56 protein-coding genes and 1 pseudogene (1 of these 57 running past the window's edge) are annotated in these 57,671 nt (G+C 43.8%); 39 read left to right on the plus strand and 18 right to left on the minus strand.

Annotated elements, in window-relative coordinates; translation table 11 throughout:
- Window positions 1-89: 89 nt before the first annotated feature.
- Together L2748_RS12515 and L2748_RS12520 are read right to left on the minus strand one after the other, a co-directional pair.
- A pseudogene (locus L2748_RS12515) lies at window positions 90-614 on the minus strand (sodium/glutamate symporter); the annotation flags it as partial.
- A 151-nt stretch (window positions 615-765) separates the two neighbouring features.
- The gene (locus tag L2748_RS12520) at window positions 766-927 is read right to left on the minus strand and encodes a DUF2986 domain-containing protein (protein ID WP_220782907.1); all 162 of its coding nucleotides are present in this window, start codon (window positions 925-927) and stop codon (window positions 766-768) included.
- Between the two features lie 174 nt (window positions 928-1,101).
- On the opposite strand from L2748_RS12520, the gene wecB reads away from it, so the two are divergent.
- From wecB to L2748_RS12535, 3 genes are all read left to right on the plus strand, one after another.
- Window positions 1,102-2,220, plus strand: a complete 1,119-nt coding sequence (gene wecB, locus L2748_RS12525; RefSeq protein ID WP_220782906.1) for a non-hydrolyzing UDP-N-acetylglucosamine 2-epimerase — start codon at window positions 1,102-1,104, stop codon at window positions 2,218-2,220.
- Window positions 2,210-3,337: a glycosyltransferase family 4 protein gene (locus L2748_RS12530; RefSeq protein WP_220782905.1), complete on the plus strand. Its 1,128-nt coding sequence runs from the start codon at window positions 2,210-2,212 to the stop codon at window positions 3,335-3,337. Before wecB ends, L2748_RS12530 begins: the two co-directional genes overlap by 11 nt.
- A 454-nt stretch (window positions 3,338-3,791) precedes the next feature.
- Entirely contained in the window at window positions 3,792-4,559 is a 768-nt protein-coding gene (locus L2748_RS12535; RefSeq protein WP_220782904.1) for a glycosyltransferase family 2 protein, read from the plus strand.
- A gap of 66 nt (window positions 4,560-4,625) precedes the next feature.
- Here L2748_RS12535 and L2748_RS12540 read toward each other — a convergent pair whose 3' ends face one another.
- The 3 genes from L2748_RS12540 to L2748_RS12550 form a co-directional block, all read right to left on the minus strand.
- Complete coding sequence (locus tag L2748_RS12540) at window positions 4,626-5,636, minus strand: CDP-glycerol glycerophosphotransferase family protein (RefSeq protein ID WP_220782908.1); 1,011 nt, start codon at window positions 5,634-5,636, stop codon at window positions 4,626-4,628.
- Window positions 5,637-5,754: 118 nt separating this feature from the next.
- Window positions 5,755-6,837, minus strand: a complete 1,083-nt coding sequence (locus tag L2748_RS12545) for a hypothetical protein (RefSeq protein ID WP_220782903.1) — start codon at window positions 6,835-6,837, stop codon at window positions 5,755-5,757.
- 56 nt (window positions 6,838-6,893) lie between these two features.
- Window positions 6,894-7,979 (minus strand): glycosyltransferase family 9 protein, encoded by a 1,086-nt coding sequence (locus tag L2748_RS12550; protein ID WP_220782902.1) that lies wholly within the window; start codon window positions 7,977-7,979, stop codon window positions 6,894-6,896.
- An 85-nt stretch (window positions 7,980-8,064) separates the two neighbouring features.
- Here L2748_RS12550 and L2748_RS12555 point away from each other — a divergent pair, with 85 nt between their 5' ends.
- Complete coding sequence (locus L2748_RS12555; RefSeq protein WP_220782901.1) at window positions 8,065-8,796, plus strand: 3-deoxy-D-manno-octulosonic acid kinase; 732 nt, start codon at window positions 8,065-8,067, stop codon at window positions 8,794-8,796.
- A 93-nt stretch (window positions 8,797-8,889) separates the two neighbouring features.
- On the opposite strand, the gene waaA is transcribed toward L2748_RS12555, so the two are convergent.
- Window positions 8,890-10,176 (minus strand): lipid IV(A) 3-deoxy-D-manno-octulosonic acid transferase, encoded by a 1,287-nt coding sequence (waaA, locus tag L2748_RS12560; protein ID WP_220782900.1) that lies wholly within the window; start codon window positions 10,174-10,176, stop codon window positions 8,890-8,892.
- Window positions 10,177-10,328: 152 nt separating this feature from the next.
- Here waaA and L2748_RS12565 point away from each other — a divergent pair, with 152 nt between their 5' ends.
- The 5 genes from L2748_RS12565 to glpG all read left to right on the plus strand — a co-directional run bounded on the left by L2748_RS12565 (window position 10,329) and on the right by glpG (window position 14,770).
- Window positions 10,329-10,970 (plus strand): TetR/AcrR family transcriptional regulator, encoded by a 642-nt coding sequence (locus L2748_RS12565; protein ID WP_220782899.1) that lies wholly within the window; start codon window positions 10,329-10,331, stop codon window positions 10,968-10,970.
- Window positions 10,971-11,187: 217 nt separating this feature from the next.
- Complete coding sequence (locus L2748_RS12570) at window positions 11,188-12,384, plus strand: glycine C-acetyltransferase (protein ID WP_220782898.1); 1,197 nt, start codon at window positions 11,188-11,190, stop codon at window positions 12,382-12,384.
- An 84-nt stretch (window positions 12,385-12,468) separates the two neighbouring features.
- Window positions 12,469-13,494, plus strand: coding sequence for an L-threonine 3-dehydrogenase (gene tdh, locus L2748_RS12575; protein WP_220782897.1), 1,026 nt, complete (start codon window positions 12,469-12,471; stop codon window positions 13,492-13,494).
- Between the two features lie 109 nt (window positions 13,495-13,603).
- The gene (gene glpE, locus L2748_RS12580; RefSeq protein WP_220782896.1) at window positions 13,604-13,912 is read left to right on the plus strand and encodes a thiosulfate sulfurtransferase GlpE; all 309 of its coding nucleotides are present in this window, start codon (window positions 13,604-13,606) and stop codon (window positions 13,910-13,912) included.
- A gap of 18 nt (window positions 13,913-13,930) precedes the next feature.
- Complete coding sequence (glpG, locus tag L2748_RS12585; protein WP_220782895.1) at window positions 13,931-14,770, plus strand: rhomboid family intramembrane serine protease GlpG; 840 nt, start codon at window positions 13,931-13,933, stop codon at window positions 14,768-14,770.
- Between the two features lie 74 nt (window positions 14,771-14,844).
- Here the strand turns inward: glpG and elbB are convergent, their stop codons facing one another.
- Entirely contained in the window at window positions 14,845-15,498 is a 654-nt protein-coding gene (elbB, locus tag L2748_RS12590) for an isoprenoid biosynthesis glyoxalase ElbB (protein WP_220782894.1), read from the minus strand.
- A gap of 387 nt (window positions 15,499-15,885) precedes the next feature.
- On the opposite strand from elbB, the gene polA reads away from it, so the two are divergent.
- A complete protein-coding gene (gene polA / locus L2748_RS12595) occupies window positions 15,886-18,642 on the plus strand; it encodes a DNA polymerase I (RefSeq protein ID WP_220782748.1) in 2,757 nt (918 codons plus the stop codon).
- A 752-nt stretch (window positions 18,643-19,394) separates the two neighbouring features.
- Here the strand turns inward: polA and yihA are convergent.
- A complete protein-coding gene (yihA, locus tag L2748_RS12600) occupies window positions 19,395-20,072 on the minus strand; it encodes a ribosome biogenesis GTP-binding protein YihA/YsxC (RefSeq protein WP_220782749.1) in 678 nt (225 codons plus the stop codon).
- Window positions 20,073-20,241: 169 nt separating this feature from the next.
- On the opposite strand from yihA, the gene L2748_RS12605 reads away from it, so the two are divergent.
- From L2748_RS12605 to L2748_RS12635, 7 genes are all read left to right on the plus strand, one after another.
- Window positions 20,242-20,862 (plus strand): c-type cytochrome, encoded by a 621-nt coding sequence (locus tag L2748_RS12605; RefSeq protein WP_220782750.1) that lies wholly within the window; start codon window positions 20,242-20,244, stop codon window positions 20,860-20,862.
- 810 nt (window positions 20,863-21,672) lie between these two features.
- A complete protein-coding gene (locus L2748_RS12610) occupies window positions 21,673-22,341 on the plus strand; it encodes a methyltransferase domain-containing protein (protein WP_220782751.1) in 669 nt (222 codons plus the stop codon).
- Window positions 22,342-22,393: 52 nt separating this feature from the next.
- Complete coding sequence (yihI, locus tag L2748_RS12615) at window positions 22,394-22,930, plus strand: Der GTPase-activating protein YihI (protein WP_220782752.1); 537 nt, start codon at window positions 22,394-22,396, stop codon at window positions 22,928-22,930.
- A gap of 92 nt (window positions 22,931-23,022) precedes the next feature.
- Window positions 23,023-23,490, plus strand: a complete 468-nt coding sequence (locus L2748_RS12620; protein WP_220782753.1) for a DUF2489 domain-containing protein — start codon at window positions 23,023-23,025, stop codon at window positions 23,488-23,490.
- A gap of 249 nt (window positions 23,491-23,739) precedes the next feature.
- Window positions 23,740-25,116: an oxygen-independent coproporphyrinogen III oxidase gene (gene hemN, locus L2748_RS12625; protein WP_276516336.1), complete on the plus strand. Its 1,377-nt coding sequence runs from the start codon at window positions 23,740-23,742 to the stop codon at window positions 25,114-25,116.
- A 179-nt stretch (window positions 25,117-25,295) separates the two neighbouring features.
- Window positions 25,296-27,089: a DUF885 domain-containing protein gene (locus L2748_RS12630; protein ID WP_220782755.1), complete on the plus strand. Its 1,794-nt coding sequence runs from the start codon at window positions 25,296-25,298 to the stop codon at window positions 27,087-27,089.
- 147 nt (window positions 27,090-27,236) lie between these two features.
- Window positions 27,237-28,211, plus strand: a complete 975-nt coding sequence (locus tag L2748_RS12635; protein WP_220782756.1) for an alpha/beta fold hydrolase — start codon at window positions 27,237-27,239, stop codon at window positions 28,209-28,211.
- A gap of 67 nt (window positions 28,212-28,278) precedes the next feature.
- Here the strand turns inward: L2748_RS12635 and flhA are convergent, their stop codons facing one another.
- The 7 genes from flhA to L2748_RS12670 form a co-directional block, all read right to left on the minus strand.
- The gene (flhA, locus tag L2748_RS12640) at window positions 28,279-30,360 is read right to left on the minus strand and encodes a flagellar biosynthesis protein FlhA (protein ID WP_220782757.1); all 2,082 of its coding nucleotides are present in this window, start codon (window positions 30,358-30,360) and stop codon (window positions 28,279-28,281) included.
- A 15-nt stretch (window positions 30,361-30,375) separates the two neighbouring features.
- Window positions 30,376-31,506, minus strand: coding sequence for a flagellar biosynthesis protein FlhB (gene flhB, locus L2748_RS12645; RefSeq protein WP_220782758.1), 1,131 nt, complete (start codon window positions 31,504-31,506; stop codon window positions 30,376-30,378).
- 2 nt (window positions 31,507-31,508) lie between these two features.
- Window positions 31,509-32,282 (minus strand): flagellar biosynthetic protein FliR, encoded by a 774-nt coding sequence (gene fliR / locus L2748_RS12650; RefSeq protein WP_220782759.1) that lies wholly within the window; start codon window positions 32,280-32,282, stop codon window positions 31,509-31,511.
- Between the two features lie 56 nt (window positions 32,283-32,338).
- Complete coding sequence (locus L2748_RS12655) at window positions 32,339-32,608, minus strand: flagellar biosynthetic protein FliQ (RefSeq protein WP_108945110.1); 270 nt, start codon at window positions 32,606-32,608, stop codon at window positions 32,339-32,341.
- A gap of 234 nt (window positions 32,609-32,842) precedes the next feature.
- Window positions 32,843-33,571, minus strand: coding sequence for a flagellar type III secretion system pore protein FliP (gene fliP, locus L2748_RS12660; RefSeq protein ID WP_220782760.1), 729 nt, complete (start codon window positions 33,569-33,571; stop codon window positions 32,843-32,845).
- Window positions 33,572-33,573: 2 nt separating this feature from the next.
- Window positions 33,574-33,930, minus strand: a complete 357-nt coding sequence (gene fliN / locus L2748_RS12665) for a flagellar motor switch protein FliN (protein WP_108945108.1) — start codon at window positions 33,928-33,930, stop codon at window positions 33,574-33,576.
- Window positions 33,923-34,804: a FliM/FliN family flagellar motor switch protein gene (locus tag L2748_RS12670; protein ID WP_220782761.1), complete on the minus strand. Its 882-nt coding sequence runs from the start codon at window positions 34,802-34,804 to the stop codon at window positions 33,923-33,925. The genes fliN and L2748_RS12670 overlap by 8 nt, the downstream gene beginning before the upstream one ends.
- Before the next feature lie 844 nt (window positions 34,805-35,648).
- On the opposite strand from L2748_RS12670, the gene L2748_RS12675 reads away from it, so the two are divergent.
- From L2748_RS12675 to L2748_RS12710, 8 genes are all read left to right on the plus strand, one after another.
- Window positions 35,649-36,548, plus strand: coding sequence for a MotY family protein (locus tag L2748_RS12675; protein ID WP_220782046.1), 900 nt, complete (start codon window positions 35,649-35,651; stop codon window positions 36,546-36,548).
- The gene (locus L2748_RS12680; protein ID WP_220782047.1) at window positions 36,548-37,855 is read left to right on the plus strand and encodes a sigma-54 interaction domain-containing protein; all 1,308 of its coding nucleotides are present in this window, start codon (window positions 36,548-36,550) and stop codon (window positions 37,853-37,855) included. Before L2748_RS12675 ends, L2748_RS12680 begins: the two co-directional genes overlap by 1 nt.
- Window positions 37,856-37,885: 30 nt before the next feature.
- Window positions 37,886-38,224: a flagellar hook-basal body complex protein FliE gene (fliE, locus tag L2748_RS12685; RefSeq protein ID WP_220782048.1), complete on the plus strand. Its 339-nt coding sequence runs from the start codon at window positions 37,886-37,888 to the stop codon at window positions 38,222-38,224.
- Window positions 38,225-38,298: 74 nt separating this feature from the next.
- The gene (fliF, locus tag L2748_RS12690) at window positions 38,299-40,005 is read left to right on the plus strand and encodes a flagellar basal-body MS-ring/collar protein FliF (RefSeq protein ID WP_220782049.1); all 1,707 of its coding nucleotides are present in this window, start codon (window positions 38,299-38,301) and stop codon (window positions 40,003-40,005) included.
- 81 nt (window positions 40,006-40,086) lie between these two features.
- Window positions 40,087-41,073 (plus strand): flagellar motor switch protein FliG, encoded by a 987-nt coding sequence (locus tag L2748_RS12695; RefSeq protein WP_246616197.1) that lies wholly within the window; start codon window positions 40,087-40,089, stop codon window positions 41,071-41,073.
- Entirely contained in the window at window positions 41,073-41,828 is a 756-nt protein-coding gene (gene fliH / locus L2748_RS12700) for a flagellar assembly protein FliH (RefSeq protein ID WP_220782051.1), read from the plus strand. The genes L2748_RS12695 and fliH overlap by 1 nt, the downstream gene beginning before the upstream one ends.
- Entirely contained in the window at window positions 41,806-43,161 is a 1,356-nt protein-coding gene (locus L2748_RS12705; protein WP_220782052.1) for a FliI/YscN family ATPase, read from the plus strand. The genes fliH and L2748_RS12705 overlap by 23 nt, the downstream gene beginning before the upstream one ends.
- On the plus strand, window positions 43,158-43,571 hold the full coding sequence (locus tag L2748_RS12710) for a hypothetical protein (protein WP_220782053.1): 414 nt from the start codon (window positions 43,158-43,160) through the stop codon (window positions 43,569-43,571). Before L2748_RS12705 ends, L2748_RS12710 begins: the two co-directional genes overlap by 4 nt.
- A gap of 47 nt (window positions 43,572-43,618) precedes the next feature.
- Here L2748_RS12710 and flgN read toward each other — a convergent pair whose 3' ends face one another.
- The 3 genes from flgN to flgA form a co-directional block, all read right to left on the minus strand.
- Entirely contained in the window at window positions 43,619-44,065 is a 447-nt protein-coding gene (flgN, locus tag L2748_RS12715) for a flagellar export chaperone FlgN (RefSeq protein WP_246616198.1), read from the minus strand.
- A 4-nt stretch (window positions 44,066-44,069) separates the two neighbouring features.
- A complete protein-coding gene (gene flgM, locus L2748_RS12720; RefSeq protein ID WP_220782054.1) occupies window positions 44,070-44,357 on the minus strand; it encodes a flagellar biosynthesis anti-sigma factor FlgM in 288 nt (95 codons plus the stop codon).
- 121 nt (window positions 44,358-44,478) lie between these two features.
- Complete coding sequence (gene flgA / locus L2748_RS12725; RefSeq protein ID WP_220782055.1) at window positions 44,479-45,243, minus strand: flagellar basal body P-ring formation chaperone FlgA; 765 nt, start codon at window positions 45,241-45,243, stop codon at window positions 44,479-44,481.
- Between the two features lie 64 nt (window positions 45,244-45,307).
- Between flgA and flgB the strand changes: the two genes are divergently transcribed.
- The 14 genes from flgB to fliD form a co-directional block, all read left to right on the plus strand.
- Entirely contained in the window at window positions 45,308-45,658 is a 351-nt protein-coding gene (flgB, locus tag L2748_RS12730) for a flagellar basal body rod protein FlgB (RefSeq protein ID WP_220782056.1), read from the plus strand.
- Window positions 45,659-45,666: 8 nt separating this feature from the next.
- Window positions 45,667-46,086 (plus strand): flagellar basal body rod protein FlgC, encoded by a 420-nt coding sequence (flgC, locus tag L2748_RS12735; RefSeq protein ID WP_220782057.1) that lies wholly within the window; start codon window positions 45,667-45,669, stop codon window positions 46,084-46,086.
- Entirely contained in the window at window positions 46,086-46,745 is a 660-nt protein-coding gene (locus L2748_RS12740; protein WP_220782058.1) for a flagellar hook capping FlgD N-terminal domain-containing protein, read from the plus strand. The genes flgC and L2748_RS12740 overlap by 1 nt, the downstream gene beginning before the upstream one ends.
- Before the next feature lie 24 nt (window positions 46,746-46,769).
- The gene (gene flgE / locus L2748_RS12745; protein ID WP_220782059.1) at window positions 46,770-47,978 is read left to right on the plus strand and encodes a flagellar hook protein FlgE; all 1,209 of its coding nucleotides are present in this window, start codon (window positions 46,770-46,772) and stop codon (window positions 47,976-47,978) included.
- Window positions 47,979-47,987: 9 nt separating this feature from the next.
- Window positions 47,988-48,722: a flagellar basal body rod protein FlgF gene (locus L2748_RS12750; protein WP_220782060.1), complete on the plus strand. Its 735-nt coding sequence runs from the start codon at window positions 47,988-47,990 to the stop codon at window positions 48,720-48,722.
- A gap of 23 nt (window positions 48,723-48,745) precedes the next feature.
- The gene (gene flgG / locus L2748_RS12755) at window positions 48,746-49,531 is read left to right on the plus strand and encodes a flagellar basal-body rod protein FlgG (RefSeq protein ID WP_220782061.1); all 786 of its coding nucleotides are present in this window, start codon (window positions 48,746-48,748) and stop codon (window positions 49,529-49,531) included.
- 47 nt (window positions 49,532-49,578) lie between these two features.
- On the plus strand, window positions 49,579-50,253 hold the full coding sequence (flgH, locus tag L2748_RS12760; protein ID WP_220782062.1) for a flagellar basal body L-ring protein FlgH: 675 nt from the start codon (window positions 49,579-49,581) through the stop codon (window positions 50,251-50,253).
- A gap of 37 nt (window positions 50,254-50,290) precedes the next feature.
- A complete protein-coding gene (locus L2748_RS12765; protein WP_220782063.1) occupies window positions 50,291-51,421 on the plus strand; it encodes a flagellar basal body P-ring protein FlgI in 1,131 nt (376 codons plus the stop codon).
- Window positions 51,421-51,837 (plus strand): rod-binding protein, encoded by a 417-nt coding sequence (locus tag L2748_RS12770; protein ID WP_220782064.1) that lies wholly within the window; start codon window positions 51,421-51,423, stop codon window positions 51,835-51,837. Before L2748_RS12765 ends, L2748_RS12770 begins: the two co-directional genes overlap by 1 nt.
- A gap of 52 nt (window positions 51,838-51,889) precedes the next feature.
- Window positions 51,890-53,260, plus strand: a complete 1,371-nt coding sequence (gene flgK / locus L2748_RS12775; protein WP_220782065.1) for a flagellar hook-associated protein FlgK — start codon at window positions 51,890-51,892, stop codon at window positions 53,258-53,260.
- Window positions 53,261-53,270: 10 nt separating this feature from the next.
- Window positions 53,271-54,188, plus strand: a complete 918-nt coding sequence (gene flgL, locus L2748_RS12780) for a flagellar hook-associated protein FlgL (RefSeq protein ID WP_220782066.1) — start codon at window positions 53,271-53,273, stop codon at window positions 54,186-54,188.
- A 19-nt stretch (window positions 54,189-54,207) separates the two neighbouring features.
- Window positions 54,208-55,239: a hypothetical protein gene (locus L2748_RS12785; RefSeq protein WP_220782067.1), complete on the plus strand. Its 1,032-nt coding sequence runs from the start codon at window positions 54,208-54,210 to the stop codon at window positions 55,237-55,239.
- A gap of 262 nt (window positions 55,240-55,501) precedes the next feature.
- Window positions 55,502-56,317: a flagellin N-terminal helical domain-containing protein gene (locus tag L2748_RS12790; RefSeq protein ID WP_220782068.1), complete on the plus strand. Its 816-nt coding sequence runs from the start codon at window positions 55,502-55,504 to the stop codon at window positions 56,315-56,317.
- 292 nt (window positions 56,318-56,609) lie between these two features.
- A protein-coding gene (fliD, locus tag L2748_RS12795; RefSeq protein WP_220782069.1) for a flagellar filament capping protein FliD crosses the window boundary here: on the plus strand, window positions 56,610-57,671 show its 5' portion. The gene runs 339 nt beyond the window's last position; only the first 1,062 of its 1,401 coding nucleotides appear in the window; its start codon is at window positions 56,610-56,612; its stop codon lies beyond the right edge, outside the window.

The following is a 57,671-nucleotide window of genomic DNA, read 5'->3' on the forward strand; positions in this document are numbered from 1 at the left end:
GGTTTTGATTTACGGGTCATTTGTTCACCTTGTGTTTAGATGGGGATTATACCCCTTACATCTTGGTGTCCAAATTCACTATGCCACTACATACCGCCCATGACTAAGCCAAATGTGGCAGCTGCCATAGCAAACTCAAGGGTGTTCATGTTGTAGTGTTCAGCAAAGGTTTGCGCCCAAGCCGCACCAGTGCCGTGACCACCAGAAAGTGTAATAGAACCAGCAACCAGCCCCATAATAGGTTCTAACCCTAGCATGCTTGCTAAACTCACACCGACAGCGTTTTGCAATATGATGTAAACCGATGCTACACCTAAGAAAATAAAGACTTTTTTACCACCACGGGCCAGCAGCTTATAACTTGCAGCCAAGCCCACAGTGCTAAAGAACATCAACATTAACGTATTTTGCATAGGCAAAGAAAACGCTAAGGTAATATTTTGAAAATGGAGAGCAGTGATAACTGCCGCAACAACCAAGCCACCGATAATGGGCTCTGGGATATTATATTTTTTGAAAAAAGGAACGTGGCGATTAACTGAGTGGCCGATAAACAATACCAAAATGGCGACCAAAAACGATTCTAGTTCTCCGATTGAATATACTGTATTCATGAAACTCCTATCCGTTAGGCTTTGCAGTAAACAACCTACAAAACCAAAATTAGCCGGCTATTCTGGCATATTCATTAGGGTAAATAATATTAGCCGTAGCGGAATTATGGCATCTGGATCATGAAAAGTGTCTTTTTGCGCAATAAAGAATCTATTCGCTGTCTATTTGTGCAGGAGCTTCTGCCTCTAAAGCCTCCAACCGCGCTCTTTCAGCCTTAGAAATGTACTTAGGCTTATTACTATTTTGCAGTTTAGCATTGGCTTTTTTAAGCTTGCTCATGTGTTTTAAGGTGATTTTTTTGGTGCGGTTCATAGATACTGAATCAAATGCTCATTAGGACTATGCTAAAGTATAGCTTCTAAGCCAAACAATATAAAACATAACAGTACTTCTAATGCTGGTACCGAACGAGATAAGATAGGTTTATATCTAGAGTCAGGTAACCATTTTGAAGAGTGGCTATCTGCAATCCATAAAGGTAAAAACGTGAAAATCTTACTTGTATTCGGTACTAGACCTGAAGCAATCAAAATGTGTCCTTTGGTTTTAGAGCTAGCCAAAGTTGCAGACTTCGAAGTTAAAGTGTGCGTAACAGCCCAGCATAGAGAAATGCTAGATCAGGTACTCGACATATACGAAATTGAACCTGACTACGACTTAAACCTAATGCGCAGCAATCAGACACTAGAATGGTTAACTGGCGCAATCATTGAAGGTGTAGGGAATGTAATCAAAGAATTTTCCCCTCAATTAGTATTAGTTCACGGAGATACGACAACTTCATTTGCCGCCGCTTTAGCTGCATTTTACCAAAAAGTAGATGTCGGGCATGTTGAAGCGGGATTAAGAACCGGTGATATAAAATCACCTTGGCCAGAAGAAGCGAACCGCAAGTTAACCGCAACACTGTCGACGCTTCATTTCGCCCCGACAGAGTCATCTAAGAAAAACCTTTTAAATGAAGGTATTTTAGCAAGTAAAATTCATGTTACGGGTAATACTGTTATAGACTCGCTTTTCCAAGCAATTGATATTATAAAAAAAGATTCATTTGCAGAATCAGCAGTTATCTCATCACTAAAAAAAGAGTTGAGTGATAAAAAGGTAATACTCATTACAGGGCACCGCAGAGAAAACTTCGGTCCAAGCTTTGAGAATATCTGCTTAGCTTTAAAAGAAATTGCAATTACAAACCCTGACTGTCACTTAGTATATCCAGTTCACTTGAACCCTATGGTTCAAAAACCTGTATTCAGCCATTTAGGTTCTCTCAGCAATGTGCACCTGATCGCTCCTTTGGATTACCTCTCTTTCGTTTCATTAATGGATCGAGCAGATATAATTCTGACGGACTCGGGTGGTATTCAAGAAGAAGCCCCTTCTCTTAAAAAACCGGTACTGGTGTTAAGAGAAAAAACAGAAAGACCAGAAGCTGTAAAAGCTGGAACGGTACAATTAATCGGAACCAATAAGTCTACGATAGTCAAAGCAGTAACTGAGCTGCTAGATAATTCAGAGTTATTTGAAAGCCAACAAAATCCTTATGGCGACGGTTTAGCTTGTCAGCGTATTGTAAATATTATTCGAGAAGAATATGAGCTCTAAAAATATCTATATCATCTATAGAAGTATGTTCGATTCAAGCGGGAAGCAAACTGGGCTTGGTGGAATCGAAAATTATATCACGGCGCTGGCAGCAACTTTCAAAGAGCAAGGGTGGAATTGCACTCTAGTGCAGCCAAGTAAGCAGAATTTCACAGTTCAAAAAGACACCTTAACAATTACGGGTGTAGAAACAGGTTTATTACGCGGCAACTTAAAGAAATATGCTCTGGCGAACTGGGTAAAGCAACACGCAAATAAAGCTCAAGATGTCGTTATTTTTGCGACGGATTCCTATTCAGTTAACCTTAAAGGTTATAACGTTGTCGCAATTCAACACGGTGTATCTTGGGATAAGCCCAGAAAAACCAAGTCAAAAGTAGCTAGCTTTCTTGCATCGCTAACTAACCAAATAAAATACTTTAGCTTTATCAAAAGCTCACACACACTCGTTTGTGTAGATCATAACTTTGTGAATTGGTATAGAACTTGGGCAGATTTCCAACCCAACAAAGTTAAAGTTATTTATAACTTTTTTGATGAAAAAATCACTGCAGAGGCTTTTGAACAAAAGTGGCAAGCTGATGACGAAAAAAGCACAAACATTATCATTGCAAGACGATTTGTTGAGTACCGCGGTATAAAGCTCATCATACCGGTAATACAAAAGTTGCTAGCAAAGCACCAAAACTTGAAAGTCACCTTTGCTGGTAATGGTCCATTACAACAAGACCTAAAAAATGCTTTTGCCAGCTCATCAAATGTAAGTATTGAACAGTATGAAGCAAATGAAAGCTTTAAGTATCACAGTGCTCACCACATTGCCGTGATACCAACATTAGGCTCAGAAGGGACGTCTCTTTCTATGATAGAAGCCATGGCTGCGGGGTGCACAGTTGTAACCTCTAACGTCGGTGGATTATCTAATATTATTATTGGCGAATACAACGGACTATCTGTCATTCCTGATGAAGCTCAATTTTTTAATGCGATAGATAGACTCATCAGCGACAAGAGCTTAAACCGTGAGCTAGCCCTGTCAGGTCTACAATCGATTTCAACACCTTGCTCAAAAGCTCACTGGAGTAAGCAATGGGTTGAGTTAATTAGAGATATCTAAACTCAATGGTTTTACTCACAACCATTAAATTTAAATGTACATAGCACACTGTATAAGTGAGTTATTTATTAAAACCTAGCTTTAAGCTGTCTGTATGTGGCTGTTCATCTACCACTACCAGCTTAAAGCTAGTCAATAAGGCCTTTAGCCAACCAACTTATTAATCACTATAGAGCCGACAAAATCTAAACCTATGTCACTGACTTTGTAGACTCTAAGGTTTACACTATTAAACAGTTAAGCATAAACTGTTTTAATCTTTTACAATTGCTAGCCTTATCATTGATAGGCAAACATAACCTTGCTAGTGCTCAATCCAAGGCTAAAAACGCCATCAAATTGCCTCTTTTGAAGATAGGCATCTATAACCTTATTACTTTAACTCTCTGCACTAACAGCTGAATAATGGACTAACCTCTTTGGTGTCGGGCACTCATAAATATTGATGATGATTATGAAAAAACACAGTTTATCCATTATTTTAATTACCAAAAATGAAGCTGATCGTGTTGAGAGCTGTTTGAGTTCAGTAGCTGAGATAGCAGATGAAATTATCGTATTAGACAGTGGCTCAACAGACGATACTGTCGCTATCTGCCAGAAATACACCAACAATATTACCGTAACCGATTGGCCTGGATTTGGTAAACAGAAGCAACGAGCGCTGGATAAAGCAACCTGTGATTGGGTGCTGTCTATTGATGCTGATGAAGCGCTGGATGATGAAATGAAACAAGCCATTGTCGATTTACTTTCTCAAGAGAGTATAGAAGCGACTTCATACCGCCTTCCTTGGGGGGTAACCCTCTATGGCACCACGCTAAAGTATGGCCGCAGTGCTCGTGCAGTGCTACGACTATTTTTACGTGAAGGATCGCGTTATACCCTAGATGAAGTTCACGAAACTGTTATTCCAGCCGAAGGCTCAACAGGCAAACTAGCGGGTTTGCTTTTGCATTACACCCATAGGGATTATGGTCACGGTTTAGATAAAGCAGCCCAATATGCTTGGCTAGGTTCACAAAAATATGCCCGAAAAGGCAAAAAATCAAAAGGATTAGCACTCGCTTTACTGCGCGGCCTCTGGACTTTCTTCCATATCTATTTCATTCGTAGGGGCTTTTTAGATGGCAGCGTGGGGTTTATTGTTGCTATGACATATGCGCAAGTAAACTTTAACAAATACGTTGGGCTGTGGCTGATTGAACAAAAGAGAAGTTAACGGCTACACAATAGCTCCTCCACTAAGGAGCTATTGTTACTTTACCGATTGACTAAGTCAGCGCTCTTAAAATAGCTTCCAATATCCAAGTTTTTTACGCATTTTAAGATGTCGAATGAGGTTCGCAGGCTTAACCTTTAAGTCTGCAGTTCCATTGTCTATCATACTATCAACAGCCGCTAAAACACGTTCACTCGATAAACCATCTCTGTATGGATGGATCTGTTCACAATAACTTTCTATTTGAGCAATTAACTCAGCAGGACGAGATAATGCTTTTTCTATGGCTGGCTCAATTTCGTCTAACTTCTCAACGTTAAGTAAATGCGAGCTAGGATTCTGATTTCTAAAAGTCACAACTGGTTTACCCTGAAGTAAAAACATCAACAAGACCGAAGAGGTATCACAAAGCATCACATCAGCAGATTGCAATAGAGGCAACACATTATCAGTTTCGATAAAGGTTAAATTTTCATTTTGCAACGCCTTATATTTTTCTATAATTTCTGGGCTCATCTTAGGATGAAACTGCACTAGCCAACGCCAATTCCCCTTGCATGACATAGCTTTAATTTGATCATAAACAATATCGGCACAAGATAAATTACGCGAAAAAGTTGAGCAAAATAATACTGTTGGACGCTTATCCCCCTCGATGTAATAAGGGTTATCTGCGCCTTGCTTATACATAGGATCGAGCATTGCCCAGCCCGTTTCGGCAACTTTGAATGTTGCATTTTTTTTTGCTAACTCAATAAATGGTAATGTTGTGTCAGGTCCTTGAGTACAATAAAGATCAAAACAGTCACGGATTTCAAAGTGGTCCTGTCGGCCACGGCGATTCACTTTTCCAGCATTAAAACCATGAAAAACGCCAACTTTAACACCTGGAATAAAACTAGGAACCACGTTCCCAGGCACTAAAACAGCATCCGGCATCCAAGCTTTAACTTCAGAGACTGTTTTTAATTGCCTCTCACTTGCTTTTAAGAACGAAGGATCAACCTCATCTCCCTCTAAGAACCAGCAAGCTTCATCACCACGCGCCAATATCGCCTCTTGAAGCGGCCTTAACATGGCATAAGCATAATTTTGAGCTATGTATAATAGATAACGCTTGTTGTTTAAGCTCACAACAACTCCCCCACCCACTTAGATGTTAATTTCATACCGCTAAAATTTTAGATTTATTATTTTAAGAGCAGCCAAACTTACTTCTGTATAAGGTAGCTATCTCCTTCATTCCAACGTTTAAGCCGTTAACGCAGTTACATAATTCCAGAGCTGCTTCCAATTCTTGCAGACTGTCACCTTCGATAAGTTTAGTCGCACCTAGCGCGATACTCTCAGCATTGTGTGCTGCACAAACGGTTAGATCGTTATTTTGACAGATTTTTAATCGATAATTCTGATCTTTAGAAACTGCTACCGATAATGTAGGTTTCTTTAATGCAATCGCTTGTAACAAGGTATCTCCACCACTTAAAACAGCTATTTTCGCCTTATCAATTAGCGAAACTAGCTCTACATGCGATAACTCTTTAATAGCAGTGACACCAGAAACCTGAGTAAACTCTTTCGGATAATTAGGGCCATAAACCATAATACAGTGAAGTCCAGTCGCTTTATGAATATTCACAGCCGCTTTGGCAAACTCTTCAACTATATAACCTTGAGCATTCATATGGCCACCAGAGCCAGCATTTAGCAATACATATTCACCAGCGCATAAATCATAACGTTTGAGCAAGTCGACTTGAGTTGATTCATCCGGATTTACAAACACGGGGCCAATAACAAGAGGTTCAGGCTTATTGATCAGCCGCAATTTAAATCTATCTAACCAGCTGATTGCACCGATAACAAACTCTGGTTGTACAACCCAATGACTATCAGTCACTAGAGCACGGAGGACTTTCATTCCACGACTGCGTTTTCGCTTATGTTGACTAATAAAAATAACTTTAGCACCTAATTTCTTTGCATGACTCAATTGAGCCCGTCTTCCTGATGCATCAAAAATGACAAAGTCAGGTAAGAAACAAGACATAAAGTCGTTAACCGCTTTTACGTTCTTTGTCGGTGTATCGTCTAAAAGCTCTGCAGGATATGGGCATGTCGCCGCATAGGGCACATGGCGATTCAAAATAAATTGAATCGTTGCATTCGGCCATCGACGCTCCACTTCTCTTGCAATAATTAAAGATCGCATATACTCCCCCACGCCCGCCGCAGAAGACACTGGTACGAATAAAAACTTCGGAGAGATTAGGGTCATTAACTCAGCCTATTTTTGAGTAGAAAGTACGCTCGTTCCTCGGACATTAACCGAGTTTATAACGGATTGCGCTTCAACAAAGAGTCCAATTGTGTCATTACGTCATTAATCTCAATTAGAGACATTAAGTTCTCACCTTTAGCACGGGTCCCCCAAGGGATCTCACCTTGTTTTTGCTCACGAATCACTTTGTCGTAAACACTGACTACTGAGTCAAGGCTAGTATATGGGCCCGTTCGCCCTGGGTTTGAGTGAGCATATAAACCTATCACTGGCGTACCTTGGGTTACCGCCATATGTGCAGGCCCCGTATCAGGCGCTAACACAAGGCTTGCTTGTTTAAGGATGGCGAGCAGTTGCAGTAAGGATGTCTTACCGACTTGATTCTCTAGCCCTGACTTTGCGGCAGCTTGAATGTTATCTGCCAAGTCGCGCTCAAGCTGAGTTGGGCCACCGCACAGAATAACGCGGTAACCTTTGGTAACTGCGTAGTCCGCTACGGCAGCGTAGCGCTCAGGTAACCAATTACGCTCAGCTTTACTTGCTGCGGCACAAATCACCAATACTTGGCTTTCATCAGCAATGAGCGTTTTGGCAAATTCAGTGTCTGTTGCAGGCACAGGAATATTCCAGCTTGGAGTCAAATCTGTTACCCCAATCGCTTTGGCAAACCCCATAAAGCCTTCCAATACGTGCGGTGTCGCTTGCGGCTCGATGGCGTGGTTAGTCACTAACCATTGGCCCTCTTTGGCCCTGAAACGATCAAAGCCAATGCGGATTTTGGCCGATATAGCTAACGATGCGATAGTCGCTCTAAGAGCCACTTGCATATGCAGCAATACATCAAACTTACGCCCCTTAAGCGCTCGCTTAAGATTAAAATAACTACGCCAGCCTTGAGACTTATCAAAAATAACAAACTCAACTCCCTCAAGGTGTTGCAATAACTGGTACTCAACTTTGCCTAAAATCCAAGTAATTTTGAGTTCCGGGTAACGGCGCTGAATTGCCTGCACCATAGCCACCGCATGGCACACATCACCAATAGCAGACAGCCTTAAAAGGCATAGCGACTCAGCATTACTTAAGTCTATGCTCGTTGATTTAGGGTTCTGGTTGTCACTTGAAGTCGATAAGCTCATTAGTGCTCGAAGGTTATTTGGCGCAATTTACCGATCTTAATGTAGAATGGCTGCAGGTGCTACGGTTTAGCTTACAATTCTATCTATGAAGTTTAAAAAAACATCTCAAGGCAGTATCGCTTTTTGCGAACACACTCCAAAACAGATCGAGCCTAACTGGTTTGGCGCTGAGTTTTGGCGCGAAAAATCAGCCATAACTGGCTCATCTAAAGGCCGTTATACCACTTGGTTTGTTGATGCCAGCAAAGTTGAAACCGAACAAAACCAGTGGGTACTGCGTCATTACTACCGTGGTGGACTGATTGCAAAAATAAGCCGTGACCAATACTTTTTTACTGACTTACAAAAAACGCGAGCTATCGCTGAATTGGCATTACTGGAAACGTTATATAAACAAGGTTTTGCAGTCCCTAAACCTATCGCAGCCAATGTAGAACGTTCAGGAATATTATATCGCGCAGACTTAATTATTGAGCGAGTTGATGGCGCGGAAGATTTAGTGGCTCGTTTAAGCAAAACAACGATGAGTCAGTCACAGTGGCAAGCTCTTGGTGAAACAATTGCTGAGTTTCATAATTACGGTGTTTATCACGCCGATCTCAACGCGAAAAATATTCTTATCACTGATGATAAGTTTTATTTAATCGATTTTGACCGCGGTGAGCTAAGAAAAGTGAATACTCAGTGGCAACAAGCCAATATGAGTAGACTATTGCGCTCATTTCGAAAAGAGTTATCAATATTGCCTAGCCTTAATTTCAATGAGGCCAACTGGCAGCAGCTACACCAAGCTTATCAAGCCAAATTACAGAGCTAGAGTTAAAGTTACAAAACAAAAATAAGAACAACAAAAAAGGTCAGCTAAGTAGCTGGCCTTTTAAATTCCTTTGCAGACTCAACAGTCATCAAATTATTCAGCTAAATCAAGCTCGCGAATTGCCATCATAGACTCTACTACAGCCAATTGCTTAGCAAGTGAGCCTCGGTTTTGTGCCACAACCTCTTTTGCTGCCAAGCTTGCTTGGTTATAAGCCTCTGAATTAGCAAACAACTCAATCAAATGCGCAGCTAATGTAGCAGCGTCATCAACTACAGTTAAGCCACCAGCCGACTGTAACAACTCAGAAATTTCGATAAAGTCACGGTAGTTTGGCCCCATCATCACTGGCAGCCCCATCGCCGCAGGTTCTAGCGGGTTATGGCCGCCATGGACGATTAATGAGCCGCCAACAAACGCTTGGTCGGCGGCGCCGTAAAACATAAGCAACTCACCCATCGTATCGCCCAGCACCACTTGAGTGTCGGCTAATACGAGCTCGCCAGTGCTACGACGCACCAGCGCTAAACCTGCATTTTTGATTGCCGCTGCAGCAGCATCAAATTGCTCAGGGTGACGAGGCACCATAATCATTAACGCATTTGGATGCGTTTTGAGTAACTGCTGATGCGCTTGTATTAATGCCGCAAACTCACCGGGATGCACAGAGCCCGCCACCCACACAGGTTTATCAGTAGCCAACCACTGTTGACGCAAAGCCTTAGCGGCTTCTACACGCTCGGCATCAATATTAATATCAAATTTTAAACTGCCACAAACTGCCACTCGCTCAGCAGATACACCCAATTCAATAAATCGTTCTGCAGCCTGCTCAGATTGTGCTGCTATACCATCTAGCAACTTGAGCATAGGTAAGGTTAGCTTGTGATTTTTACGATACGAGGCTGCGGATTTAGCAGATAACCTTGCGTTAGCCAGCAGCACTTGCGCATCGGCCTGCTTTAGATAATGGATTAAATTAGGCCACAGCTCTGTTTCCATAATGATGCAGCACTTAGGGGATAATTGCTTTACAAAGCGGCGGACACAGCAAGCTAAATCAAATGGTAAGTAACAGTGTTGTACTGAATCACCGAAAGCCCGCGTGACTTCAGCCGATCCAGTCGGACTCGTGGTAGTAATGGTAATACTGAGCTCTGGATGCCTTGCTTGGATTTGCTTAATCAACGGCACCGCAGCCAGAGTTTCGCCCATAGAGACCGAGTGCACTAACAAATCTGTCTTTGCTAGTCGCTTAAGCCCAAAGCGTTCGCCCCAGCGCCCACGATAATCCTGGCTTTTAAACGCCCTAAAGGTCAGATAAAGCAAAATGAGCGGGCTAATTAAATATAGCAGGACTGAATAAAGACTACGATTCATGAAATTAAGTACTTTAGAGAGTTTTACTTGAAGAATTAGGTTAATGCTAACATGATAGTCACGCCTTCGCGTAATTACACCGAGCATTTACGCAAAGGCTCAATACCTGAGAGCGTAATCATTATACTGGATATTAATCATTTAGGATGAATATGAAGACCCGTGACAAAATCGTACAAGCCAGTTTAGAGTTGTTTAATGAACATGGCGAAAGAGCTATCACAACCAATCATATTGCCGCCCACCTGAATATTAGCCCAGGTAACCTTTATTACCACTTCCGCAATAAAGAAGACATTATTCGCTCTATCTTTAGCCTCTATGAGCAGCATTTAGAATCAGGTTTTCAACCTTATGTCGATAAAGAGGTCGATGTCGACTTATTGGTGGGCTATTTCGACGCCATGTTTTACACCCTATGGCAATTTCGCTTTATGTACGCCAACCTTGCAGACATCCTCAGTCGCGATGAAACCTTAAAAAATCGCTATCTGAAAGCGCAACAAGATGTATTGGCACGTTCAACGGGTGTACTTGAAAAGCTCAATCAAGATGGCTTTTTGGCGGTAAATGAAGCCGACTTAAAACCACTTGCAGATACGATTAAGATGCTAGTCAGCTTCTGGATCAGCTACAAGTTAACTCAGACCCAATCGAATATAGGCTCAATTACTAAAGAGTCGCTTTATGAGGGTTTATTACGGGTGATAATGCTATTTAAGTCTTATGCCACAGCTAGCTCTCAAGCAACTTTCTTAAGACTGGAACAGCACTATCGTTCACAAATGGTCTAACCATTTAGCGCCGATGCGTGTCACCACCCAATACGCAAGCTTTTCATACTAATCATGTCTCCCATTAAGCATTAGTTTCACTAATGCTTTTATCCACTATTCCCTAATCTAATTAATCTCATAATACCACTTAAAAAAAGGCTGTAGAGCCGCGCCAATTAAGGTTAAAATGCCGCCACTCCAAATATCAAAATAATGCTAATTAAGGAGAATAAAGGTGCCTAAGACCTCATTCTACGACCAAATAAATCAACAGCTTGAAGACGTTAAATCTGAAGGCCTGTATAAAAATGAACGGGTAATTGTTTCTCCTCAACAAACAGCGATTAAAGTTAACGGCGACCAAGTTATCAACTTTTGCGCTAACAACTACCTAGGTTTAGCTAACCACCCAGAATTGATTAAAGCAGCCCAAGATGGCCTAGATGCCCACGGTTTTGGCATGGCATCGGTACGCTTTATCTGTGGTACTCAAGATATTCATAAAACCTTAGAGGCTAGCCTTAGCGAATTTTTAGGCATGGAAGACACCATTCTTTACTCTTCGTGCTTCGATGCTAACGCAGGTCTTTTTGAAACCCTATTAAGTGCTGAAGATGCGATTATTTCAGATGCACTAAACCACGCTTCTATCATCGACGGCGTGCGTTTATGTAAAGCAAAACGCTTCCGTTATGCCAATAACGATATGGCCGATCTTGAAGCGCAATTAAAAGCTGCTAAAGAAGCCGGCGCGCGCAACATTATGATCGCTACTGACGGTGTGTTCTCAATGGATGGCGTGATCGCTAACCTTAAAGGTGTGTGTGATCTAGCAGACCAATACGGCGCACTAGTCATGGTTGATGACTCACACGCTGTTGGTTTTGTGGGCCAAGAAGGTCGTGGTACTCATGAGTACTGCGAAGTAATGGATCGCGTAGACATTATCACAGGTACATTAGGTAAAGCATTAGGCGGCGCGTCAGGTGGTTTCACTTCGGGTAAAAAAGAAGTCATCGACTGGTTACGCCAACGCTCACGCCCTTATCTTTTCTCTAACTCACTTGCTCCATCAATTGTGACAGCGTCTATCCACGTGCTAGAAATGCTGAAATCTGGCCAAGCGCTGCGCGAAGCCGTATGGGAAAACAGCCGTTATTTCCGTGAGCACATGTCAGCTGCGGGCTTCACTTTAGGTGGTGCAGACCATGCCATCATTCCAGTAATGATTGGTGACGCTAAACTCGCTGGTGACTTTGCCAACCGTCTTTTAGCTGAAAACATCTACGTTATTGGCTTCTCTTTCCCTGTGGTACCAAAAGGCCAAGCCCGTATTCGTACCCAAATGTCTGCGGCGCACAGCAAAGAGCAAATTGATAAAGCAATTGAAGCCTTTACCCGTATCGCCAAAGAAATGGGCATTATCAGCTAAAATTACCTTCAAAGGGCTACGTTTGTAGCCTTTTTTAAATGATATTTAGCAAGTGGCCAACGCCGCTTGTAATAGGTTAATAAGATGAAAGCACTAAGCAAATTAAAGCCAGAAGAAGGCATTTGGATGGTTGATGCGCCGAAACCAGAAGTGGGCCATAACGATCTATTAATTAAAATCCGTAAAACGGCAATTTGTGGTACCGACGTTCATATCTATATCTGGGACGAATGGTCGCAAAACACTATTCCTGTACCTATGGTTGTTGGCCATGAGTATGTGGGTGAAGTGGTTGATATGGGTCAAGAAGTACGCGGCTTCACTATCGGTGATCGCGTTTCAGGCGAAGGGCATATCACTTGTGGTCACTGCCGTAACTGCCGTGGCGGTCGCACTCATTTATGCCGTAACACCTCAGGTGTAGGTGTTAACCGTGAAGGCGCATTTGCAGAGTACTTAGTTATTCCAGCATTTAACGCCTTTAAGATCCCTGACGATATCTCTGATGATTTAGCTTCAATCTTCGACCCATTTGGTAATGCGGTTCATACTGCATTGTCATTTGATCTTGTTGGTGAAGACGTACTCATCACTGGTGCAGGTCCTATCGGCATTATGGCAGCAGCGGTTTGTCGTCACGTGGGTGCACGTCATGTGGTGATCACCGATGTCAACGAGTACCGCTTAGAGCTAGCACAGAAAATGGGCGCGACTCGTGCAGTTAACGTCGCCAAAGAAAAGCTAGAAGATGTGATGCAAGAACTAGGCATGACAGAAGGCTTCGATGTGGGCTTAGAAATGTCTGGCGTACCGAGTGCATTCCACTCAATGCTAGATACCATGAACCACGGCGGTAAGATTGCTATGCTGGGTATTCCAGGTGGCGAGATGGCTATCGACTGGAGTAAAGTCATCTTCAAAGGTCTGATCATTAAAGGCATTTATGGCCGTGAAATGTTTGAGACTTGGTACAAGATGGCAAGCCTTATCCAATCAGGTCTAGATATCTCACCGATTATCACTCACCATTATAATATTGATGAGTTCCAGCAAGGCTTCGATGCCATGCGTTCAGGTCAATCAGGTAAAGTCATCCTTAACTGGGATTAAGTCATTAGCCAGCCTAAAATGGCACTAATCACCACCAATAAGCGGCTGTAATGTCCAATCAGGGCAGTTACAGCCACTTTTCAATCTTTTTAATCAATGCAAGTTTTCTATGTCAGCCTTTCAACATCTTAGTATTAATCAACTTATTCAGATGCAAGCTGAGTCAGACGAGTTACAAATCGTTGATATCAGGGATGCAGCCAGCTACGAAGCCGGTCATATTGATGGTTCAGTCAATTTGACTAATGAAAATTTGGCTCACTTTATTGGTGATGCAGACATGGATCAGCCACTCATTGTGGTTTGTTATCATGGGATCAGCAGCCAAAGCGCAGCCACTTACCTTAATGAACAAGGCTTTGATGAGGTGTTTAGCTTAGATGGCGGTTACACTGCTTGGCATCAGGCTAACTTATAGCAAATAAGAGGTAAAAGAATGATAGAGATTGGCAGGCTCCCCAATAGCCGAGCAGCACAGGCTCTTATCGACTACCTAAAGGGACTAAACATTCAATGTGAATTAGTACCAGCCGAACAAGGCGTGGTACTGATGGTCCATGAGCAGAGCCATTTCGAGCGCGCACATCAAGAGTACCTGAGTTTTATTCAAAACCCTTTTGACGAAAAATACCTAGCGGCCTCTTGGGACAACGGCGATACTCACACCAAACTAGATTATGGCAGCCCAAGCCTACAGTTAGTAACGCAGTTTATCACTGGCGCAGGTCCACTCACCCTAGTGGTATTTTTTAGCTGCGTGATTATTTATGCGGCAATGAATCTAGGTTTTGCTAACACCATCTTCGATAATTTATCATTTTTTACCGCCACGCCCTCTGCCACATTAAATGAATTCTGGCGGATATTCACTCCCAGCTTACTGCACTTTTCCGCCATGCATATCATCTTCAATCTGCTTTGGTGGTGGTACCTAGGTGGCAAGATAGAAAACAGAATCGGCTTTGCGCCGCTATTCATTCTACTGTTAGTTGGTGGCACGCTGCCCAACGTATTACAGTACTTCATGGCTGGACCTCAATTTGGCGGCTTATCTGGTGTTGTCTATGCCGTCGTCGGTTATACCTGGGTTATGGGAGTTAAGCGACCGGAATCAGGCATTGGTCTGCCGCCTGCTTACATCGGCTTTATGTTGCTATGGCTAGTGTTAGGTTTTACCGATATGTTCGGCCTGTCCATCGCTAATGGCGCTCATTTAGGCGGATTACTTGTGGGAGTGCTACAAGGCTTTATCGATAGCAAAACCCGTAAAATATAGCGCTATAAAGCGTAAACCAGTCACTAAAAAGCCCGCAATTTGCGGGCTTTTTAGTGACTGGTCGCAATACATAGCTATGCCATCTGCAGCACTTTCTCAATCAACTTACTAATACCTGAATGCGCTTCAACAATATCGTTTGCCAGCATATAAGCAGGCGTACTCACCACTTTGTGTTGCTCATCAACCACAATCTCATCCACGCTAACCGTATGATGTTGTCCGCCTTGTTGCTCAAAAGCGGCAGCAGTTTCGGCATCGTTACCGATAGTACCGCTCACTCCCTCGCCGTATAATTGCGGGATCATAATCGGGGCAATACAGATAAAGCCTACCGGCTTCTGGTTAACCGCAAATTGCGAGATAAAAGCTCGTACACTAGGTTCAACTTGATGCTCGGCGCCAGCAATGGCAAAACTAGATAGATTTTTCGCTGCGCCAAAGCCGCCCGGAATAACTAACGCATCAAACTCGCTAATATTAAGCTCACCCACAGCTTTGATTTCACCGCGGGCAATTCTTGCTGATTCGACGAGCACATTACGTGTTTCAGCTTCTTCAACCTGTCCTGTTAAATGATTAACGACATGTAATTGAGCAATATCAGGCGCAAAGCACTGATAACTCGCACCAGCTCGAGCTATCTCCAATAGCGCTAAAACCGACTCGTGTAACTCAGTGCCATCATAGACACCGCTACCGCTTAAAAGAACTGCTACTTTTTTCATTAAAAAGCCTCTTTATATATCATATTGTTTTAACAAAGCTGTAATAAATTGCTTGATCAGATTAATTATCATGCTAAGTTAGGTCATCACTTTAGCAAGTGAATAATATTTAACCAAGGAACAGGTTGTAAATACGCATAAAAATAAAAAGTCCACACAAATATTTCAAATAATCAAAATAAACCCTAGCTCACACAATAATTTTTTTTGATTCCATATCAATAACTTATAGCTGTGCGTAATTATTCCTCTTTTTGCTCGAGATCGAGTTACTCAGTTTAACTCACAGAGTTATCCACAGGCTGCGTGATAATTTTACGTGGCTGAAATAGCCCTTATATGGCATGCTAGCGCTATCATCGAACACCGATAAACGAATACTAAACTATGCCTAAAATTGCCGACAACCCTTTAATTCTTGTGGATGGTTCTTCATACCTTTACCGCGCTTACTATGCACCACCTCACTTAACGAATTCTAAAGGCGAAGCGACCGGTGCCGTATATGGCGTAATCAACATGCTTCGTAGCCTGATTAACCAATATCAGCCATCACAAATGGCGGTGGTATTTGACGCTAAAGGAAAAACATTCCGTAACGACATGTACTCAGAGTACAAGGCACAGCGTCCGCCAATGCCTGATGATCTGCGTAGCCAAATTGAACCACTTCACCGCATCATTAAAGCATTAGGCTTGCCGCTAGTGTGCATTTCTGGCGTAGAGGCTGACGACGTTATCGGTACGATTGCGACTCAAGCCAGTAAAGAAGGCCGTGCAGTGCTGATCAGCACTGGCGATAAAGACATGGCACAGTTAGTTGACGAAAACGTGACGCTAATTAATACCATGACCAATACCATTATGGGGCCTGCTGAAGTCACCGAAAAATTTGGTGTGGGCCCAGAGCTAATTATCGATCTGTTAGCGCTACAAGGCGATAAAGCCGATAACATTCCCGGCTTACCAGGCGTTGGTGAAAAAACTGCACTTGCAATGCTTACTGGCGTTGGCGGCGTTGAGCAAATCTTAGCGGCACCAGAGAAAATGCCAGAGCTTGGTTTCCGCGGTTCGAAAACCATGCCAGCCAAAATCATTGAGCATGCAGATATGCTTAAACTTAGCTACGAGCTTGCGACAATCAAACTCGATGTTGAGCTTGAACAAGATTGGCACGCACTATCTATCGAGCCAGCGAACAAAGACGAATTGATCAAATGCTACGGCGAGATGGAATTTAAGCGCTGGTTAGCAGAAGTGCTCGACAATAAGCCTGCAAACAAAGCCTCTGCAGACACTGACGATGATACGCCAGCAGCTAAGTTAGATATTGAGGTTGAATACGACACGATTCTAACCCTTGAGCAATTAGATACTTGGATTGCCAAACTAAAGCAAGCCGAGCTAATCGCCATTGATACCGAAACCACTAGCCTCAACTATATGGAAGCAGAATTAGTAGGGATCTCATTTGCGGTTGAAGCTGGTAAAGCCGCTTATCTGCCTTTAAGCCATGATTATGTTGACGCGCCAGAGCAATTAGATAAAGCGCTAGTATTTGAGAAACTACAGCCATTACTTGAAGATGAATCGATTAAAAAGGTCGGTCAAAACTTAAAGTATGACATCAGTATTTTTGCTAATGCTGGCATAACGCTGCGCGGTGTGCAGTTTGACACCATGCTTGAGTCTTACGTATTTAACTCTGTCGCGTCCAAGCACAATATGGACGACTTAGCGCTTAAATATTTAGGTCACAAGAATATCAGTTTCGAAGAGATCGCAGGTAAAGGTGCCAAACAACTCACCTTCAACCAAATTCCACTAGAGACAGCCTCACCTTACGCTGCGGAAGATGCCGATATCACTCTACGTTTGCACCAACATTTATGGTCTCGCCTAGCAAAACAAACTGAGCTTGCCAGTGTGTTTAGTGATATCGAATTACCGCTAGTAAATATTCTGTCGACGATTGAACGTCAAGGTGTATTGATTGATAGCATGCTACTTGGCCAACAAAGCGAAGAACTAGCACGTAAAATTGACGAGCTAGAGCAAAAAGCCCATGAAATTGCAGGTCAACCATTTAACTTAAGCTCGCCAAAGCAGTTGCAAGAACTGTTCTTTGAAAAGCTTGGCTACCCAGTAATCAAGAAAACACCAAAAGGCGCACCATCAACAGCAGAAGAAGTGTTAGTTGAATTAGCGCTAGATTATCCGCTGCCTAAGATCATTCTTGAGCACCGCAGTCTAGCTAAGCTTAAGAGCACCTACACAGATAAGCTGCCGTTAATGGTTAACGCTAAAACAGGTCGTGTGCACACTAGCTACCACCAAGCTAACGCCGCTACGGGTCGCTTATCATCGAGCGAGCCTAACCTACAGAATATCCCAATTCGTACCGAAGAAGGCCGCCGTATTCGTCATGCGTTTATTGCCCCACAAGGTAAAAAAATCCTCGCTGCCGATTACTCACAAATCGAATTAAGAATTATGGCGCACTTGTCGCAAGACAAAGGCCTACTAACTGCGTTTGCTGAAGGTAAAGACATCCACAAAGCGACCGCAGCAGAAGTGTTTGATGTTGATTTCAGTGAAGTCACTACCGATCAGCGTCGTCGCGCTAAAGCAGTTAACTTTGGCCTAATCTACGGTATGTCGGCATTTGGCCTAGCCAAACAACTCGACATTCCAAGAGCCGAAGCACAGAGCTATATCGACACTTACTTTAAACGCTACCCAGGTGTACTTAAGTACATGGAAGAAACGCGCGCAGTTGCCGCCGATCTTGGCTATGTTTCAACGCTATTTGGTCGTCGCCTTTATCTACCAGCGATTAAAGATAGAAATGCGATGCGCCGTCAAGCTGCAGAACGTGCGGCAATCAACGCACCGATGCAAGGTACCGCGGCCGATATTATTAAGAAAGCCATGATTAATATTGCGAAGTGGATCGAAACTGAAACCGCCGGTGAAATCACCATGATCATGCAAGTACACGATGAATTAGTATTTGAAGTTGATGAAACCAAAGTTGATAGCTTACAGGCTAAGGTATGTGAACTAATGGCCGCTGCTGCTAGCTTAGATGTGGAGCTACTTGCCGAGGCTGGCGTGGGCGATAACTGGGAACAAGCTCACTAGTTTATCTCGACTTTAAACGGGCGCTAATTAGCGCCCTTTTTTATTGCCGCTTAGCAAAAATTAGCTATCTATTGATAGCTCTCCAAGCCCATCAACTCAACTTCTATATCATGCCCAAATATATCCATCCGTTTATGAGGTGGCATTCAATTTTTATATTGAGTAACCACAAAACACCTCATTGAGACAAAAAGCGGATATCGTAATATAAATAATTGATATGCCGCTATTAAACTGAAATTTTGCGATCAAAGGGTGTATTTTTATTGAACAAACATTGGGATATCCATCACATTATTGTTTGTTTTTTACAAAAACAGTTTTTCATATAGCGGTTAATGGAGTAATATTCTCTGCGTAGGGTACAGAGGTTAAGATGTTCTATCTTTCAGACCTTTTTTTTACATTTGCTACTCTGTAGTAAATGGCCAAATTATGGCGCCCCAGTGAATCTAATTCGCTGGGGCTTTTTTTCGTCTGTAAGAAAATTTAGAGTAAATACTTTAAATTGAGCAAAATTCGAGTTATGCTGTGTTCATTAAGCGATATCAACATAGTTTGATTGAACTTGAGTCTTGTTGAATTTAGCTTCTCCCCAAAAGAGCTAATTTATGCCGATGGTTTATACCGTCGGTTTTTTTTGCCTAAAATTCAGTGAGAGCACGATAAACCTCAGCATAAAGGTAAAAAAAACGCCCCCATTTGGGAGCGTCATTTTACCAGCCGTGGCGAATCTATTTACCAGCAACTCGTTATTTGTTGTTAGCTTCGGCTTGAGCCGCGATTGCATCCGCTTCTAACTGCTGCATTAACCATTCAGGTTTACACCAACTATCAAGAATGCCCAACACTTTGCCTTTACCAATCCCTTTTAATGAAGAGAAAGGCTCAACTTTTACACCATCTTCAAAATGGCTAAGCTTCTTGCGCACTTCATTAACCATCTTCATTCTAGCGCTTTGACCCAGCTTATCAGCCTTGGTTAATAGTGCTAAAACAGGAATATGGCTCTGAACTGCCCATTCAATCATTTGCATATCAAGATCTTTAAGTGGATGACGGATATCCATCAATACCACCACACCGCTCAAGCAATCACGCTTTAGCAGATATTCACCCAACGCTTCTTGCCACTTTAACTTTAGCGCTAAAGGAACTTGAGCAAAGCCATAGCCTGGTAAATCGACCAAACGGCGGTGCTTATCTAATTTAAAAACGTTAATTAACTGCGTACGTCCTGGTGTTTTACTGGTACGGGCAATTTTTTGCTCTGTCAGTAAATTCAGTGCACTTGACTTACCCGCGTTAGAACGACCCGCAAAGGCTATCTCCACCCCAACGTCACCAGGGAGGTATTCGTTTAAGTGCGCAATGTCTGGCGCACTAATTAAAAACTCTGCTTTACGGAAATCGATACGAGATTCACTCACAATTAACTCCAAAATTTTATCAACTTACTTAGCTAAATATCGAAGAGTTGCTTACATTTTCACAATTTCGTGTAAAATATTACCCCGATCACATAAAATACATTTTATCACGCTTGCGGGTCTTCCTAGTAAGCTCATGACAAATATTTTAATAAGAAGTTGGAACGCCATGAAAAAGTTAGCTCTTGCGCTGTCTGTTTTAGCCACAATATCTTCACCTGCTATGGCAGAAGGAAATGCTGAAGCCGGTAAAACTAAAGCCATTGTTTGCTCTGCTTGTCACGGTGTTGACGGCAACAGCATGATCGACATGTACCCGAAACTTGCAGGTCAACATAGTACATATCTAGAAAAGCAATTACATGATTTCCGCACTGCAGCGCAGACTGGTGGAAAACAGGGTCGTATGGACCCAATCATGGGCGGCATGTCTGTGGCACTTAGCGATCAAGACATAGCAGACCTTGCGGCATTTTATGCCAGCCAAGAACAGAAAGATATCGACGTTAAAGATGTGCCAGAGCTAGGTGCACAACTTTATACAAATGGTGACGCTACACGTGGCATCACTGCCTGTATCGCATGTCACGGTCCTGATGGTAATGGTGCTGAACTTGCAGGCTTCCCTGCAATTAACGGTCAACATGCCAATTATATCAAGATCCAGCTAAATAAATTCCACGATACAAATCGTAACAACGATTTAAATGGCATGATGCAAGACGTTGCTAAAAAGCTAAATAGCGACGATATTGATGCATTATCTAAATATATATCAAACCTTAAGTAAATATTAGTTAATGCTAAAAAGGACGGTTTACCGTCCTTTTTTATATCAATGTGTTTACGTTTACGTAAACTTCAGTTAAAAACCTGCTTGACAGAGATCACAGTTCTAGGTTTAAATAGCTCCCGTACCGAGATGAACCCAACTGTTAGTATAAAAAATATTAATAATAACTTTCAGATTTCGGTATCTATACATTTAAGATATAAGAATAAATTAACTAAATAATAATAATATTATTAAGGCCACTCACTAAAAATAATAAGAGTAGAGATTTCAATTTGAAGTCCAGGTCGTAAAAATTTTAGTAAGGATTTGGTTAGGAAGGCCAAAACGCTATTTAGCATTAACCCTTACATTCAGAGAAACATGTACCAACAGGAAAGTATTTGTAGGATACAGATACGGCAGAGGAAGCTACAGCTTAGGATGCACTTGCGGGAAGCTTGTTATCACTGGAAGATACTTAAAAAATGTACATGGATGGTTACTTAGGCGTCATTGGATGGACGAATAAAAATTGTGATGTGTCTTTTAAAGACCATCTACGGAAACTGTTGTCAGGATGGCGACAGGTCTAAATATAAAGTGTCGGGAAGACCATAAACTACAAGACATGCATGGAAGCAGACAAAAAAATAAGATGGATATTGACCGGGATAGTCACATAGCAAGTATGGATACTTGAAATCAGAATTGGTGCGGATTAGCACTTTTATAGAGGCGACAGATTAATCTGTCGCCTTTTTTTATTTCTAGCTCTACTATCTTCATTTATACTCAAATGAATTAAGTCATTGGTTTAGCGAATATATGCGCAGATGCCCTCTTTGTCATAGTGATAATACCGCACGTTTTTTCGCCGACAAAAAGCGCTGCCTATACCACTGCCACCAATGTCAGCTCGTCTTCGCAGATGCTAACTCACATCTGCCGCCGTCAGCAGAGCAACAAAAGTACCGGCTCGCCAATAACAAACAAAAAGCCCTCTCACGCTTTATGTTGGAGCTTGTTGAACAATGTGACGATGGTCATACACCTTTATTAGGTCTTAACTTTGGCCGTACCCTCGACAATAAGACCTTAAGCAAGATCAATAAAAAGGGTCATCAACTCAATCAATATGACCCCAGTATTGCGCCGTGGAGTCGCTCCCTTAAGCAAGAATACGACTTTATTTGCTGTTATCGCGTGTTTGAGCACTTTCGATTTCCCTTTAAAGAGTGGGAGCTACTGACGCAAATGCTTAAACCCAGCGGATGGTTGGCAATTTGCACCCCTTTATTGAGCGATCTTGATGCATTTGAAAAGTGGCACCACAAAAATAATCTGACCCATGTCAGCTTTTATCAACAAGCAACCTTTGAGTTTCTAGCAAATAAAGGCGCTTTTAAGCTATTATTTGCAGCAAACGGTCTCATTCTGGTGCAAAAACCATCAGGATCTGATATAACACGCGACCAAACTTCCGTTGTTGCATGAGCTAAGCCGCTTTGCAGCAATAGAGTCTTTTAAGTTATCGAGATAAGCGATCATGTCCCGTAGTAAGAAAATGCGTAAGAGCAACGATAATGCTCCAAAATTAGCCCCAAGAACCAAGAAGAAAGATCGTGTTCTTGCAGGCAAAAAACAAGTTGCTGGCAATAAAGCGGGAAGTCGTCATAACGCTTCGATGATTGAAAGCCAAGCTAACGGTGGTAAGGCCAAAAGTGCTGATCCACGCCACGGCAGTAAAAAGCCTGTACAACTCAATATTCATGCTGAAGTAAAAGCTGAGCCAAAACCAAAAGGGCCTAAGCTAACTGATGAGCAGAAACTATTGAAGCTGGAAGAAGATCCAAGACTCAATAGCCTGTTAGACATGCTTGAAGAAGGTAAAAACCTTAACGCAGAAGATCAAAAGTGGTTGAACAAGCAACTCACTCAAATCGAAGCGTTAATGGACAAGCTTGGTATCACCGACGAAGACGATGATGCTCCGCAAGGTAAGAAGTCAGTTAATGATGACGACCTATTCGACAAGTTCGAGTCTGGTGCAGATCTGCTGAAAGACTACTTCGACAAAGATTAATTTGTTCTATATAAAATCTATGGCATCTTTATTGATGCCATTTTTTTATCCATAATCGTCACCGTATCCCATTTCTACTATTAGGGTTTAGCATGACAACAAGCTTCATTATTCTTGGTGCACTTATCATTGTCGCGCTTACGGCATATGCGACTTATCTGGTTATTCAGGTACGTAAACAGCAACAACGTAAAATAGAACTAAAACAACAGCAAGCCGCTGCAGCCAAAGCCAAGTCGGACGAACTACTTGATAACATCCGCTATATTGCCACCGCGATGCTGGAAGATCGTTGCGAGCTATCTGAAGGAGTGATGCGTATTGCTAAACTGTTTCAATTGGTTGGCATGGCTGAACTTGTTGAAAAACAATACCCAGCAACCTTTGCTCATTTTACGGTAATCGAGTCACACCCGATTAAAGAGCAACGTAAAAGCCTCGATAAGCGTGAGCGTATGAAGCTCGATTTTGCCCGTATGCGCTCTGAGGGTGAGTTAGAGTCACAAATACTCGAAGAAGCAAAACAACTCAGCCAATTTCAGCCACACTCGCTACACTAAAAGAAGCGAAGGCATTATGGCTAGCAAGAGAGAGACAGGAATCTAGCTCTCAGATATGGCCTATTTTGCTTATATAGGGTGAGTCTGTGCACAAAAACTTCTCAAGACCACAGACATAGGCCTCATTTTCAGCGATATTCAACAACACTTTGCTACCCATATTAAATTTTTACAACATGGATCAAGGTTATTCAACAAATAACCATGCATACTTCACATGTTGCTAAACTATACGCCGGAGGACACGCCTTGAAGCAGCCCACCCCAATTAGTTGGGATCAGTCAATGATCGAAAAGTACAATTATAGCGGTCCACGTTATACTTCTTATCCGACGGCCTTGGAATTCGATGATTCGTTTACCGAGGAAAAACTGCTGACCTCTATTAAGAACAGCAAGAGTGACAAGCTTTCTCTTTATATCCATATTCCTTTCTGCGCCAAGCTTTGTTACTACTGTGGCTGCAATAAAGTTATCACTCGTCACCAGCATAAAGCCGATCAATACATTGAGTATTTAGCCGCAGAAATCGTTAAACGCGCGCCGCTGTTTAAAAATTACTTAGTGACCCAAATTCACTGGGGTGGCGGTACACCGACATTCCTTACACCTGAGCAAATCCTAACGCTTTCTGCATTGGTTAAAGCAAACTTTAACGTGGCAGATGTTGGTGAGTACTCAATTGAAGTTGATCCTCGTGAAATCGAGCTTTCAATGCTAGACACCCTAAAAGAAGCCGGCTTTAACCGTATCTCAATTGGTGTGCAAGACTTCAATAAAAAGGTGCAGGTTGCAGTAAACCGCGAGCAAGACGAGCAGTTTATTTTTGACCTAATGGCGCGTGCAAAAGAGCTAGGCTTTGTTTCAACTAATATCGACCTAATCTATGGCTTGCCGCACCAAACACCAGAAACGTTTGCAGAAACCATGCAGCGTGTTTTGGACTTAAATCCAGATCGTCTATCTGTATTTAACTACGCTCATCTGCCATCTCGTTTTGCAGCCCAGCGTAAGATTAAAGATGAAGATTTAGCATCACCTCAGCAAAAACTCGATATGTTGCATCAAACAATCGAAACGCTAACAGGTGCCGGCTACCAGTACATTGGTATGGACCACTTTGCTAAGCCAGATGACGAACTGTCTATTTTGCAAAACGAAGGTCGTCTACACCGTAACTTCCAAGGTTACACCACTCAAGAAGAGTGTGACCTATTGGGTCTGGGTGTGTCATCAATCAGCCAAATTGGCGATTGTTATGCTCAGAACCAAAAAGATGTGCGTCCTTACTTCGAGTCAATCGATGCTAACGGCCATGCACTATGGAAAGGTTGCAGCTTAAACCGTGACGACGAAATTCGCCGCGTAGTGATTAAGCAGCTAATCTGCCACTTCGACCTGGATATGGCGAAGATTGAAGAAAAGCTAAACATCAACTTTGAAGAGTACTTCGCAGAAGATCTTAAACTACTGCAAACTTTCATCGATGATAAGCTCGTCGACATTACAGACCGTAAGATCACTATCAGCCCAACTGGCCGTCTATTGATCCGTAATATCTGTATCTGTTTCGACGTTTACTACCGTGAGAAAGCAAGACAACAACAGTTCTCTCGCGTTATCTAATCAAGTTTGATTAGCAAAAAAACCGGCATTAGCCGGTTTTTTTATGTCTAAAATCAGTAAAGTGAACCAAAACCTTTCATTACAATTGTATACACTTTGACCGTGATCTTTACATGCCATCACGGCATAATCATCTTGTTAATACCAATCAATATAACTAAAACAATAATGGATGATTCATGTATAAGTACCTACTCCCGACCTTGCTTGTCGCCAGCCTTAGCGCTTGCCAAACACCTAGCACGCCAACAAACAACTCCGAGACAATAACTAACGCCACTCAAGTAGCAACTAACTCACAGCTACAAACAGCTATTGATGCAGCTTGGCAGATTTCACTCGACGCCAGCCCAAGTTTTGCATATTCAATGGGTGATGCTTCTAAAGCCGGGCAGCTACAGGACTTATCATCGCAAGCGTTAGCGGCACTCGATCAGCGTAGGCAAGTATTACTCGCGCAAATCAAACAGATTGACCGTAGCAGCCTTAATAAAAATGACAAAATTAACGCGCAAATCCTGCAAGACCAAGTTCAAAACCAAGTCGACCAATACCGCTATAACGACCACTACATGCCGCTGTCAGCCGAAAGTGGTTTTCATGCTTATATCGCCTCAATAAGCAAAGGTCGCTTCAATAAAGTTGAAGACTATCAAAACTATATTAAGCAACTGCAAGCACTGCCGAACTACTTCAAACAGCAAACTTACTGGTTAAAGCAAGGTATTGCAGCTGGGATCACCCCGTCTAAAGTTACCTTACAAGGTTTTGAAACCAGTATTAGCGCCTTTATCGTGCCAGTTGAAGACAGTGGCTACTTTGCCCCCTTTACCGAATACCCAAGCCATTTTACTGACGCCGAAAAAGCCCAATTAACCCAACAAGGGCGTGAGTTGGTCGCCAACACGGTATTACCAACCTACCAAGCTTTCTTGGAGTTTATGACCACCGAGTACATACCCAATACCCGTGAAAGCATCGCATCTTATGATCTCCCCGATGGTGAGGCTTTTTACGAAAACCGCGTGCGTTACTACACCACACTCGATATGACTTCAGATGAAGTGCATCAACTTGGCTTGCAAGAAGTTAAACGCATTCGCGCTGAGATGCAGCAAATCATCGAGCAAGTCGGTTTTGCAGGTAGCTTTGCTGAGTTTCTACACTTTTTACGTACTGACCCACAGTTTTACCCTAAAACCGCAGAAGAGTTACTCAAAGAAGCCGCTTATATCGCTAAAAAAGCCGATGCTATGCTACCAAAGTATTTTGGTAAGTTACCGCGCCAGCCATACGGTATTGAGCCTGTACCGGCTGAAATAGCACCTAAATACACCACCGGGCGTTATTCGGGCTCTAACCGAGATGACGAGCCAGGCTATTACTGGGTAAACACCTACGCACTCGACAAACGCCCGTTATATGAAATGGAAGCGCTGACACTGCATGAAGCTGTTCCCGGACACCATCTACAAATCGCGCTCAACCAAGAATTAACCGACTTACCCAACTTTCGCCGTTACAGCTATATCTCGGCATTTGGTGAGGGCTGGGGTTTATACTCAGAATACTTAGGGCTCGAAGCCGGCTTTTACCAAGATCCATACAGTAACTTTGGTCGCCTAACCTACGAGATGTGGCGTGCAGCGCGCTTAGTGGTTGATACAGGTATGCACGCCAATGGCTGGAGTCGCCAGCAAGCCATCGACTTTATGGCGAGTAACACAGCGCTTTCAATGCATAACGTCACGACCGAAATTGACCGCTATATCAATTGGCCAGGGCAAGCGCTGTCATACAAAATTGGTGAGTTAACGATTAAACGTTTACGCGCACAAGCGGAAGCTGAACTGGGCGAAAATTTTGATATTCGTGCCTTCCACGATGCCATTCTCGCCAATGGCTCAGTGCCAATGTCAGTGCTAGAACAGCAGATAAATGATTTTATCGCGACGCAAAAGGCTGCTATCTAACTGAGACCAGTTAACGCTGTTATACGGATAATGATAAGGTCGCATTTGCGGCCTTTTTTATTAGGGTGTTTCAGACTTATGTTTCACTAGAGTCTGCCTGAGCAAGTTTGCTACACTGCATGCAAGATCACTCAATAGAACCACTCCATGTCGATTGCCACAGAGCCCTATATGAACACCACTATTCCAACTAGCTTTTCATCAGAGCACCACCTCAACAGCCCTGAGCAGAAAGTTTTTTGGCAACAGGTTACGCAATCGAGCTTCAAAACCCGAGACGATATTACACTTGCCTATGCCCGCATTACGCACCCAAACAGCATAGGCACAATTGTGATCAGCAGTGGTCGAGTTGAATCCTACTTAAAATACAAAGAGCTGATGTTTGATTTGTATGAACAGGGCTACAGTTTATTTGCCATTGATCATCGAGGTCAGGGTTTATCTGCCCGAACAACTCAAAATGCTCATCAAGGACATATCGACAAGTTCCAGCGATATGTCGACGACTTTGCCGAATTTATCGACAAAGTTGTTAAACCACACCCGATGGAAAACTACTTCCTAGTAGGGCATTCGATGGGCGGTGCTATCGGGACGTTATACTTAGAACAGTACCCAAATACCTTTAAAGCGGCGGTGTTTTCTGCGCCTATGTACGGCATTAAATTGCCATTAACCAAAGGCTTTATTCGCGGTCTAGCATCGCTGCTCGATAACCATAAACAGCCAAATTACATCTTAGGCGGTAAGGATTATCACGCTGCAGCGTTTGAGAAAAATGATCTCACCAACAGTAAGTTACGCTATGAAGATTATCGTGAGCTTTATCAGCAAGTGCCTCAATTACAACTTGGCTCACCAACTAACCATTGGCTAGTTGAGTCAATTGACGCTGGTGAACAAGCGATTCAGGCTGCACGTAATAGCAAGATCCCCTTGTTAATCCTGCAAGCTGAAGAAGATACTATTGTTGATAATCGTGCTCAGAAACGCGCGATAAATGGATTCTGTCAGCTCACCAAAATTCCTTACGCCCGCCATGAAATATTTATGGAGCGTGATAAAGCCCGTAATCAAGCGTTAAATGCATTACTGGCGTTTTTAGCTAAGGCTCAGTGATTAAGGCGACACAAAAAAGGATAGCACTTGGCTATCCTTTGCTATTTTTAGGCGAAGAACACAGCCTTTAACCTAACTGCCCTGCCACCATCAACTCACGGGTTTCAGGGATCTCATTGTAAGACAACACATGCAAGCCACGAGCAAAAGCCAATGCATAACGCGCTAAAATTGGTCTTAAAGGTGGTGAAACTAAAAGTAACGGACTATGTCCCTGCTCTTTGGCTTCAGCCAGTAGCTGCGGCATTCTTTGCTGTAACTGTGCCAACAAGTGCGGGTCAACCGGGAAGCTATCGAGCGCGACTTTACCTTGTTGCTGCGACTGGTTCAGCGCAGTCATTAGCGTTTGCTCTAACTCTGGCGCCAAGGTCATGACGTTAAGCTTAGGTGCTGCACCAACGATGGAGTGCAATATCGAGTTACGCAGTGCACAACGCACATCTGCCGCGAGTAAAACAGGATCTTTACTGTTCTCGCTGCAATCTAATAATGTGGTTGCGATAGTACGAATATCTTTAAGCGAAACCTGCTCTTTAAGCAATAATCGATATACCTTCAACTGCAAAATAGGCGTAAGCGCGTTATTAAGGGCTTCAGCTAACTTTGGCGACTGCTTTGCTAAGCGATCACTAAGCGCCAATACGTCATCATGCTGCAACATATCTGGCAGTGACTCTCGTATTAACTTACTCACATGAGTCGCAATAACGGTGGCATTATCCACGACTGAATAACCCAGATTGAGCGCTTTAGCTTTATTGTCTTGTTCGACCCAAATCGCATCCATTTGGTAAGCTGGCTCTTTGGTAATAATGCCATCTATTTCACCAAATACCGGACCACTCTTAATCGCCATTAAACGCTCAGGCTCTAGTTCTGCAGTCACTACAGGGTTGCCCATCATATTAATTTGGTAGGCATTTGGCGCCAAAGACAAGTTGTCGCGCACACGTACCTCAGCCAGTAAAAAGCCTGCTTGCTCAGACAAGGTACGGCGAATACCGGTTAAGCGCTTCTGCAATTCAGCGCCCTTACTGCGCTCAACCAAATGCACTAAGCGATAACCTAAGCGCACTTCTATCAGGTCGGTATAAGGCAATGCATCCCAACTTGGCGCAGACGGCTCGCTCAAGTTATTCTCTAATTGCTGTTCAATCTTAGACTCTTTTATCACCGGACCGCGTTTATCTTGCTTCCAGGCTGCGAACGCAAGTAGGGCTGCAAATGATAGGAATACAAATGTCGGCATCCCCGGCACTATGCCTAAAATGAACATCACCCCAGCCGATGTAGCCAGTGTTTTCGGGTTCGCTAGCAACTGATTACGCAGCTGCTCAGGCATCTCTTCTGCGTCTGAAACGCGAGTCACAATAATTGCGGCAGCTGTGGCGAGTAACAAAGATGGGATCTGCGCAACTAAGCCATCACCAATGGTTAAAAGTGCATAGGTCTTAAAGGCATCCGCAGCCCCTAAGTCATGCATAAAGATACCGATTGCTAAACCACCCAACATATTGATGGCTAGAATCAGCATACTCGCGATTGCATCACCACGAACAAACTTAGATGCACCATCCATCGAGCCATAAAAATCGGCTTCGCTAGCGACTTCTTTACGCCTCTCTCTTGCCTGCTCTTGAGTTAATATTCCGGCATTTAAATCGGCATCAATTGCCATTTGCTTGCCCGGCAAGGCGTCTAAGGTAAAGCGCGCCGAAACTTCAGATATACGCTCGCCACCCTTAGTGATCACCACAAAGTTAATGATCATTAAGATAAGGAAGATAACACCACCGACAACATAGTTACCGCCGATAACCACTTCACCAAAGGCTTGGATCACCTTACCCGCGGCATCTCCACCTTCATGCCCCTCAATCAGCACCACACGAGTCGATGCGACGTTCAAGGTCAAACGCAGTAGCGTCGCCAATAGCAGCACTGTTGGAAAAACCGACAGTTCAAGTGGCCGACGAATGGAAACACTCGCCAACAGCACCATTACGGCTAATACGATATTGAAGGTAAACAAAATATCCAATAACCATGGCGGTAACGGCAAAATCACCATCGCCAATACGGCCAAAAGCATAATAGGAATGCCTATATAGCCTGGACTACCGGTAAAAGTACGCGAAAACCAGTTCATGAAGTCAGATATCCTTTAATCGTGTCGTAAGTTGGTTGGAATAAAAAAGTGAGGTAGTGGATCCGGCTTAGCTTGCTTACCTTGCCTTGCAGCTCTAATTTGCATGACATAAGTCAGCACATGGGCTATCGCCACAAAAAGCGCTGCGGGGATCTGTTGTTCAATATTCGTCGAGTAATAAATCGCTCGAGTAAGCGGCGGTAATTCTAATATTTCCACGTTGTGACGCTTTGCCACTTCGCGCATATAGAGGGCTAACTCATCCGTGCCCTTGGTGAGAACATAAGGCGCATCAGCCTTGTTAGCATCGTATTTGAGTGCAACAGCATAATGAGTCGGGTTAACTAAAAGCACGTCAGCATTAGGGATAGACACATCAGCCCTTGAACGACTAATACGCTGTTGCATTTGGCGAATTTTGGCCTTAATTTCAGGTTTACCTTCCTGCTGCTTATGCTCATCTTTCACTTCTTGCAGCGACATTTTCAGCTCATCATGATGCTGCCAATACTGGTAAGGTAAATCGATACAAGCAATAAATAGCAGACCGAGGCCTAAATAAAACACCCCAAGTGCCAACATATCAATGACACGTGTGATTGCTTCATCTACGGGTAGTTGCGAAAACGTCATCAGGGTTTGCAAGTTTTTATCGAGGAAAAACCACATAATCCCGACCAACAATACAATTTTAAGCACCGACTTAATCAGCTCTGCAAGTGACTTTATCGACACCATTCGCCCCATACCGGCGATGGGATCAATTCGGCTATATTTAAAACCCGCATTGCCAAAATTAAATATCAATCCACCGGGCATGGCTCCAGCAATCAATGCGATCAACGCCACCGCAATAAAAAGCGGTCCTAGAATATAAAGCACTTCTAGAAGTGCTTGCCCTAGATGACGCGTCATCATTCCTGGCTCATCTAACTGTGCTTTGGTAAACGACATATTGGTTTGCGCCAACTGTGCAACCCGCCCGCCAATCTCACCGGCGCTCGTGGTCAGCAGTAATGAACAACCAATAATTAAAGCAGCTGAGGTAAAATCCTTAGAGCGTGGAACCTGTCCCTGATCTCGAGCTTGCTTGAGCTTTTTGGGCGTTGCATTCTCGGTTTTACTCTGTCCGGTATCTTTACTCATGCCTAGCCTCCAATAAACTGGTGCATAGCAGACAAGGCGTCTAAACAGAGGTCGCTATAGCGGCTCGGTAAGCCACTAAAGGAAAAAAATACACATAATAGTCCCATCAACATCGACATCGGAAAACCTAAAGCGAAAACGTTTAGCGATGGAGCTGAACGGCTCAACACACCAAAGGTAATGTTAACCATGAGCATGGCAAGTATGGAAGGAAGCGCTAACATAAATGCAGCTGCAAACATCCAACTAATACGGCCTATCAGCCCCATTAGTGGCAAATCAAAAATGCCCATACCGACAGGCCATAATAGAAAACTATCGACTAACACGCCGATAGCGACCAAGTGCCCATCAAGCGCGAGGAAAAGTAAGGTACCGTAAAGCAGAAACCACTGCCCAAGAATAGGATGAGAACCACCACTAGAGGGATCATTCATCACCGCCATCGCAAGCCCCATTTGCATCGATAACATCTCGCCTAATAGCGTCATGATATAGAGCATGATGGTAAGAAACAGCGCCAACATAAACCCCACAAGCAACTGCTCAATAGCGAGAAAAAGTGCATGCAGCGAGATAGCATCAACTTGCGGTAAAGGCGGTAGCATAGGCGCCACAAGTGCTGACAAGGTTAATGCGAGCAAGATGCGCACTGTTGCCGGAATATAAGTACTGCTCAAAAATGGCATGACCATAAAGGCACCCATTATTCGACAAAAAGGCCACCAGAATGTGCCAATAAACGTACTCAGTTGCTCAGAGGTAAGAGACAGCATCTAGCTTACCAATCGTATTAAAACGAGCATGGTGTTCATCGAGCTAAACATATGATTTAACCTATCATATGAGGGATATTAATGAACAAGCGATCAAATAAGTCACCCAGTTGCACTAGCATCCACTCACCTGAAAACAGCACCATCAAAAGCGTTATCACCAAACGAGGTAAAAAACTGAGGGTTTGTTCGTTCACCTGAGTGGCTGCTTGAAATACCGCCACCACCAAGCCAACAATTAAGCTTGGCAGGACTAATATTCCAACCATCGCGATGACCAAATAAACCGCATCGGCAAAGAAAGATGTTAATTCATTCACATCCATCGCTTACCTCACTCAAGTGATAAGCAAACATATTCATTGCCCCTGCAAATTCATATATACCCACGCTCTACAACCTCGTTCCAGTCAGTAACGCAATAACGGTAGGCCACTCATTGACAGCGACCAGCGTCAACATAACGCTACCTAACAGCAAGTAGATAAGATCAGCAAAAGAAACATAAACCAATTGTTGATTGTTACACTTCATCTGAGATTACCGCTATTGAGATAAACTTACCCATAACTGGCTACCAGTGTACTAACCGTCATGGACCAACCATCAACCAGAACAAAAACCATTAATTTAAAAGGTAGCGAGATAATCAGCGGCGATAACATCATCATCCCCATAGACATAAGAACACTCGCCACCACGAGGTCAATCACTAAGAAAGGTAAAAACAGGAGAAATCCAATCTGAAATGCGGTTTTTAACTCACTCAATACATAAGCTGGCATCAGCACAAAAAAAGGCACTTCTTCTGACGATAATGTTGTGGGTTCATCAGCAATCTTTAGCATTTGCTCAAGATCCGTTTCACGAGTTTGCGCGAGCATAAATTGTCGCAACGGTTTCTCGCCACGCGCGACAGCTTCAGGTAACTCAATCAAGCCTTGGTCATAAGGTAAGAAAGCCGTTTGGTAAATCTCTTCTCCAACCGGGCGCATAATAAAAATAGTCATCACTAATGCTATTCCTATCAATACCTTATTTGGGGGGCTTTGCTGTAATCCCAATGCTTGCCGTAAGATACCCAGTACCACAATAATGCGTGTAAAACTGGTGAGCATCATCAGCATCGCAGGCAGAAAACTTAACACTGTCATCAATGCTAGAATCTCTAGCTTTACGCTCACCGATTCTGTATCTGCACCATCATTTAGCGTGAACAGTGTTAAGCCGTCATTGGCATACGCCGTTGATGAAAAGCTTAACAGTAATATCAGCAAGAATCGCCACATATTCAGTCATTTGCTCCAGTGAGACTGATAGCTTCCACTTCAAGTAAACGCACACCATAACGGCCGTTAACTTCAACCACTTCACCTCTGCCAAGCAATGCGCCATTAACTCGAATATCTAAGGGCTCGCCTACCATACGATCAAGCGCAACAACATCCCCTTCTCCCATCTTAGTCAATTCGCCTAAAGACATCTCTGCGCTAGCTAACTCTAACGTCACCTGTACTGGCAGCTGGTGAAAGAAAGACATGTCTTTCGCCGGTTTAGCTTGCTGCTTTGGCTGACTATACTCATCTTCAGAAAACAGCTCATCATCCAACAGGAAATCTTCATCTTGTAAAATATTATGATCAGCCATTGGATTTCTCCTCCATTTGAAAGGCTTCTTGAGTCAATTTCGCCACCATTTGCCCTTCATGGGTGTGGACAGTGGCATAAAAAAGAGGACGCTTACCAACCGTTACAGGGCAGCGTGAATGCAAGTTCATAGGCAAAATGTCGCCTACAGCAAGATTTTGGAGCGAAGTCAGCGAAGTACTTTGATGTCCAAGTTCCAACAATACTCTTAAAGGGATTTGCTTTAATCTATGTGCGAGCTTTTCAGCTAAAGCAGGATCTGCTTGATATTGACTAGGCAGTTCAGCCATCAAACCAAGTAAATGTTCACTCATAAAAAATAACATCGATGGTCCCATATGTGCCGCAGGGAAACTTAATTCACAACAAACAGGAGCCTTAATCGGTGTTTCATTTGTGAGTAACTCTAACTCAAGTCCGTCTTCATCTATTTCAGTTGTCGGCAATCGTTTTATCGCAGCAATCATTAGCCGCTTAACTAAACGAAACTCTGATTGGCTCGGAGCCCGCAATGGTGACTTAGGCGTGCTTGAAAAAGCGCCATAATAACCACTCGCCAATTGGTCTAAAGTGCATTTATCTATTCGCCACCAACCTAAGGCAACTCTGTTGTAGGTCAGTAAGAACCATGCATGATGTGGCTCAGGGATTATTGAGCTGTTTTTTGTCGTCAGAGAGACCTGCGATATTCCATGGTGGCCTTGGCGAATAATCGGATTCAATAATTCATTCACAACATCCATAATTGGGCGTAAACATTGATCTAATTGCACCAATAAGCGGCTTCTAGCTAGCTTTTCTTTAATCAAGGCGACAGGCCTAACTTCTGCACTACTCTCAGATTTAATGAGCGTAGCCTTAGCCGTTGTTTTCATCTTTAAATTCCAGAACAAAAAGTCAGAGATATGACATTTATAGCTTATTAATCAACTTCAAGTTATTCCAAAGCCAAATCACACAAATATTAACCAGAAGCCATTTAAAATTTGGTCTACTGGAAAATAAAACCAATTAAAACCGAATAAAAACACACCAGCGTCAATTAACCGTCAAAATATTAAAAGCGTTATAAAAATGACACTTTAATATAAAAAGACAATTTGTTGACATCGTTAATAGTCAAAACTTATATCTAACAATAATGATAACTTTATTTAAGAGTAAATAAAACTAGAGCGATTATAAATAAAAAATCCTATTTATTATAAAAGACACCTGCCTCTGTTGTTGATAACGCAAAAAAACATCTAATTCAAAAAAACAACAAACCATTTAAATACATAAGGTTGAGCCAAAACAAAACCAAATGACAGCACAGCAAAAACCAACAAAGATCACACTTAACATAAAATTTGCGATAAACAACAGCCAAGTTAAACAACAAAACAAACCATCAACATATCGCATTGACAATATATACAAGCATGATTTCGAGAGCTTTAAATAAGTTTTGAACCGCAATTTAAATAAAAATAAAATAAAATATTTTACATAATTTAATAATATGTGTTTAATTAGCAATCTTAAAATTTGGTCACCCAAAAGTCGTCACGACAAACAACACAGACTTAACAAAAAAACAGTAACACAACACCGAGCCAGCAAAGACAGCCCTATAAACAAAACATTTTTGGGTCAATTTTGTAGCATTTAAGAAAGCTTAGTGGGCTTTTAAATATGATAATAAATACTCGGACATAAGAATAAGGATAAGAGTAATTGAAAATCCCTGTCTATTTATTAACCGGAACGTTAGTTGTTCTGGCAATATTTACAAATAAAGTTCAAGCAAGTACGACTCGTTACCAAACACCGTTCGAGCAAGCAAAATGGTTATTTTCTGGTGACAAATTTCACTGCGAAATAAGCCATCGGGTACGAGGTTTTGGTCTATTACGACTAACAGCTACCCCAGGTGAACCGCTAGCGCTAGCTTTGCATGCTGACTGGCTAGAATTAACCAATACAGATAGTCAGGCATCTGTTGTGCCTGCAGCTTGGCATATACAACAGCAACCCTTTGCCAGCACAGCAATGAGATGGCAGGAATCAACGGCCCGCAGTAAAGACGCCATTGCTCCCTTTCTTGAAGGTTTAGAGCAAGGCTACAGTTGGCAGGTAAACATTACCGCCAATAACGGTCATCAATACCAAATAGATTCTAGCCCTGTTGCTACACAGGCTATCGCCAATCAGTTTCGCCTTTGTCGACAAAAGCTATTGCCTAAGCCCTTTGATTATGTGCGGCGTATAGATCTACTTTTCGCGTCTAGCTCAAGCAAATTAACTCCAGCTCATGTACAAGACTTAAATGCGGTTTACCAATACATTCAAGCAGATTCAAGCATTAATGAAGTGCTTATCGACGGACATACGGATGCATCAGGCAACCGACTTGCCAACCTAGTATTAAGTAAAGCCCGTGCAGACGAAGTGGCTTCACGATTAATTGAATTTGGTATTCCAGCAACAATGATCCAAGTCCGTAATCATGGCACACGAGCACCTGTTGCTAGCAATAATAATAGTCAAGGGCGAGAGCTTAATCGTCGTGTCACCTTACGCCTAGTAATGTCACCAACTCAATCAACCTCAAGCTCTGCTTCAGGAACTGAATAATGAATAGTTCTAGTTTACGATTCGTCGGTACCGAATTGTCACCATCAGGTCAAACAAAACTGGCTTTACAAGGCTTCAACTTGTGGCAAAAAGACTGTGGAAGCCAGCCTTGGCTTAGCCTGATTAACTTATCTAACTGCACAAGTGACTCGGTCTATCAACATCTAAACCAATTTCCTGGTAAGCATCAAATCGCTTTGCTGGAACCCGAACAAACTGAACTCGCTAGCATTGCTATGCAATCAGGTATTCAAGATTACTTACTGTTGCCGATTGATGATGAGCAATTAAGTGCGTTACTCCAGCGCTTACGCCGTTTAGAAATGCCCGATAATGAGATAGTGAGCGCCGCTGCAGTCAGCCGCCAGTTACTCATGCTTGCCCATAGAACGGCAAGTACTGAAGCAACAGTATTACTTACTGGTGAAAGTGGTACTGGTAAAGAACCGTTAGCCCGTTATATTCACCGCCACTCAAGCCGCCATAACAAGCCTTTTATCGCTATCAATTGTGCAGCGATCCCCGAAAGCATCCTTGAATCAATTTTGTTTGGTCACGTAAAAGGTGCATTTACAGGGGCGACCACAGAGCAACCAGGTAAGTTTGAAGTTGCCAATGGCGGTACGCTACTACTCGATGAAATAGGCGAAATGCCACTACTACTTCAAGCTAAGCTGCTGAGAGTATTACAAGAAAGAGAGGTTGAGCGCTTAGGCGGACACAAGTCAATACCATTGGATATCCGTGTTATTGCCTCAACTAATAGAGATTTACGAGAAGCTGTTAAAAAAGGCGAGTTTCGAGAAGATCTCTTTTACCGTCTAGATGTTCTGCCACTTAAGATCTTGCCTTTACGTCAAAGGCGAGATGATATTTTGCCCTTGGCGGAACATTTTTTACACAAATACAAACAACTTTCTAGCGACCAAATTTGCTATTTCAGCGACCAAGCGCGCAGCTCATTATTAAGTCATGACTGGCCAGGCAATGTTCGAGAGTTAGAAAATACCATACAAAGAGCGCTTGTTATGCGTCGTGGGCAAGCGTTGCAAGTCGCTGACCTTGGTTTAGAACCTGCAGAACATTGCATTCATGTTGACCAAACAGAACAAGGTTACAAAGCCTCAAAACGTCAGGCTGAATTCCAATACATTATTGACACCCTTAAGCGCCATAACGGCCACCGCAGCCAAACCGCTGAGACTTTAGGAATGACAACTCGCGCTCTGCGCTACAAGTTGGCTCAAATGCGAGAAGAAGGGATCAACATAGATCAACTCCTCGCCCAAGCTGGCCATGCCGCGTAACCCTAGTTTCAGTCAAGAAAGAGAATTTTTATGTCAAATGCCAATATCGCCAGCGCTCAGCTAATGATGCAACAGCTTAATATCCACTCTGAAATGGCGAAGGGGGCGATAAGCATCACCCCAAACCCGAAAGATTTAGGCGTACATGCATCGTCTTTCACTGAACTGATGAAAAATAAAGTGGCAGCCGTCAATGCAGACCAGAATGCTTCCGCCGCTTTAATTACCGCTGTAGATACAGGTCAAAGTGGTGACTTAGTCGGCGCGATGGTTGCATCACAAAAAGCGGGTCTTGCCTTTTCAGCCATGATTCAAATTCGCAATCGTCTCGTGCAAGCGTTTGACGAAGTAATGAAGATGCCGATCTAACCATGAAAGCTAAATTTCACAACTATTACGATCAAAAAACGCAAGCGTTCTTTTTGAGCAAGGATATTTAAAGCATGCCGACAACATTGACCCAAACTAGTCCTGCCGTAACGAATGTTGGTAGCAGTAATCCTTTAAACACCTTAAAAAGTAAGTGGCAACAGTTCAACCAAGGTGATCGCCAAGTCGCTGTGCTTGCGGTACTCGCCATTGTCGCAGCATGCGTCATCGTCATGATGCTATGGAGCGCTAGCCTAGGTTATCGTCCTCTTTACGGAAACCAAGAAGGGGTTGAAACCTCCCAAATTATTGAAGTGCTAGAGGCGGAAGGTATTAGCTATCGAATCGACGCAAATACTGGCCTAATTTTAGTTACCGAAGATAAGCTAGGTCCTGCGCGCATGCTGCTGGCTGCACGTGGCGTAAAAGCAAAAGTCCCATCAGGAATGGAGTCGCTAGGCAGCTCAAATATCGGCACCAGCCAATTTATGGAGCAAGCGAAGTACCGCTATAGTTTAGAAGGCGAATTGTCACGCACCATTATGGCACTCAAGGCAGTAAAAACGGCTCGAGTGCACCTTGCCATCCCGAAAAAAACCCTGTTTATTCGCCAACAGCCCGAGTTGCCATCAGCTTCTGTTATGCTCGAGCTTTATGCTGGTAGCAACATCCAACCTGAGCAAATTGAGTCAATCGTAAACTTAGTCGCCGGCAGCGTAACAGGAATGACACCAGAGCGCGTTCAGGTCGTCGACCAAGAAGGTAACCATTTAAGCTCAACAATAAGTGTTAATAAAGACATCACTCAAGCACGTGATCGCCAACTCAAGTACACCCAGGAACTCGAGCAAAACTTGATCAATCGCGCATCAAGCATGCTATTGCCGATCCTGGGGCAAGATCACTTCCAAGTGCAAGTCGCCGCAAGAGTTAACTTTAACCAAGTAGAAGAAACTCAGGAATCATTAGATCCTGTCGCTGTAGTCACCAAAGAAAACCTAACCAGCAACGAAACCAATAGCGATATGGCTCTTGGTATTCCCGGTGCCTTAAGCAACCAGCCACCAGCAGCCGCTGGTGCAGAAGAGAATAATGCTCGCCGTAACTTAAATTCACAGGAAACTCGTCAATTTGATACGGGTCGCTCAGTGAGGCACACCCGCTATCAACAGATGCAATTAGAAAGCCTATCCGTTTCCGTGCTTATCGATAAAAAATCAGCAGGCGAAGCGGGATGGACCCAACCGCAACTCGATCAATTAAGCACCATGGTACAAGATGCCATTGGTTATTCAGTTGCGCGTGGTGATAAATTTAGTATTAACAGCTTTGATTTCGCCCCAGTACAAATCACTGAATTTGAACCTATGCCTTGGTGGCAAGGCGAAAGTTACCAAACTTACCTACGCTACTTTATCGGCGCATTACTGGGCTTAGCGATGATTTTCTTCGTCTTACGTCCACTGGTTAAGCACCTCACAACCACCGTTGAACACAACTTGAAGAACAGCAATGAAACCGCTCTGCCAGCCCCATCACCGGATGCTGCAGCGATTCAGCTTGAAGCAAATAATAGCGCTCAAGTGACTGCAGATCAGTTAATCGGTTTAAATCAAAATAAAAACGAAATCGACTGGAGTGGCGATAGCAGCTTACCGGAAGCGAGCTCACCGCTAGCGGTCAAAATGGAACACCTTAGCTTATTGGCAAATCAAGAGCCTGCACGTGTTGCAGAGGTCATTGCTCACTGGATTGGTGATACTGATAATGAACAGCATTAATCATATACATTACACCCCAGTTATAATTCAGCCTGAAAATAGGTAACTAATACAGTGAATAACAACGAACTCGGAATTAAGATGGATAACCTAGATCAAGCAGCAATGTTGCTGCTGAGTATGGGAGAGCAAGGTGCCGCACAAGTCATGGCGCACCTGGATCGCAATGATGTACAGCATCTTAGCCACAAAATGGCACGCCTTTCTAGTATTACCCAACATGAAGCGGATGCTGTACTTGGACGCTTTTTCAAGCGCTACCAAGAGCAATCGGGTATCGCGCGGGCATCACGTTCCTATTTACAAAAAACACTAGATTTAGCGCTTGGTGACCGTGTCGCCAAGGGACTGATTGATGGCATCTACGGTGATGAAATCAAAATTCTAGTTAAACGACTCGAATGGGTCGATCCCCAACTGCTTGCTCGCGAAATTACCAATGAACATAGCCAATTACAAGCCGTACTTTTAGGGCTACTGCCTCCAGAAAGTGCCGCCCAAGTATTAGAGGGGCTACCTGCGTCAGGACAAGATGAAGTATTGGTGCGAATTGCCCAACTTGGCGATCTTGATAGAGAAGTGGTAGATGAACTCCGTCAGTTAGTTGAACGCTGTATGTTAATGGCGATGGAAAAAAGCCATACCCAAATAAGCGGCGTTCGCCAAGTTGCAGACATTCTCAACCGTTTCAACGGAGACAGAGAGCAACTGATGGAAATGCTCAAACTACACGATAAGCAACTCGCCAGTAATGTTGCCGACAACATGTTTGACTTCATCATCTTGGGTAGACAAAAACAAGATACTCTACAAGAAATCATGGCTGCTGTGCCTAGTGATGTGCTTGCTCTGGCGCTAAAAGGCATCGACAGCGAACTCAAAACAACTTTGCTTTCGGCACTACCAAAACGTATGTCATCGGCAATTGAAACTCAAGTAGAAGCAATTGGTACTGTGCCATTAAGCCAAGCTGTTGCTGCGCGTAAAGAAGTTATGGAAATCGCTAAGCAAATGGCTGATGAAGGCTTAATTGAGTTACAACTATTTGAAGAGCAGGTTGTTGAATAATGAGTACTGAGATTAAAAAGTCTGACCCTCGTTGGAGACTAACTGGTGAGCATGCTCGCCGTCACCGATTTTCACCGCTGATTCCAGTAGAAGCTGGCGATGAACAAGCAGAGATGAGCTGGCAAGACTTTCAACAAGCTTTCGATAAAGGCTACGACGATGGCGTACAAAAAGGCCATCAAGCAGGCTTTGATGCCGGTATTGAAGAAGGTCGACAATCAGGCCATGCGAGTGGCTTTAATCAAGGCCGTATTGAAGGGCAGCAAAAAGGTAAAGATAATATTGATGACCAACTCAATAGCATTATTGCCCCTTTAGCGGCTCTGAAATCCTTGCTCGAAGAGGGGCATTGCCAACAGATAGCCCAACAACAAACACTTATTCTCGATCTGGTTCGTCGAGTCTCTTTGCAAGTTATCCGCTGCGAACTGACTCTGCAGCCACAGCAGATCTTAAACCTCGTTGAAGAAACGCTAACAGCACTGCCGGATGACCCGACTGAGGTTAAAATCCACTTAGAGCCAAGCGCGGTAGAAAAACTTAAAGAGCTTGCTGCCGATAAGATTAAAAATTGGACCTTAGTCCCTGATGCAAGTATCAGTGCTGGCGGCTGCCGCATTGTCAGCGCAACTTCAGATGCCGATGCTTCAGTCGAAACTCGCCTCAACAGCTGTTTAGCTCAAGTACAAGCGCATCTAAATGAAACCCCAATCGAGACGCCGAGCATAATCAATGAGGCAGACGTTGAAAGCTAACGCCGACATTTTAGATTGGCCTAAGGTACCTGTTGCACAAGTATATGGGCGACTCACAAGAGTCAATGGGCTATTGCTTGAGGCTGTTGGCTGTCAACTTGGCACGGGTGACCGCTGCCATATTGAATGTCGCGACAAGCATTTAGTCGAAGCCGAAGTTGTCGGCTTCTATAAAGACACTTTGTGTTTAATGCCTATCGAGTCGGCGTCTGGGCTAATGCCTGGCGCCCGAGTGATGCCCATTGAAGGTCGATGCCAAATCCCATCAGGACTCGGCATACTTGGCCGTGTTCTTGATGGCTTAGGCCAACCACTAGATGGCTTAGGGTGTATCAAGCACCTTCCCCACGTTCCACTCCAACATAAACCTGTTAACCCACTAATGCGCAAACCAATTAGTGAGCCGTTGGACGTTGGCATACGTGCAATTAATGCCATACTGCCGATTGGTCGTGGTCAACGCCTAGGACTGTTTGCTGGCTCAGGTGTCGGTAAAAGTGTGCTGTTAGGAATGATGACCCGCTTTACTGAAGCCGATGTCGTTGTCGTGGGGCTAATTGGTGAACGTGGTCGTGAAGTTAAAGAGTTTATCGATGAGTCGCTAGGGGAAGAAGGCCGAAAACGTGCAGTTGTCATCGCAGCCCCTGCCGATACCACCCCACTGATGCGAATGCGGGCGATGCGCTTATGCCATCACATTGCCGCTACCTATCGCGATCAGGGGAAGCAAGTATTGCTGCTAGTCGACTCATTGACTCGCTACGCTCAAGCGCAGCGTGAGATAGCATTAAGCCTCGGCGAGCCACCAGCAACTAAAGGTTATCCACCATCAGCATTTGCTCAATTGCCAAGCCTAGTGGAAATGGCGGGCAACGGCCAACACCCAACTGGCACGCTCACCGCATTTTATACGGTATTAACTGAAGGCGATGATCAACAAGATCCAATTGCCGACTCTGCTAGAGCCATTTTAGATGGTCATATTGTATTAAGCCGTAAACTCGCTGAAAAAGGTCACTTTCCAGCTATCGATATTGGCGCGTCAGTCAGCCGCTTAGCCACTAAAGTCGCCAATCAGGAAACCTTGCAACAAGGTCAATGGTTCCGCCACCTCAATAGCCGTTATAACGAAGTAAAAGATCTGCTACCGCTAGGGGGCTATCAGCCAGGGCATGATCAAGAAATGGACATGGCTGTGAGTGCCTATCCGCAAATGGCGGCATTTTTACGTCAAGGCACTGATATACAAGCCGATCATAACCACAGTATTGACGCATTAGCCCAGTTGGTCGGCAATATGGGATACACACCTGTGAGCAAAGATAATCGATGAAACAATTACTAAAGCTATGCCAGCAAGAAGAAAAAAAGCTGGGTCAGCTTGGGCAACAAAGAAACAATGCTCAAAACCGTATTAACGGTATTGAGCAACAAAAGCAGCAGTTAAGCCAAATGGTCACTGATTACACTCAGTTAAGTGTCTCAGGTGGGATGGCGATGATGTTACAAAACAGCGCACAGATGATCCAAGCTATCGCGCCGATGCAAAAGCAATTGCATCGTCAACAGCTATTATTACAACAAGAGCATCAAAGAATGGACAACCTCTGGCGTCGCCAGTTGGGTCGCCAGCAAGCAATACAATGGCTCTATCAAGATAGACAACAAGAGTTGCAATACCAACAACAGCGCCAAGAACAAAAACAACTGGATGATCTTGCTGGCCGTTATGCAACAACCTAGAACGGATCATCAATCGTCTCAAGCCGAGCTATTACTTAATCTAACGATTAGCGCAAGTCGCCGTAATCAATTGCTTGTTCGTTATTACGATTCAAAATCTGCGTAATCACTTCTTGCTGAGCCACCAATAACTTGCCATTTGACTCATTAATCTGCTTACTTTCAATCACTAAAGCAAGTAGATGATTCCATAGTTTAGCCACTTGTTCAGAAGAGGCTTTAGGTAACCTGGCAACTAGCGCCATCATACCGCTAGCATTACCGGCAAAACCAAGTTGCTGCAGAGTTTGCGCCCTATCGTTCGCCTTTTCCATTAAGCTATGACATAAACGAGATTGCAGTTGATTGTGCTCATTCAGCCCTTGGTTATCTCGTTGTTGCATCAGCTCACGCTGGCGATTAAGTAAGCCCTTTAACTGGCTATAACTTTCAATATCTTGACGAATGCCCTGCACTAACCCTTTGACTAGCTCTCGTTTTTGATTCTGGCTCACAGGCTTAACCATGCTGCTGTACAATCGCATCAACCATCTGTTCGATATCAATATCAAAGCTACCATCAATCAATGATTGACGGATCTGTGCAACCTTATCTAAATCCACATCATCCATTTCAGCAAGTTGCGGTTGGTTGTGTGCAATAAGCTTACAGTCATCACTCACCTCAGCTTGAGGTTTCTGTGCTACAACAGCTTGAGTCTCTTGAGGCAGAACAAAACTTGAAGTTTTACTTCGGCTTGTTCCCATCTCAGTATTTATCGTACTGTTGATTTTATTGATTTCCATAACGGGCTCCATTAAATACGCCTATAACCCAACTAGAGCGACAAAAAGGTGACACTTCTGAAATACAGCGCTGTTTTTTATTCGCTATCCGTTATCAACTCAGCTTAATTAGCGTCCTAAATCAAAACTGAGTTTGTACCCGCCCTTTCGCTATCGGGTAAGCAACTATCACCTTACCTGAGCTTAAGTTTTTCACTCTAATCGCTTTTCCCTGCCCTCCACCTTCGAGCGCTTCGCCGGGCATATTGGCATAAAAGCCATTACTGCGAGCTTCAATAATCACTCGGTCACCAATATTGACCCACTGTGGATCATCAAGTTGTTGTGATCTTATCGGTTGATATCGGCGTAGCTTCCTAACCACTTTACGGCCAAGGATCTGGTCTAACTGGCTCAATAAATTTCTATCTGAGGCATCCAAGGACACCACTTGCCAGTCAATATCAGTAATTGAAATATGGTCACCTCGCTTCAGTGGGCGATTGGCAACAGGCACTCTAGCCTTAACCTTCACTGATGCTCGAACATATAAGCTCCAACCTTGAGCTTCACAACTGACTTTTCGCTGAATATTTCCGAGCGGGATATCACCGCTATCTATCGCTAGCTCGCCACTGCAAAACTGTAATCGTTTTGCCCCAGAAGGCACTCTTACTTTAATTTTGGCAGTTAACTCTTTTATGCCTAATTTAAGCTGCCATTGATTCACTTCTCGGGACAATAATTGCGTCATTTCTTGCTCAAGTTGTGCACTCGCTCCCACCGTTTCACTTGCTGCGGAAATAAGCGGAAACAAACAGGAAAACACCAACAAAGCACAGGAAGTACCAGTTCCTACCCTTGCGATGAAAACACCATAAAACACTGATAAATAATGATTAAACATATTGGCACATTAATTGGATAAATAGGATTAATACTCAACCGCTCATACCATACTAGGAGTTTCAATGGCTATCAACCTCGATGCCGCACTAGGTGTTCATCCACAAACGTTAGACTTTAGAGTCGAGCGTAGCAAAATGCTGGCAGGTAATTTAGCTAATGCAGAAACTCCTGGCTATAAAGCACGAGATTTAGACTTCAATGCTGTGATGATGCAGATCAACTCAGGCGCTGAGATCAATAGAGATTATCAGGTGGGTTACCGTATTCCACACCAAACATCAGCCGACCAAAATACTGTCGAGCTGAGTATGGAACAAGCTAGATACTCGCAAAACGCGATGGATTATCAAACTAGCCTAACATTCCTGAATATGAAAATTTCAGGCTTACGCACCGCAATTGAAGGCAAATAAGTAGATTTATGTCATTCGCAGAAATTTATCAGATTGCCGGTGCCGGCATGAACGCGCAAACCATTCGCCTCAACACCGTAGCAAGTAACCTTGCCAATGCAGGCGCTGCAGCCGAAAACCAAGACCAAGCATTTAGAGCATTAAAGCCTGTTTTCTCAACAATCTACAAGCAAACCCAAGAAGGTGAGCTTGCAGGAGCACACGTTGAAGTTTCAGCCATTGTGCAAAGTGATGCGCCGCTCGATCTGCGTTACGAGCCCGATCATCCCTTTGCCGATGAACAAGGTTATGTCGCCTACTCAAATGTAAATACCGTCGAAGAAATGGCCGATATGATGGCTGCAAGCCGTTCATTTGAAACCAATGTTGAAATCATGAACCGTGCTCGCTCAATGCAGCAAGGTTTGCTACAGCTAGGAAACAAATAATGAATGTGACTGATGTAAGCAGCAAGAGTACCGGTACTGGCGATATTCAAACTTCTCCAGGTAACGATGCCGCTTCAATTAAAAACGAATTCATGACACTGATGATTGCGCAGATCCAAAACCAAGATCCAACCAATCCAATTGATGGTACTGAATATGTCTCTCAGCTTGCTCAATTTTCACAAGTTGAAAGCTTAGAGCACATGCGTACCAATCAATCGACACAAATGGTCATGATGGAAAATCTAGGCATTGTGCAATCAGCACAACTCGTCGGCAAGAACGCCATGGTACCTGCTGCAGACTTTACGCTTGAAGAACAAGCTCTAGACGGCAAGGTCTACCTTGAAGATTCGGTAGAAAACCTCAGCATCGATATCGTTGATCACAGCGGCGATGTGCTTAAAACCATAGAGTTAGGCCCGCAAGAAGCTGGCGATGCAGCTTTTAGTATCGACCCAACTGCACTCGATTTACCACCTGGTGAATACAGCCTAGTTGCTAATACCACTGCCGGTGAGGTCACTGCTACTGCCGATACTTTTATCAAGGCCGAAATCGAAAAAATTCATTTTATCAGTGCTTCAGGAATGATGATGGCGGAACTTGGCAATGGCCTAGGCACCATCTCTGTACTTGAAATCTCTGAAGTCTCATAACGTGTTAGTAAAGGAATAAGCTCCATGTCGTTCAATATTGCATTAAGTGGCCTACAAGCTACGACTCAAGATCTAAACACCATCAGTAACAACATCGCTAACTCGTCGACTGTCGGCTTTCGCAGCGGTCGCAGTGAATTTTCTGCTATCTACAATGGCGGTCAAGCAGGTGGTGTGAATGTGATGTCCACCAGCCAAAACTTTTCAATGGGTGGTAGCTTAACCTATACCGGACGTCAGCTAGACATGGGTATTCAGGGAGAAGGTTTCTTCGTTCTGAGTGGACAAGATGGCAGCACTAGTTATGCGCGTGCGGGGATGTTTAACCAAGACGCAGACGGTTTTATTACCGATCCAGCAGGCAACCGTTTACAAGGCTACGGTATTGGCGCAACAGGCAACCTACAGAACGGTAATGTCACTGACTTGCAAGTACAAACCGGTGCACTTGCAGCCAAAGCAACCTCGACAATAGGGTTAATCTCAAACCTTGATGCTCGAGTCGCTGTGATCGATCCAGCAGTAACGCCATTTAATCCAGATGATGCCTCTAGCTACCACTCATCTAGCACCATTGCAGCATACGATTCACTCGGTAATGAACACGCACTGACCCAGTACTATGTAAAAACTGCCGATAATGAATGGTCAGTGCATTACAACATGGACGGCCAAGATGTGACTCCAGTTGGCGGCCACAAATTAGAGTTTGATTCAAATGGTATGCTTACCACTGGTAACGATATTACGCTAAACATTACCGACCCAGCCATTATTGGCGGCGCATCGAATATTAATCTCGCCCTATCTTTCGATAACAGCACCCAATACGCTGCCGACTACAACAATTCAAGCTTAAGCCAAAATGGCTACACCTCTGGTGAGCTAAACGGTATCCGTATTGATGATAACGGTATGCTGTTTGGTACTTACACCAACGGTCAAGAGCAAGTACAAGGACAAGTGGTACTGGCAGACTTTAGCAATCCAAATGGCCTAGTGCCAACAAGCAACAACGCTTGGGCAGCAACCAATGCAGCTGGTCAACCAATTGTTGGTACTCCTACAACTGGCACCCTTGGTGGCCTTAGTGCAGGCTACCTTGAAGGCTCTAACGTAGATCAAACGGCCGAAATGGTTAACTTGATGACAGCGCAGCGCAATTATCAGTCTAACGCAAAAGTGCTAGATACTAACTCAACCATGCAACAAGCCTTGTTGAACGCAATCTAGGACTAACCCGTGGACAGAATGCTATATACCGCAGCAAGTGGTGCGGCCAGAGTGATGGAAGCGCAAGCTATCCGTGCAAACAACTTAGCCAATGCCGATACTACTGGCTTTAAAGCCGATCTTGAGCGTGTTAACGCCAATGTGGTTAAACCTATTGGTGACAGCTTACAAACACGTGTGCTGGCGCAAACTCAAGGCAGTGGCTTTAGCCGACAAAGTGGTGCGTTAAACCCCACGGGTCGTAGTTTAGATCTTGCTATCAACGGTGCAGGTCTGTTCTCGGTAATGACTGCTGAAGGCGAAGGTTATACCCGCGCGGGCGCCATCACCCCTGATGTAAACGGTCAGCTAACCATAGATGGCCGTCCTGTAGCGGGTATTGCAGGCCCCATCGTTTTACCTGAGTACCGTGAACTTTTCATCGGCGATGATGGCAGAATCAGCATTGTTGCCGATGCCGATGGTGTTATCGAAGAGGTGGGACAACTCAAGCTGGTTAATCCTGATATTGCTTTAATGAGCAAAGGTGCAGATGGCTTGCTTTATCCGCAAGATGGTCAACCGCTCGCAGCTAACGAAGAAGTAACAGTAAACAGTGGCTTTTTGGAAGCTAGTAATGTGCAGGCCGTTGGTGAATTAATTGCAGCGATGGACCTCAGCCGTCAATTCGAAGTACAAGTTAAGCTTATGAAAAGTGCAGAAAAACTCGCAGAAGCCGGTAACCGCTTACTGCGTGACGCATAATTCAATTTTAAGGACATATTTAGATGCAATCAGCTTTATGGGTCAGTAAAACTGGCTTAACCGCCCAAGATACCAAAATGACCACCATCGCCAACAACTTGGCGAACGTAAATACCACAGGCTTTAAGCGTGACCGTGTTGCTTTTAACGATCTGTTTTATCAAGTACAGCGCCAACCAGGCGGTCAAGTTGATGAGCAAAATGAGCTACCTGCGGGCTTGCAACTGGGTACAGGTACCCGTGTAGCGGGTACACAAAAAGTATTCACCCCAGGTGATATGTTGACCACCAATCAACAGCTTGATCTTGCTATCGAAGGCCAAGGCTTCTTTCAAATCGAAGAAGTGAACGGTGATGTGAGCTTTACCCGCGATGGTCAATTCTATCGTGATAGCGAAGGATTAATGGTGACCTCTCAAGGTTTGCCTTTAGTGCCAAACATTCAAATCCCAGAAGAAGCACTGACTGTCACCATCGCTTCTGACGGTATCGTTTCAGCGCAAATGGCGGGGCAAACAGATACCCAAGAGCTTGGGCAAATTACCATAGTTAACTTTACCAACCCTGCAGGTTTAGAGGCGCGTGGTAACAACTTATACCGTGAAACAGGCGCATCAGGTGGGGCAATTGAAGGTATTGCTGGCGACGAAGCCTTAGGCCAAATCCGTCAAGGCGCATTAGAAGGCGCCAACGTTAACGTAGTGGAAGAGATGGTCGAAATGATCTCAACCCAACGTGCTTACGAGATGAACGCTAAAGTCGTATCAGCCTCTGACGATATGCTTAAGTTCCTAAACCAAGCGCTTTAATCAGCACTTATTTATTAGCTCAACTTTAGGACTCGAAAAGGATCACCATGCAACAACTTTGGCTAGGATTTTGGATAAGTTTAGTATTTCTGCTATCTGGCTGTATCTCGCATATTCCGGAGCTTGACACTAAGCCAGGAAAACCCGAATGGGCGCCACCAGAAATAGATTACAGCTTGCCTGAAGCCAAAGATGGCAGCGTATACCGCCCAGGGTTTATGCTGACACTATTCAAAGATAAGCGTGCATTTCGTGAAGGCGACATTCTGACTGTCGCCTTAGACGAAAAGACCTATTCGAGTAAAAGTGCTGATACTAAGACCAATAAAAATACGGGTTTGTCGCTAGACGGTCAAGGGACCTCGGGGACGAGCAGTATTGCTGGTAGCGGTGAAGCCAATTTAGGTAGCTCATTTAGTGGTACCGGCTCTAGCACTCAGCAAAACCAATTATCAGGTTCAATTACTGTCACGGTAGCAAAAGTGCTGCCTAATGGCGCACTGCTGATCCGTGGAGAAAAATGGCTTAGATTGAACCAAGGTGATGAATACTTACGCTTGTTAGGTCTGATCCGTACCGATGATATTGGCAATGACAATACCATCTCCTCGCAGCGTATCGCCGATGCTCGTATTATCTATGGTGGCCAAGGTGCCATCACTGATAGCAATAGAATGGGCTGGGCATCACGCTACTTTAATAGCCCATGGTTCCCGTTATGATTTTCTGTTTACGAATTCAAGAATCAAGGTTGTTTGAATGAGAAAAGTCGCCCTCGTTATGGCCTGCATGCTAAGCACATTGTTAGCACAATCTCCCGCTCAAGCCGAAGCTCAGAGCCGCTATTTAATGGATATCGTCGATGTACAAGGCATTCGTGAAAACCAACTTGTCGGTTACGGTCTCGTTGTTGGTTTAGACGGTACTGGCGATAAAAACCAGGTTAAATTCACCAGCCAATCTGTGGTTAATATGCTCAAACAGTTTGGCGTGCAAATTGATGATAAAACCGACCCTAAATTAAAGAACGTTGCCGCTGTAGCTGTGTCTGCAACGGTCTCTCCGCTAGCCAGCCCGGGGCAAACTTTAGACATCACAGTGTCATCACTCGGTGATGCAAAAAGCTTACGCGGTGGCACTCTACTTATGACGCCTTTACGTGCAGTCGATGGTGAGATCTACGCTGTTGCACAAGGTAACTTAGTCGTTGGTGGAGTCTCAGCTCAAGGTCGAAATGGTAGCTCTGTGACGGTAAATATTCCCACAGTAGGCAATATTCCCAATGGTGCTTTGCTAGAAGCCTCCATGCCGAGTAATTTTAATCAAACTGAACACATAGTATTAAACCTAAAGCAACCTAGCTTTAAAACTGCGCGCAATATTGAACGTGCGGTCAACGAACTGTTTGGTCCTAGCGTAGCAGAGGCCGATAGCAATGCTAAAGTGATGGTGCGTGCTCCAAAGTCAAACCGTGAACGCGTCACCTTTATGTCTATGCTAGAAGAGCTGCAAATTGAGCAAGGCCGTAAATCTCCTCGAGTGGTATTCAATAGTAGAACAGGCACAGTTGTTATGGGCGGAGATGTGGTGGTACGTAAAGCCGCTGTCAGCCATGGCAACCTCACCGTATCGATCGTTGAGCAACAAAATGTCAGCCAACCTAACGGCGCTTTTCTTGGACAAGCTCAAGGTGAAACAGTGGTCACCAATGATAGTACCGTCGACATTGATCAAGAAAATGGTCACATGTTTGTCTGGGAAGAAGGCGTGGCCCTTGAAGACATAGTACGTGCAGTCAATAGCTTAGGCGCATCACCAATGGATCTTATGTCAATTTTGCAAGCGCTTGATGAAGCGGGTGCACTTGAAGCGGAATTGGTAGTCATATAATGAAATTAGACAACAACCACAGTTATCTGAATCAGCTTGATGCTGGCGATTTGATTAAAGCGAATGGCGAACATGGCGCATTAAAACTAGTAAGCCAACAGTTTGAAGCTCAGTTTTTACAAACCGTGTTGAAGCAGATGCGCAGTGCTTCAGATGTTATGGCCGACAAAGACAGCCCGCTGTCTTCGCAAAATGATGGCATGTATCGAGATTGGCATGATGCAGAGCTAGCTGGCCGGTTAAGTCAGATGCAAAGTACGGGTCTTGCCAGTGTCATGACAAAACAATTGTCTTCAGCCCTTAAGTCTCCCCCTGATGCGGTCGCCTCTAATCAGCAGGTAACGCTAAATGCAGCAAATACAACAGCGATGCAACCTGCGCTGATTGTGCCATTTATAGCTAAACCGCAAGACTAAATTAAGTGAGGGCCGGCAACAGTCCTCCTCCAGATAGAGAGAACAACAAAAGATGAGCATGCTTAATATTGGTATGTCAGGGCTCAATGCCAGTATGGCGGCGCTGACGGCAACCTCAAATAACGTCTCCAATGCTATGGTGCCTGGCTACTCTCGCCAGCAAGTCGTCATGAGCTCTGTAGGCAATGGTGTCTATGGTAGCGGCTCAGGTGTGATGGTCGATGGTGTGCGCCGTATATCTGATCAATATCAAGTCACTCAACAGTGGAATGCCACCAGCGGTTTAGGCTTTGCCCAAACACAAGCAAGCTACTTTGGCCAAGTTGAACAAGTATTTGGCTCTGAAGGCAACAGTATTTCTGCCGGCTTAGACCTGTTATTTGCTTCACTAAACTCAGCGATGGAGCAGCCAAATGAGGTCGCACTGCGCCAAGGTGTACTCAATGAAGCCAAAGCATTAACCCAAAGATTTAACTCTATCAGTGAAGGGCTTAGTTCTCAGGTTAATCAAATCGAAGGTCAAATTCACGCTTCCGCCAAAGAGATCAATGCTCAGCTCGAAACGATTGCCAATTTCAATCAACAGATCCAAACCTCAAACGCTAGCGGTAACGTTCCCCTAGCCCTGCTAGATGCGCGCGATGCAGCCATTGATGATCTTTCTAAGGTTGTCGATGTCAATATCGTACATGATGCCAATAACATGGTAAGCATCTCCTTGGCACAAGGTCAGCCACTGCTTTCAGGTACCACTGCAGCAAAAATCCAAGTTGATCCTGATGCCGCTAATCCGCTTTTTAGCAAATTAAGTATTGAGTTTGGTCAGTCTACGTTTCCGCTAGATGAAGCTGCAGGCGGCAGCTTAGGCGCACTGCTGGACTATCGCGATAACAGCCTTGTCGACTCGATGGCCTTTAATAATGAACTCGCCAAGACCATGGCAGATGAGTTCAATGCCACATTAGCTGCTGGTAAAGACTTAAATGGTAACGCTGGGGCACCGCTATTCACTTATGACCCAACTAACCCTGCTGGCAGCTTAAAAATATCGGCAAACTTCAAGCCCGATATGCTGGCTTTCGGTAAAGATGGTACACCTGGCGATAATAGCAACCTTAAAGATTTGGTTGAATTAGCGAATAAGACTTTTACCTTTAATTCAATGGGTATCGACGCCAGCATGGGCGACGCTTTTGCCAGCAAAATTGGCGAGTTAGGCTCGGCCTCGCGCCAAGCAGAAATGGCCAAAGATACCGCAGAGAAGATGCAAACGGAGGCTCAATCCCAATGGGCTAGCACCAGCGGGGTGAACATGGATGAAGAAGGAGTAAACCTCATTATCTACCAGCAATCTTATCAAGCTAACGCTAAGGTAATTTCGACTGCTGATCAGCTTTTTCAAACCATCTTAAACAGTATTTAAGGACACTCTTATGCGCGTCAGTATGCATAACTTATACGCTAATAACTTGCAAAGCCTACAAAAGTCCACCATCGACATTGCTAGACTCAATGAGATGATGGCAACAGGTAGCTCGATACTCAGACCGTCTGATGACCCTATTGGTGCGGTAAAGGTGATGGGCAATGAACAGGATATGGCAGCAACTAATCAGTATCTTAAAAACACTGAATCCTTAAGTGCCAGCTTCGGTCGTGCCGAAACTTATATGTCGAGCATGGTTGAACTACAAAATCGGATGCGTGAAATCACGGTGTCTGCCAGTAGCGGTAGCCTATCTCCTGAAGACCGTAATGCTTATGCTGCTGAGCTCGAAGAATTACTCGAAGCATTTACCGATGTGCTAAACGCCAAAGATGAAAGCGGCAATTACTTGTTTTCTGGTAATGAAACAACTACAGCACCGATAGAAAAAGACGCCGCGGGTAATTATATTTATAAAGGCGACAACAACCATAGAGAAGTGCAAACTTCTAGCTCTTCTTGGATGACAGCCAACAGCACTGCAGCAGATTTTATTTTCTCTAATGGCAGTACTGATATCCTCAATCAAACTAAAGATTTTATTGCTGCACTAGAAGATCCAGCACTTACTCCTGGTAATCCAGCATTTGATCAAGTCTCAGGCAATATGCTGACGAGTCTAGACGACACGCTTACCAGTATCGGCTCAGCAATCACTGACATTGGTGGTAAGCAAAACACCTTAAGTCTGGTGCAAGGCAGCCATGAAGAGCGAGTGTTATTTAATAAAGAAGTGATTGGTGAAACAGAAGGTTTAGATTATGCTCAAGCAACCGCTGAGTACAATTTAAAGCTCACCACCCTAAAAGTTACTCAGCAAACCTTTGTGCAAGTGTCACAATTGACACTGTTTAACCATATTTAATCAAGGCTAAATTAACTCGATGCTCAACGGTATTTCCGATACGTTAAATGTTCAACAGCGCAGCCCTACCGTTGCGCCGGCTGTCGGCATACCACAAACGGCCAGTGAACATACTCAAACCAAACTTGCAGCGGCTCCAACTCATAGGCTAGAAAGTTATAGCAAATGGGCTAAAGTCACTCAAGGGCAGCATCGGATTAGTGCCGCACAAGTTGCTGAACAAGGCTTACTTCAAGTTCAGCAACTGCTTAAGCAACTACAAAACCAAGTAAAGCAGTCTCTCAGTGCTAACGTGTCGGAGCAATCTTTGCTTGAGCAAACAAACCGCAGTAAGCAAATTCAAGATAAGTTATCGCAGCTTGCCATCAATTATGACAACAAGCCTCTAGTGGACCATCAACTTAACCTGCTGTCTCCTAAAAGGCCTGCAGCTAAACACCACTTTAGTTTAAAATCTGTTGATTTAACGGCACAAAAGCAACGTGATGAACGCCTTACTTTGCAGATAGGCGCTCAATCGGCAAGCTTCATTTTACCTGCTAATCGTCAGCCTCAACAGCTGCTAAAAAACATCAATCACTCACTCAAGCCGTTAGACATCCAAGCGGTTCACAGCAACGAGGGAAAATTGATTTTTAATAGTTCTAATTCACAATGGCAGCAAATCCAAACAGGCATATTGATGACCGGCCAAGGTCAGCGACTACCCGCCGGTGAGCCAAGAACCATTAAAGTAAATGAGGAACTAAATTGGCAAGATCCTAGAGAATGGCGCTTTGGTAGCAATAGCGAACTCAAGCAAGCCATAGCAAAAATCGCCAAGTCGTTGCATAAAGTCGAGCAGCAACTGCAGGAGTTAGCTGATAGCAGGCAAAAAATCCAACAACAACTTCAGCAGGTAAATCTGCAAAAAAATAGCCAGCTAGAACTCGCGTCCACCATGAGCCAATTAACTAACTTGATGCAGCCAACACCTTTTAGTCTGCAGATTACCTCGCTGATGGCGCAAGCGAATATGACCCGCTCACAAGTCTCATCTTTATTAGCTTAAGGCTAACTCAACCTCATAAATAGCCATCAATCACAATCAATACAGACTGCTCACTTAGCTAAGTGAGCAACCACTACTCTTCTTGGCTAAACCCAGTCTTTCCCGCCTATCTAATAACAAAAGGTAAAAATAAAAACGCAACAAATACAAGCACATAACCTTGCTTTGATTTTATTTCTTATCGCTTTCTTCAGTTTTAAAATCCAATGTCGTTTTACTATTATATACACCAAAAAATGACTTAAAATTAAAGGAAGTTACCATGTTATCTGTAATGACTAACAATGCGTCTAACATCGCGCAGAACTCTGTAAACAAAAACAACGATATGCTTGCCAATGCGATGGAGCGTCTATCTACTGGTCTACGTATCAACAGCGCTGCTGACGATGCCGCAGGTCTACAGATTGCGACTCGTATGAACGCTAACGTAACCGGTATGGAAGCGGCAAACCGCAACGTATCTGACGCGACTTCTATGCTACAAACAGCTGACGGCGCACTAGATGAACTATCTGTTATCGCAAACCGTCAAAAAGAACTAGCGACTCAAGCGGCTAACGGCGTGAACTCTGCTGAAGACCAAGCAGCGATTAAAGATGAGTTTACAGCTCTAGCGACTGAAATGGAGCGTATCATCGATAAGACAACTTATGCTGGTAATGACCTATTTGGCGCTATTTCTGGTGGCGTATCTTTCCAAATCGGTGCAGGTTCAGGCGAGACTCTAGCTGTCGATGGCGCAGGTATTGCGGGTATTAAAACAGATATTGACACTCTAAAAGCACTAAACTCTGCAGGCGTTGCAAGTGGCATTGGCAAGATTGATGACTTTATCAACAAAGTTGGTGAAATGCGTTCTGATTTAGGTGCTAACATCAACCGTCTAGGCCACACAGCTTCTAACCTAACTAACGTGACTGAAAACACTAAAGCTGCTGCTGGCCGTATCATGGATGCAGACTTCGCTTCTGAAACTGCAGCAATGAGCAAAAACCAGCTACTAGTTCAAGCTGGTACTAACATCCTGTCTTCTTCAAACCAAAACACTGGTTTGGTTATGGGTCTATTGGGCTAATCCCAACTTTCCTACCGTTTCAAAAAGGGCCTTATGGCCCTTTTTTTTGGTTATTTTTCTTATCAATTCCTACCACACCACTTTAGCAACACACTTGTTAGGTCGCCTTAAACACAACATAACCAGATAGAGCTACCTACTCTATATCAGCGGAAGTAACACTTCCTACTGTTAGTAAGCCACGGAAAATGAATGAACCATTCATTTGATAAAAAACAAAAAACTACTTAATTAACAACAGTTAAACAACTGGCACACGGATTGCTACATAGAGCAATATTGGAGGAGTGTAATGATTTCAGGTATGGGTGGCGCCACATTCGCCGAACAGCTTATCGTCGCTGAGCGCGCAGGAAAAGATCAAATATTTAAGAATAATATGACTAAATATGAGGCGCAGCTCGATGCCTATAAGATCTTAGAACGTAGCCTAGACTCAATGAGTAGCAAACTAGAAAGTATCGATGGTGACGCTTTTGAAAGTAAAACCTCATCGGTTAGTGACGATAGCGCCTCAATCACTGTAGAGAGCGGTGCCCCCACTGGCGACTATGACCTGCATATCGAACAGCTAGCACAAGCACACCAGCTAACCAAAAGCTTTGCGAGTGAAGACGCACTACTGCCAACTACTGGCGTTATCAATATTCAGCTTGGTAGTGATGCAGCAGATAGTATTAGCCTTGATATGTCTAAGCTCAATGTCGATGGCACTGCAACGGTCAAAGACCTAACCGGCATGATCAACTCGCACTCAGGTAACCCTGGGGTGCAGGCCTCATTGGTGCGCACCGGTGGTCAAGTAGAATTAATGCTGTCTTCTAAAGAAACCGGCGCAGCCAATACTATCAGTGTGACTATGGATGGCGCTGATTGGGGCATGACTGAGCGACGTGCAGCACAAGATGCCAAGGTCAATCTTAACGGTATGGATATTACTAATAGCAGTAATAACCTAGCAAACGTGATTGACGGTGTCTCTATTGAGCTAAATAAGGTACATAAACCAGGCGAAAGCAGCACTATCAGAATTGAGTCTGATACCGACGCCAGCGAACAAGCAATTGAAGATTTCGTTGATATTTTCAATGACTTGATGGACGAGATAAATAAGTTAACCCGCTCTATGGGCAGTGAAGCTTTAGATGAGCTGAACCAAGAGAATGCCGATAAAGAAGATAATAGCGACGAAGATAAAGACGAAGATAAAGATGAGGATGAAGACGAAGATTCCAATTCAGCTATTACCGAAGATCAATTAGGCGTCCTTAAAGGTGACTCCAGTATTCGCATGCTACAACAGAATATGCGTGATGCCATTTTTGATACAGCCCCAAATGGGATGCGCCTATCG

The organism is Shewanella sairae (genome assembly GCF_023283535.1).
GTDB classification, from domain to species: domain Bacteria; phylum Pseudomonadota; class Gammaproteobacteria; order Enterobacterales; family Shewanellaceae; genus Shewanella; species Shewanella sairae.

What these genes read in the sequence shown, in the direction of transcription:
- polA (WP_220782748.1), top strand. Translation starts at nt 15,886, where the DNA reads ATGCCTAAAATTGCCGACAACCCTTTAATTCTTGTGGATGGTTCTTCA.
- L2748_RS12550 (WP_220782902.1), bottom strand. Translation starts at nt 7,979, where the DNA reads ATGAGCTTATCGACTTCAAGTGACAACCAGAACCCTAAATCAACGAGC.
- L2748_RS12740 (WP_220782058.1), top strand. Translation starts at nt 46,086, where the DNA reads ATGAATGTGACTGATGTAAGCAGCAAGAGTACCGGTACTGGCGATATT.
- L2748_RS12710 (WP_220782053.1), top strand. Translation starts at nt 43,158, where the DNA reads ATGAAACAATTACTAAAGCTATGCCAGCAAGAAGAAAAAAAGCTGGGT.
- yihI (WP_220782752.1), top strand. Translation starts at nt 22,394, where the DNA reads ATGTCCCGTAGTAAGAAAATGCGTAAGAGCAACGATAATGCTCCAAAA.
- fliE (WP_220782048.1), top strand. Translation starts at nt 37,886, where the DNA reads ATGTCAAATGCCAATATCGCCAGCGCTCAGCTAATGATGCAACAGCTT.
- L2748_RS12705 (WP_220782052.1), top strand. Translation starts at nt 41,806, where the DNA reads ATGAGGCAGACGTTGAAAGCTAACGCCGACATTTTAGATTGGCCTAAG.
- flgE (WP_220782059.1), top strand. Translation starts at nt 46,770, where the DNA reads ATGTCGTTCAATATTGCATTAAGTGGCCTACAAGCTACGACTCAAGAT.
- fliH (WP_220782051.1), top strand. Translation starts at nt 41,073, where the DNA reads ATGAGTACTGAGATTAAAAAGTCTGACCCTCGTTGGAGACTAACTGGT.
- L2748_RS12630 (WP_220782755.1), top strand. Translation starts at nt 25,296, where the DNA reads ATGTATAAGTACCTACTCCCGACCTTGCTTGTCGCCAGCCTTAGCGCT.
- glpE (WP_220782896.1), top strand. Translation starts at nt 13,604, where the DNA reads ATGTCAGCCTTTCAACATCTTAGTATTAATCAACTTATTCAGATGCAA.
- glpG (WP_220782895.1), top strand. Translation starts at nt 13,931, where the DNA reads ATGATAGAGATTGGCAGGCTCCCCAATAGCCGAGCAGCACAGGCTCTT.
- flgB (WP_220782056.1), top strand. Translation starts at nt 45,308, where the DNA reads ATGGCTATCAACCTCGATGCCGCACTAGGTGTTCATCCACAAACGTTA.
- L2748_RS12790 (WP_220782068.1), top strand. Translation starts at nt 55,502, where the DNA reads ATGTTATCTGTAATGACTAACAATGCGTCTAACATCGCGCAGAACTCT.
- L2748_RS12565 (WP_220782899.1), top strand. Translation starts at nt 10,329, where the DNA reads ATGAAGACCCGTGACAAAATCGTACAAGCCAGTTTAGAGTTGTTTAAT.
- flgM (WP_220782054.1), bottom strand. Translation starts at nt 44,357, where the DNA reads ATGGAAATCAATAAAATCAACAGTACGATAAATACTGAGATGGGAACA.
- flgC (WP_220782057.1), top strand. Translation starts at nt 45,667, where the DNA reads ATGTCATTCGCAGAAATTTATCAGATTGCCGGTGCCGGCATGAACGCG.
- L2748_RS12555 (WP_220782901.1), top strand. Translation starts at nt 8,065, where the DNA reads ATGAAGTTTAAAAAAACATCTCAAGGCAGTATCGCTTTTTGCGAACAC.
- tdh (WP_220782897.1), top strand. Translation starts at nt 12,469, where the DNA reads ATGAAAGCACTAAGCAAATTAAAGCCAGAAGAAGGCATTTGGATGGTT.
- L2748_RS12605 (WP_220782750.1), top strand. Translation starts at nt 20,242, where the DNA reads ATGAAAAAGTTAGCTCTTGCGCTGTCTGTTTTAGCCACAATATCTTCA.
- flgK (WP_220782065.1), top strand. Translation starts at nt 51,890, where the DNA reads ATGAGCATGCTTAATATTGGTATGTCAGGGCTCAATGCCAGTATGGCG.
- fliR (WP_220782759.1), bottom strand. Translation starts at nt 32,282, where the DNA reads ATGCTGTCTCTTACCTCTGAGCAACTGAGTACGTTTATTGGCACATTC.
- L2748_RS12785 (WP_220782067.1), top strand. Translation starts at nt 54,208, where the DNA reads ATGCTCAACGGTATTTCCGATACGTTAAATGTTCAACAGCGCAGCCCT.
- L2748_RS12530 (WP_220782905.1), top strand. Translation starts at nt 2,210, where the DNA reads ATGAGCTCTAAAAATATCTATATCATCTATAGAAGTATGTTCGATTCA.
- L2748_RS12670 (WP_220782761.1), bottom strand. Translation starts at nt 34,804, where the DNA reads ATGAAAACAACGGCTAAGGCTACGCTCATTAAATCTGAGAGTAGTGCA.
- L2748_RS12520 (WP_220782907.1), bottom strand. Translation starts at nt 927, where the DNA reads ATGAACCGCACCAAAAAAATCACCTTAAAACACATGAGCAAGCTTAAA.
- fliP (WP_220782760.1), bottom strand. Translation starts at nt 33,571, where the DNA reads ATGTGGCGATTCTTGCTGATATTACTGTTAAGCTTTTCATCAACGGCG.
- L2748_RS12535 (WP_220782904.1), top strand. Translation starts at nt 3,792, where the DNA reads ATGAAAAAACACAGTTTATCCATTATTTTAATTACCAAAAATGAAGCT.
- L2748_RS12635 (WP_220782756.1), top strand. Translation starts at nt 27,237, where the DNA reads ATGTCGATTGCCACAGAGCCCTATATGAACACCACTATTCCAACTAGC.
- fliN (WP_108945108.1), bottom strand. Translation starts at nt 33,930, where the DNA reads ATGGCTGATCATAATATTTTACAAGATGAAGATTTCCTGTTGGATGAT.
- L2748_RS12765 (WP_220782063.1), top strand. Translation starts at nt 50,291, where the DNA reads ATGAGAAAAGTCGCCCTCGTTATGGCCTGCATGCTAAGCACATTGTTA.
- L2748_RS12540 (WP_220782908.1), bottom strand. Translation starts at nt 5,636, where the DNA reads ATGTTAAGGCCGCTTCAAGAGGCGATATTGGCGCGTGGTGATGAAGCT.
- L2748_RS12695 (WP_246616197.1), top strand. Translation starts at nt 40,087, where the DNA reads ATGGATAACCTAGATCAAGCAGCAATGTTGCTGCTGAGTATGGGAGAG.
- flgA (WP_220782055.1), bottom strand. Translation starts at nt 45,243, where the DNA reads ATGTTTAATCATTATTTATCAGTGTTTTATGGTGTTTTCATCGCAAGG.
- fliF (WP_220782049.1), top strand. Translation starts at nt 38,299, where the DNA reads ATGCCGACAACATTGACCCAAACTAGTCCTGCCGTAACGAATGTTGGT.
- waaA (WP_220782900.1), bottom strand. Translation starts at nt 10,176, where the DNA reads ATGAATCGTAGTCTTTATTCAGTCCTGCTATATTTAATTAGCCCGCTC.
- L2748_RS12680 (WP_220782047.1), top strand. Translation starts at nt 36,548, where the DNA reads ATGAATAGTTCTAGTTTACGATTCGTCGGTACCGAATTGTCACCATCA.
- flgH (WP_220782062.1), top strand. Translation starts at nt 49,579, where the DNA reads ATGCAACAACTTTGGCTAGGATTTTGGATAAGTTTAGTATTTCTGCTA.
- flhA (WP_220782757.1), bottom strand. Translation starts at nt 30,360, where the DNA reads ATGAACTGGTTTTCGCGTACTTTTACCGGTAGTCCAGGCTATATAGGC.
- flgG (WP_220782061.1), top strand. Translation starts at nt 48,746, where the DNA reads ATGCAATCAGCTTTATGGGTCAGTAAAACTGGCTTAACCGCCCAAGAT.
- L2748_RS12655 (WP_108945110.1), bottom strand. Translation starts at nt 32,608, where the DNA reads ATGGATGTGAATGAATTAACATCTTTCTTTGCCGATGCGGTTTATTTG.
- L2748_RS12610 (WP_220782751.1), top strand. Translation starts at nt 21,673, where the DNA reads ATGCGCAGATGCCCTCTTTGTCATAGTGATAATACCGCACGTTTTTTC.
- elbB (WP_220782894.1), bottom strand. Translation starts at nt 15,498, where the DNA reads ATGAAAAAAGTAGCAGTTCTTTTAAGCGGTAGCGGTGTCTATGATGGC.
- L2748_RS12770 (WP_220782064.1), top strand. Translation starts at nt 51,421, where the DNA reads ATGAAATTAGACAACAACCACAGTTATCTGAATCAGCTTGATGCTGGC.
- flhB (WP_220782758.1), bottom strand. Translation starts at nt 31,506, where the DNA reads ATGAGTAAAGATACCGGACAGAGTAAAACCGAGAATGCAACGCCCAAA.
- flgL (WP_220782066.1), top strand. Translation starts at nt 53,271, where the DNA reads ATGCGCGTCAGTATGCATAACTTATACGCTAATAACTTGCAAAGCCTA.
- L2748_RS12620 (WP_220782753.1), top strand. Translation starts at nt 23,023, where the DNA reads ATGACAACAAGCTTCATTATTCTTGGTGCACTTATCATTGTCGCGCTT.
- L2748_RS12545 (WP_220782903.1), bottom strand. Translation starts at nt 6,837, where the DNA reads ATGACCCTAATCTCTCCGAAGTTTTTATTCGTACCAGTGTCTTCTGCG.